This is a genomic window from Kitasatospora nipponensis, from assembly GCF_039528135.1.
In the GTDB taxonomy this organism is placed as follows: domain Bacteria; phylum Actinomycetota; class Actinomycetes; order Streptomycetales; family Streptomycetaceae; genus Kitasatospora; species Kitasatospora nipponensis.
In genome coordinates this window covers 8,547-66,217 of sequence record NZ_BAAALF010000004.1, presented here as the reverse complement: position 1 = coordinate 66,217, position 57,671 = coordinate 8,547, and the positions used below count along the sequence as shown (strand labels likewise).

Genomic DNA, 57,671 nt, shown 5'->3' with positions numbered 1-57,671 from the left:
GGCCGCCCGCGGGTCAGAGCAGGAAGGGGAGGTTCACGATCAGCGCGACGTACGCGATGGTCACGATCACGATGAACACCGCGAAGAGCACCGCGTGCGCCTGGTGCCAGGGCACCCGCACCCCGGGGAGCCGCGACCGCAGCTCACGGAAGGTCAGGAACCCGTGGTCGCGCACGGGCACGCCCAGCGCCGGCCACAGCTGACGCAGGGTGTCCGGCTGCCAGCGCCGGGCGTCGATCATCAGGGGCTTGGCGTCCCGCGAGGTGAGGACGATCCGGAACTTGTTCTCGCCCTCGACCGGCAAGCGCACCTGGTGCAGGCCGGTGATGTCCTCGACCGGGGTGCTCAGGATCCGGCGGCCCCAGCTGTCGCGGACCGTCAGGAGCCCCTCGTCCAGCCGGATGCGGGCGTTCGCCGCGCGCAGGCCCAGCCGCGCGGCGAGCCACACCAGCGGGACGGCGACCGCGACCACCGCCATCACCAGCCCGGCCGGGCCGGCCCCGGCCGAGCTGCCGCGCCCCCGCGCCATCAGCAGGCCGATGCGGACCATGCCGAAGAGGATGACGGGCGACGCCTTGAGCAGCAGGCCCCTGGCCGCGCTGGTGTCGCCCTTGACCGATATCCAGGGAAGATCGTCAGTTTCCTGTGACATGGCGGAGATTGTGGCACCGACCCCGGACAGCCGCTCAACTGCCCCCGCCCGCCGGTCCGGTGTCGAGGGCTCAGGCCGCCGGCGGCGTGGGGTGCGGCGGGCCGAGGTAGGGGAAGTGCGCCAACAGGTCGGTGTGCGGGCCGATGTGGTCGCCGGTGACCTTGCCGCCGGAGACCATCGCCAGGCGCGCCGAGGTGACGTCGTCGGTGAGCAGGCGCCCGTTCGGGTAGCCGGCGGGTGCGCTGCGGTCGTAGTGCAGCACGTCCGGCAGGATGGTGTGCAGCGCCTGCTCGGCGGCCTGGGCGTCGTAGCCGCCGGTGTGCTGCAGCACCGCCGTCCACGGCTCGCGGTAGGTCGCCCAGTCGTCGGTCGGCTCGCCCGCGTTGTACGCGTCCTTGACCTCCTCGGCGTTGAAGTACGCCGTCAGCGAGGGGTGCGCGCCGCGGTCGACGGAGATCAGCCGCCCCTCCCGCCGCAGGCTCACCCGTGCCCAGACGCCGATGGTCGGCTGGTCGCCCAGTTCGGCGTCGGGCACCTCCAGGGCCAGGCCCAGCACGTTCTTGTCGGCGCCCCAGTCCACCCCGGTCCACTGGAAGTCCCGGACGATCCCGTCCAGGTCGGCGAAGAACGGGTCGCTGCGCAGCGCGGCGCAGAACCGGTACCGCCCGGACTCGGAGACCGGCGGCTCGTGGCGCAGGCCCAGTTCGACCGGCACCCGGCGGAAGAGCACCTGGCCGTCGGCCTCGTGGGCGCGGGCCTGCACCCCGGTGGCCCGGTGGACGGTGACGCTCTGCCGCCCGTCCTCGAACGGCGAGAAGACGAAACTGAAGGCGACGTCGGCCTGGTGGTCGCCGTCGGTGTCGACGTTGATGCGGTAGACGGCATCGGGGTGGAAGTGCGCACCCTCGGCGGGGGCGATCGGGTGGACGTTCATGATCAGGACGGTGGACCCGCCCGGAACGGTGAAGGCGAACAGGTCGGTGAGGTCGAGGCGGGCGTCGTCCATGGGGGAGCGGAGCTGAGGGCCGCTGAGGTGGTGGGACATGCGCCCAGCATCAGCCGCTGCGCACGGCCGACCGCGCAGGCGGGGCCGCCGCCGGCACCGCAATCACCCCGGCAGCGGCCCACCCGCTCGCCAGTCGTCGCAGGCAGGCCCGCCGTTGGACGAGCGAGAGCCCGGCGACCGCCACGCCCAGGGCCAGCCAGCCCGCCGGTCCCGCGGTCATCACCACGCCGGTGAGCAGCAGCGGACCGGCGGACTTCTGGACGGACTGGGACATCCCCGCCACCCCCAGGTAGGAGGCCCGGGCCCCGGGTGGCGCCAGGTGCACCGCCAGCTCCCAGGAACTCACCGAGCGCATCAGCTCCGCCGCGGTGACCAGGACCGCGGCGAGCAGCAGGGCGGCTGAGGCGCTGGTGGCGCCGCCGCCGGTCGCCGTCGCCAGGATCGCGCAGCCGGCGAGCAGCGTCACGCCGTACACGGCCACCGCTCCGGCGGCCCGGCGCGCGCCCTCGGCCCGGGCGGAGACGCGCAGTTGCAGGACCACGACCAGGACGGTGTTGAGCACCAGGAAGGCCGGGACGACGGCGTGCGGCGCCCGGGTGTGGTGCACCAGCCAGAGCGGCAGGCCGACGTTGAGCACCGAGTCGTCCAGGTTCATCGGGATGTCGAGCAGGACGAAGAGCAGGTAGCCGCGGTCCCTCCAGGGGCTCGCCGGGGGCGCCGGCCGCGCCGCCGCGGCGGGCGACGCCTGTGCGGGTTGCGGTGCCTGGGCCGGTCCCGTCGCCACCACCCGCCCGCCGCCGTCCGGTTCGCGGGGCGACCAGACCAGGGCGGCGGCCAGCAGGAACGAGAGCGCGTTGCCCAGGATCAGCGCGCGGTAGGCGTCGACGGTGCCCACGGCGAGGCCGATCGCGGCGATCCCCGCTCCCAGCGCGTAGCCGGCGTTGGCGGCGCTGCGCGTCAGCGCCTGGTAGGTGGAGCGCCGCTCGCCCGCCAACCGGGTGGCGAAGAGCATCTCCAGCGTCTTGGCCCCGCGTTCGGCCAGCGAGGTGACGGCGACCACGGGCAGCAGCGCCGCGAAGCCGGAGCAGACCAGCAGCAGGCAGAAGGTGCCCAGCCGCAGCAGGTGGCAGCCGATCAGCAGCGGGCGCAGCGGGAGGCGGTCGGCCAGCCGGCCGGCCAGCGGGGAGCCGACGATGCCGGAGATGCCGGCCGCGCCCAGCAGCAGGCCCAGCTGACGGGCCTCCAGGTGGGCCACGAAGGTGAAGTAGAGCACCGAGGCGGCGCCCCAGATGCCGCTGCCGGTGCGGTCCAGGAACTGCGCGAGCAGCATGGTTCGCGCGTCCCGGCCGCCCGGTGGGTGGCGCAGTTGCGCCAGCAGGCCGGTGCCGCCGGTGCTCTCCTCGCCGCTCTCGTCGCGCTTGCCGTTCGTTCCGCCCGCGCCGCGCCGCATCGTCGGCCCCCGTTCCCTTGGCTTCGCTCGGTCGTGCATCGCGTTGTGCATCGCTTGGCAAGTATCTTGACGTCAAGATACTCCGTCGGGAAGCTTGCCCGACATGAATCTCGACGTCAAGATATTTGTTCAGCGAGGCGCCCGCACCCGGGTCGGGTAGTGGTCGGTGACGACCTGTCGCATGGCGCCGGTCGGATCGCTCGCCACGTCCCGCGCGCTGAAGAAGAGATGGCCGGCCACCTCGGGAAGGTCACGGGTGAGGGCGAGGTGGCGGGAGAGTTCGGCCGGGTCCCGCCAGGCCGCGGACTGCGCCGAGGCGCTCTGCTGGTAGAGCGCCTCACCCACGTACAGCCGCGTGCGGGTGCCGCGGACCACCTCGGCCCACCAGGGCGCCAGCTTCGCGTAGTCGCTGCCCGGCTGTCCGAGGTACCAGTACAGCTGGGGGGCGACGTAGTCGATCCACTCGTTGCGGACCCAGCCGCGGGTGTCGGCGTACAGGTCGTCGTAGGACGCGGTGCCGGACGTGTCGGAGCCCAGCGGGTCACTGCGCCGGTTGCGCCAGATGCCGAACGGGGAGATGCCGAAGCGCACCGGCCGGCGCGGCCGGCCCGAGCCGGTGACCGGCGCGCGGTTCAGCCCCGCGATCCGCTCGGCGGTCCCGCGGACCAGCCGGTCGACGTTGTCGCGCCGCCAGGCGGCCCGGTCCGTGAACCCGCCGCCGTGGCGCAGGAAGGCCGCGTCGTCGTCGAAGACCCGGCCGCTGATCGGGTAGGGGTAGAAGTAGTCGTCCCAGTGCACGCCGTCCACGTCGTAGCGGGCGACCGCGTCGAGCATCGCGTCCTGCACGAAGCCGCGCACCTCGGGCAGGCCGGGGTCGTAGAGCAGGCTGTCGCCGTAGCGCACCACCCACTCGGGGTGCAGGCGGGCGGGGTGCCAGGGCACGAGCTCGGTCGGGTCGGGGGTGAGGGCGATCCGGTAGGGGTTGAACCAGGCGTGCAGCTCCAGGTCGCGCCGGTGGGCCTCCCGGACGGCGAAGTCCAGCGGGTCCCAGCCCGGGTCGCGGCCCTGGACGCCCGTCAGGCAGGCCGCCCACGGCTCGTGGGGCGAGGGCCAGAGCGCGTCGGCCAGCGACCTGACCTGGAGCATCACCGCGTTCAGGCGCCGCTCGACCGCGCTGTCGAGCAGGGCGAGCAGTTCCGCCTGCTGCTGCTCGGGTGCCAGGCCGGGGCGGGAGGGCCAGTCCAGGTTGCGGACGGTGGCGATCCAGACGGCCCGCAGCTGCGGGGCCACCGGGTCGTTCGCGGGCGGGGCGGTCGTCGCGGGGTCGTTCGCGGGCGGGGCGGTCGTCGCGGGGTCGTTCGTCGGCGTGGCGGCCCGCGCGGGGTGGGCCGCGGCGTCCAGGCCGGTCAGGGCGGCCGCGCCACCCGCCGCGAGGAGTCGACGGCGGGGCAGCGGTGCGGAGGTGGGCATCCGGGCAGTGTGGCCCGCGCCCTTCGACCCGTCCGGGCGCAACGCCGCCCGGCCGCCGACCGCCAGCCCTTCGGGTCAAACGGGAGGGCCTACAACAGGAGGTTGCTGAGCAGTTCGGAGAGTTCGTGGCGATCGGCGCGGTCCAGCTTGTCCAGCAGGCTCGCCACGTGCTTCTCCACCGTGCGCGGCGAGATGAAGAGCAGCTTGGCGATCTCCGGGTTGCCCCGCCGCTCGCCGAGCAGGGTGAGCACCTCGAACTCCCGCGCGGTCACCCCGCGGTTCGCCAACTGGGCCGGGACGGCGCCGATTCCGGTGCGACGCTGCATCACCCGCACGCCCGCGCGGCGCAGCAGCGCCCGGCAGGCACCGGCGATCGCGGCCACGTCCACGCCGTGGAAGTGCTGCTCCGCCGCCCGCAGCCAGTCGACCGGCTCGCCCCACCCGTCGGCCAGCGCCGCCTCGGCGACCAGCCGCAGCAGCAGGTGCCGCGCCATCGGGAACGGCGCCGCGGCGGCCCTGGCCCGCGCCATCGTGTCGGCCGCCGCGTCCGCCCGCCCGGCCCGGCCGAGCAGCACCGCCTCGGCGGCCAGCACGAACTGCAGGTTCCAGCGCAGCTGGGCGGCGTGCGCGGCCCTGGTCTCGGCCAGCAGCTCCTCGCCCGCGCGGCCGGCCAGCACCTCCAGCAGCACGCCCAGGCCGTAGCGGCCGGACTGGTAGTAGATCGTGGGGTGGGTGCGTTCCCACTCGCGCACCCGCGCCATCTCGGCCTCCGCGCCCGGCCGGTCCTCGCCCAGCAGGGCGCAGATCGCCCGGTGGCCGAAGACCACCGGCGCGTGGAAGGACTGCTCCCCGCCGCGCTGGCGGAACTCCGCCAGGATCGCGCGCATCGCCTCGCGGCGGCCCTGGTGCGCCTGCGCCGCGATCTTGATCACCAGGCAGAACTGCGACTCGCCCTCCTGGTGCATCCGGGTGCTCGCCTCCAGCAGCCGGTCGGCCAGCGCCTCGGCCTGGTCGAACTCGCAGTACAGCACGTGCTGCATCGCCATCGTGGAGTCCGCCTGCGAGCCGGCGGTGACGGCGCCGAGCGCGAGTGCGGCCTGCCGGGCGAGCAGGATCTGCTCGGCCTGCCCGGTGCGCATCAACTCGTTGGTGGCCAGCCGGATCTGGGCGCGCAACCGCCAGATCGGCAGGCCGTGGGCGTCGGCGGTGGCGAACATGTGGCGCAGGTGGACGTCCGCGTCGTCGAAGCTGTGGCGCCGGGCGAGCAGGGCGAGCACCTGGCGGCCCTGGCAGGCGGTGGCCGGCAGCGCGACCTCCTCCGCGGTGCGCACCGCGCGCAGGGCCAACTCCTCGGCGCGCGCGGCCCGGTCGTCGCCCTGGCTGCCGGCCAGCGTGAGCAGGTGGGCCTCCACCACGTCCAGCGGGGCCAGATGGGCCGGCGAGGCGTCGTCGGACAGCAGCCGGCGGGCCAGCGCGACCTGCTCGGCGGCCTTCTCCCAGTGGTTGCCGACCACGCAGACCCAGGCGAGCCGGGTCAGCAACTCGGCGCGCTGCTGCGGCGCGAGCAGCACCGAGCCGTACAGGTCGGCGCCGCGGCGCAGCGCCTGCTCGACGTCGCCCGCCTCGGTCAGCGCGTAGAGCAGCGACTCCAGCACCTCGGCCCGCCGCGCGGCGTGCGAGTGCGCCGGGATCAGTTCGAGCACCCGCTCCAGCAGCCGCTGCGCCGAGGCCGCCGCGCCGTCGTCCAGCGCGCGGCGCCCGGCCATCGCGTAGAGCAGGCCGGCGGCCGGCTCGTCACCGGTGCCCAGTCGCAGCCGCGCCGCCAACTGGCACAACTCGCCTGGGAGTTCGGGGGAGAGCGCCTCCACCGCGGCGGCCGCGGCCGCCGCCAACGCCCGGCGTTCGCCCGGCAGTACCCCGCCGGCCAGCGCCTCGGCGGCCCAACCATGGCAGAAGGTGCACCAGTTGGGCGCGGTCCGGGAGGGCTCCAGCAGCTGCGCCTCGGTACCGGCCCGGACCAGCGCGTGCAACTCGTCGTCGCTCAGGCCGCAGACGCTCTGCAGCACGTCCAGCGGGAAGCGCCGCCCGATGATCGCGGCGGCCTGCAACGCCCGGTGCCACTGCGGGCCCAGGCGGCGTGCGCGGTCGTTGACGCTGGCGGCCACCGTGGACGGCAGGTCGCGCGGGATGCCCCCGACCAGCTGCCAGCCGCTCTCGGTGCGGGCCAGCGCCCCGGCGTCCACGCCGCCGCGCAGCAGTTCCTCCACGATGAAGGGGTTGCCGTCGGCGCTCTGGGTGAGCCAGCGCAGCACGCCCGCCGGCAGCTCGGCCTCGCCCACCTCCAGGCAGCCGGCGGCGAGTTGGGCCACCTGGGGGTCGGTCAGCGGGGTGAGCTCCAGCAGCCGCGCGACCCGGTGGCGGGCGCTGGAGTGGGCCAGCCGCAGCGCGGGCGAGGGCGTGGAACGGACCGTGGCCAGCAGCAGGACGGGCAGGCCGGCCAGGTTGTCGACCAGGTACTCGACGATGGCCATCGTCTCGGCGTCGCAGTCCTGCAGGTCGCTCAGACAGATCAGTGCGCCGCGTCCGCGGCCGACCACGCCCAGCAGGCGCAGCACCGACTCGGCCAGCACCACCGGCGAGTCGTCGCTCGCGTAGGGGGCCGCGTCGCGCCACTCGGGGATCAGCCGCCCCAACGTGGGCCGGTAGGGCGCCAGGTCCGGGTCGTCGGGCACGGCGCCCGAGCGCACGATCGAGAAGAGCGCCTCGGTGAGCGGACGGAACGGCACCGCGGCGCCGGCCTGGGTGGCCCGGCCGCGCAGCACGGCCATGCCGTCCTCCTCGGCCATCGCGATGCACTCCTGGACCAGGCGTGATTTGCCCAGGCCCGCTTCGGCGGCCATGAAAACGGCGCCGCCCCGACCGGATCGGGCTCCGGTGAGCGCGCTCTTGAGGGTGCTGAGTTCTTCGGTACGCCCGATCACTAACGGCGACGACATCTGCACCCGCGCAATCTACCCCGACTCAAGTGGGTTATGCGGTCATAGACCTTTATCTGCTGGAATAAGCCGCGCAAAGTGTTGTCAATGTGCTGGATTCCGTCGATTCGGCCGTATTCGGCGTCATTCAGCTCCATTCAGCTGATCCTGCGCCGATCGGACACCAGGCACGGGCGCGAGACCCGAGGTCAGAGGCCCCAGGGGTCCCGGGAGACGTCAGCCGTCTCCGGAATCGCCGTCACCGTCGCCGTCGCAGGGAAACACGCACGGGGGTGGGATTTCGGTTGCGTGCCGGCGGTGGTGAGTGTGGTGACCGCTCCGGATACCGACGACCCGTGCCCACCCTGGTCCACCCGCGCCGAACGGCTTCACCCGCGCTCGGCCGTACTCAGCCGTGGGCGGTCGGCGCCCAGGGCCGCACCGCCAGCACCCCGGTGGGGATCGTCAGCGGCAGGTCCACCGCCAGCAGCGCCTCGAGGTACTCGGCGCGGGTGACCGAGCGGGTGCCGAGGGCGGTGGCGTAGTCGTGCGGTACCTGGATGTCGATCAGCTCCGCGAGCCCGTGCAGCCGGCGGCTGAGGTCGGCGAAGGCCACCCGGGTCGCGTGCGGGTGACGGCCGAAGGCGGAGTCGACGCTGAAGACGTTGCCGATCCCGGTGCCGAAGAGTCCGGCGATGAGGGTGTCCTCGTGCCAGATCTCGATGCTGTGCGCCCAGCCGGCCTCGTGCAATGCGATCAGCGAGGCGCGGTAGGCGTCGGTGATCCAGCTGGAGCCGGCCTGCTCCTGGCAGTCCTCGACCACGCTGGCGAACGCGTGGTCGCAGCTGACGATCCACTGCGGCCCGGTGTCGTCCGCGCTGTGCCGCAGGCAGCTGGACAGGTGCCGGGCCCCGACCGGGATCACCGGCCGCCGGGCCGGACTCCACCAGGTCAAGGGGCGGGCGTCGACGCTCTTCACGGCCGGGAACGCGGTGATCCGGCCGTCCGCCAGGTGGTGCGCGTAGCGGGCGCGCTGGGTCGCGGCGGCGTGGTCGCGGTGGCGGGGGAAGGGGAAGGCGCCGTGCCGGTGGGCCTCCAGCAGCCGGTGCGGCTCGGTCGATCCGCCGATGGCGACCGGCAGGTCGAGCTCGGCCGCCGACAGGTCGACCCACTCCCAGGGCATGTCACCGATCATGGTTCGTCCGCCTCGGGATCGCGCCGGACCGGCCGGGGCCGGACCGGCCGACTTCGCAGGTGTCGCGGCCTGCCGGATCGGGCCGCAGTGGACGCGGGTCGAATTGCCCCATGGTCGTGGCCGCTTTCTCGCGCTGACTGCGCTGACTGCGCTGATTGCGTGGACTTCGGTGGACTTCGTGGACGGGTGCTCGGGCTGGTGCGGGGAACGGGGGTTGTGCTCGCAGTTGCCGGCGGTGAAACCTGATGCCGGTGACCGACGCCCGGCCCGTGCCGTCATCGGGTCGGCGCGGCTCAGCCGTTGCCGGTGCCGCCGTCGGCCCGGACCGCGCAGGCGTGGCTGCCGACGGCGCAGGGCGTCGCCGCTCCGCCGGCCGCCGCCACCGTCGTCAGGCCCGCCAGGGCGGTGAGCGTCACCAGCGCCATCGTCGCCAGTGCCCGGACCGTGCCCTGAGTCTTGAACGTCATCGCTCTGTCTCCCTCGTCTGCTGGTCCGCACAGCCTGGCAACGACGGCGGTCGCGAACATGCGTGACCCTCACCCATATTTCGCCCGGGCCGCCCACGCACGGTCCCCCGGCGCAGGCCCGAGCCCTGGGCCGGGCCCGGCTGGTTCCACCCTGTCCGGCGGGCCGGTGGGCGTGATCGCCCGTACAGTCCCCAAAGCCCTGCTGGCAAGTGATCGTTCGGCCGATTCACGGAGGCCGGGGGTGGGCTGCGACGACGGTCTCCGCGGCTTCCGGCCGAATTGGTCTCTACCAATTGCTTCGGCCTCGGCGGGGGTGGAGGATCTCACGACGAAGCGCCGGGCTGTGGACGCCGGTGCTCGCGTCAGAGGGAGGAAGGCACCGACATGGCACTTCGCACAGCGGTTTCCACCATGGCCCTGGCCGCAATGGTGGTCGTGGGCGGGCTGATCGCCGCCCCGGCCGCCCAGGCGTCCGGACTCACCTACATCGGCATGTACCCGAATGCTGCCGCGTGCAACGCCGCGGGCCAGGCCTACGTGGACAGCGGGCAGGCGGTCATCTACTTCTGCGACGTCGCTCCGCAGACCGCTCGCCTCTCCGTCCGCTTCTACTGACCCCGTGCGGGCCCGGCGACGCGACGCGACGCCGGGCCCACTCGGGTGAACGTCCCTAGTACAGGCTGCTGTTGATGGAGGCGCCGGTGGTGCGGTCCTCCAGGACGACCATGTCCTGGTAGGTGGGCCCGTCGTAGTAGACGGGGGTCACCGACCGGCTGAAGGCCGAGACCGTGCCCTCGTAGCCGTTGATGAACTGGATGATCGCCACCTCGCAGACGTGGCCCCCGGTCGAGGTGAGCACGCCCTGCTGGTACTCGTGGGAGCTGTTGTTGTAGCCCTCCAGGATGGTCTGCTCGGCCACGCAGCCACCGGCCGAGATGGTCTGGCGGACCCACGAGGTGGTGGCGGAGGCCGACGTCGCGGTGAGCAGCGGCGTGGCGATCAGGGCGAGCGCTCCGGCGGTGAGAGCCAACTTCCTGGTCATGGTGTTTCCCCCGTGCTGAGTGTGGTGAGTGGAGTGAGTGGTGTGCGGCGTGCGGTGCCCTATCCTGCCAGCACCTCCCGCAGGGCCTGGGCCTCCTTCACGACCCGGCTCGTCCCGCCCCGCGCCGCGGTGGCCGACACCTCGGCGATCGGTCCCCGCGCACCGCTGCGCCGCGCGCAGTCGGCGGCCACCGCCAGCAGCTCGCCCGCGCCCCGCACGGGCCTGGTCGGGAGCAGACCGGGCAGGGCTGCGGCGAGCACCGACCAGACCGTGCCGTACGCCCCCGTCGCGGCGGCGGTGTGCGCGGCGTCGGTCAGGCGGTTGGCCTTCACCGCGCCGATCAGCACCAGCTCCGCCAACTCCCGTCCGAGCAGCGGGCCGTCCAGGTCACCCCGGGCGGCGAGCACCAGCAGGGCGTCCACGGCGGCGGCGCGGTCCTCGGGCAGCCGGGCGCCCAGCCCGTAGCCGACCGCCAGGTGGACGGCCGGGCCGGCCGGACCGTCGGCCTCGGCGAGGTAGGGGAGCAGCTGCGCCACGCCCTTGCCGTCCACGTTCGCGAAGGCGTCGAGCAGCCGGGCGGCCAGCTCCTCGCGGTGGTGGGGCAGGGTGGCGAGCCAGTGCCGAACCGGGGAGGCACGCCAGTAGCGGATGGTCCGCCTGCCCGAGTGGACCAGCGGCCCCACCAGCTCGGCCGCGTCGGCGGCCAGCGGCTCGTCCAGCACCGCGCCGGGCTGCTGGATCACGGTCAGCACGGCGCCCTGCAGGTCGTAGGCCTGCCACCGGTCCAACCCGCGGTCCTCCTGCGGGATCAGGCGCAGTCGGGTGGAGGGTTGGGCGGGCAGGCCGCCCGACCTGAGCCAGCGGGCGGCACGCCGTCCTGCCGGTGAGGCGAGCCGGTCCGCGGCGGCCAGCACCGCGGGGTCGTCGGTGGGGACGACCCGGAGCAGGGCCTGCGCGAAGTCGGCGGGGCCGACGTCCGCGTTCGCCGCCTCGTAGCCCGCCAGTCGCTCGACCAGCACCGCCGGGTCCAGCGCGCCGGTGCTCAGGGTCGGGGTGGCGAGCAGGAACGGCGTGCGGCCGGACCGCAGTTGGCGGGCCGCCTCCTCCAGGCGGCCGGCGAGCAGGTTGCCGAAGGCGGTGGCGCGGTGGGTGCTGCGCAGCAGCTCGGGGGCCGTGCGGCGGGCCGCCACCGCGGCGACGTGCAGGATGTCGCAGGGCGAGCAGTCCATCCACCGCGTGCCCGACCACGGGTGGACCCGCAGCACCGGCTCCAACGCCTCGGTGAGCGCGGGGCGGTCCCGGTAGGTGTGGCGCACCAGGCCGTCGAGGGCGCGTTCGAAGGCGATCACGTCCGCGTCACCCGCCAGGATCGCGCCCAGCTCCTCGGCCACCTCCGCCGGACTGCCCAGCGGGCCGGGCACCGGCCCGGGCCGCGGCGCGAGCGGCAGCAGCTCCTCGTACGCCTCGGCGGGCGCCGGGAGTTCGACGCCGAAGAGCTCGGCGGCGCGGGCCGCGTGGGCCGGGTTGAGCGCCTCGGCCGCCTCCCGCAGGCGCGGCAGCACCCCCTCGCCCGCCGCCGCGAGGTGACGGGCGATCACCTTCAGCGCGCGGTCCTGCGTGTCGGGGTCGGGGTGGCCCAGGGCCTCCGCGGCCGCGAGCACCACCTCGCCGGAGCGGGCCGCGTCGCGCCGCGCCGCCTTGTCCAGCCAGCTCAACTGGCCGCGCACGAGCTTCTTCTCGGTGCGGAACAGGACCCGCTCGGCGGCCTCGCCGAGCAGACCGGGCGCCAGCAGGCCCGCCGCGTCGAGGTCGGCCAGCACCTGCTGGGCGTGCACGGCGACGGTGGAGAGCGCGTCCAGCAGCGCGAGGTAGCTCCTGACCCGGGCCGCGTTCTCCTCGGCCGTCGGCGCGAAGACCTCCAGGAGCGTCAGGAAGCCGCGCTGGTCGCTGGGCCGCCCACCCCGCAGCAGCCGGGCCAGGCAGCGGTCGATCAGCTCGGCCCGGTCCAGCACGCCCTCCTCGGCGAGCCGCGCCAGGCACCGGGCCCAGCCGCCGCCGTCCAGTTGGGCATGCCGCGCGCTGTCGAACTCGGCGCCGATCTCGTCGATCTCGAACAGGTGCGGGACCAGCAGCGGCACGAACGGGTCGGCCCTCAGCCGCTTCCACAGGGTGCGGCCGACGACCCCGCCGGTCAGCTGCCGGGCCCGGTCGCGCTGCCAGCCCCGGTCGGTGAACCAGTGCGCGACGAAGGCCTCGGTGGTCGGCACCGGGCAGCCGGTGGTCAGCACCAGGTGCTCCAGGAACTGGTACTCGTCGGACCACCAGTTCGCCCTGCGGCGCGCGGCCATCCTGGCGACCACCGTGCTGCGCCACTCCACCGGCTGGCTCTCCACGACCGCCAGCAGCGCGGGGTGGCGCCAGCCGTTGCCGCGGCTGAACTCCGCCCCGCCCAGCCAGGCGTCCGCCTCGGTGGCGGCGGTGTGGCAGCCGGCCCCCGCGATCAGCAGCGCCTCGGTGACGGCGGGCTTCTGCCACCAGTCCTCGCGGATCTCCCGGCGGAACGCCTTCAGCTCCGGCAGGTGGGCGCGGCGCTCGGCCGGGGTCAGGGCGGCCAACTCGGCGGCCACGCCGTCGGCGTCGCCCGCCCGGACCAGGTCGATCAGGCTCATCGCGTCCCCTCCACCCTCTGGCTCCCCACGGTCGCGGCCGTGACCGTTGTGCCGGCGGCCGTTGCGCTCCGGGTCAGGCTCACCGCGAGCGCGTGCTTGCACGGCCCGCGCCCGCCGCGGTACTTGGCCCACCACAGGCAGGTGCAGCTCAGCCGCCCGTCCGCCCCCGCCCGCACCCGCTGCACGTGGTCGTCCACGCTCACCAGCGCGCCGCCGCCCGGCTCGGGGCGCACCGCGCCGGCCGCGACCAGTGCGTGGGCCGCCCGCAGCCGTGGGTTCTGCGTCTCGGCGCGGCCGGAGTCGTACGGGAGCTGGCGGTGGAAGTACGCGGCCTCGGCGGTGTCGTAGCCGATCTGACCGGCCGTCCCGAGCCGGGTCAGCGCGGCGCGCACCCGGGCGACCGGCAGTCCCGCCTGCTCGGCGAGTTCGGCCGGGTCGATGCGCGGCTCCCAGGCCAGCAGCACCGAGACGAGCTCGGCGTCGGCGGCCGCGTCCCCGGTGGCGAGCGCGTCCAGCACCCCGCCCTCGCCGGAGAAGCCGCGCGAGGCGTCCGGCGACAGCGTGAGGGTCAGCCGCATGCCCGGCAGCAGCACCTCCCAGGCGGCGGCCGCGGGCGCGGGGCCGGCGGGCGGCCCGTACACGCGCAGGGCCAGCGCGTGCCGCAACACCCGCTGCAGCGCGGCCAGTCGTTCGGGGCCCGGCAGGCAGACCGCGCCGGGGACGGGCCGGCTGGTCGGGCGCAGCGTCCGGCCGGCCGCGACCACCCACTGCGCGGTGCGGGCGCCGGCGCGGCCGGTCCCGCGCGGCAGCGAGCGCAGGAAGCGGACGGCCTCGGCGGCCGGCACCTCGGCGCGCAGGTCGAACCCGGCCGCCACCACCTGGGTCTCGGCGAAGCCGCGCAGCCAGCGCTCCGGCAGCGGGACCTTCTTCTCGACCAGCGGACCGTCCAGGGTGGTGACCTCCAGGGCCTGCGGTCCGACGGCCAGGTGCAGCGGGTCGGCGGCGCCGATCAGGCCGAGCGCCTCGCGGAGCGGGTTGTTGACGTCCACGTTGGTGGTGCCGTGGCCGATGTCGTCGCCGTCCAGTCCCTCGGCGAGCACGTCGAGGCGGGCGTACACGCCGCAGCACCCGGAGAACGACTCGAAGCGCAGCCGGTCGCCGTTGGCGGTGACCACCGGATCGAGCGAGGCGGGCCGCAACGGCTGGTAGTACCGGGTGGCGGCCACGTCGGCGACCGCGAGCAGGGCCGCGGCGGCGGGTGCCGGCGCGGTCAGGAACCCGCTGAAGAACCGGGGGTTGGCGGCCGCTCCGGTCGGGGTCGCCCCACCCGAGGTCTCCAGCGCGAGGCTGCGTCCGCTGCTGTTCTCGCGCACGGCGGAGGAGCGGAGGTAGGCGTACGTCTGTACGGCTTGCGTCATGGTGAGAACGCTAGAACCCCGCACCGACAGGCCCGCAACCGCCAGGGGGATCGCCGGCGCCCGGACGGGGAGCGCAGGGAAATCCGCTCGACCTGGCGACCGGCCGGAAGAGACCCTACGGGCATGGAGTTCCTCTGCTACCACCGCGACCGGCCCGACTCCCTGGCACTGCGCGACGAACTGCTCGAAGAGCACTGGTCCTACATGGACCGGTTCGCGAAGGGGATGATCGCCCGGGGCCCGACCCTCACCGGCGACGGCGACGCTCCCACCGGCAGCGTGCACATCGTCGACCTGCCCGATCCCGCCGCCGCCCGCGCGTTCGCCTTCGACGAGCCGGGCTACCAGGCCGGTGTCTACCGGGACGTGCTGCTGCGACGGTGGAGCAACACGCTGGGGCGCACCATGTGGGACTTCCCCGGTGGCCGGGACGGCGGCAACCGGTACCTCGTGCTCGGCCTCGGCGCAGGGCGGGCCGCCGACCTCGCCGTGCCGACCGACCGTGCCGAACTGATCGCCTACGGGCCGCTGCTGTCCGACGACGGCGGCACCTGGCTGGGAACGGCGGCGCTGGTCCGGGCGCCGGACCCGCAGACGGCACGGGCCGTCCTGACCCAGGACCGGTACGCCGACATCGAGGTGCACCTCTGGCAGTTCGGCGGGCGTCCGGCGTGACCTGAGGCCGTCCAGGCCGGCATCACCGCCGCGACCCCGAGGTGTGCTCGGCGTCCCCTTCGTCACAGCGGGGTCGCCAACGGCCCGTCGGGACCGGTGGCCACCGCCGTCGCCCAGTGGCTACGCTGGACGAGGGGGTTTCGGCCGGCGGGAGGGGCAGTTCGTGGATCCGGAGATGGCTGCGTTGGCGAGCACGGCGGGCACGACCTTGGTCACCCTGCTGGCCACGGACGCGTGGCAACGCACCAGGGACGGCTTCGCCTCCCTGTGGCGCCGCGTCCAGCCCGAGCGGGCCGAGGCCGTGGTCGCCGAACTCGACGCGACCCGGAGCGACCTGCTCGCCGCCGAAGCCGGCGGCGACGCCGACTCCCGCGCGGAGTTGAGCGCGGAGTGGCAGGGCCGGGTGCGCCGGCTGCTCGTGGCGCACCCCGAGGAGCGGGAGGCCCTGCGGACGCTGATCGACGAACTGGCCCCGCACCCGCCGGTGGTCCCCTCGGTGACGCAGCACGCGACCGCCTCCGGCCATGCCCGGGTCTACCAGGCGGGCCGTGACCAGAACTTCAGCCAGCAGTGAGCACCGGGAACGAGGCCCGCGCCGATGGCCAGGGCCGCGTCTACCAGGCCTCCGGCGACCAGCACATCATCGAGCACCACCACCATGCCCCCGGCTGGTCGGGCCCCGACTCGGTACGCCGACCGGCGATCGGGCGCGCACCCCTCCAACTGCGCGACCGTGTCGCCGAGATGGACCGCCTGCGGGCCGCCGTCGAGCCGGGTGCCAGCAACGGCGTCTACGTCCTGCACGGCCTCGGCGGCTGCGGCAAGACCGCCGTCGCCTACACCCTCTTCCAGCACGCCACCACCGAGGCGGGGCGCATCGGGCTCTGGGTCAACGCCTCCGACAGCGCCTCGCTGCGCTCGGGCATGCTCGCGGTCGCGGCCGACCGGGGCGCCACCGACGGTGAACTGACGGGTGCGCGCAGTGGGTTGCGCCCTGCCGCCGATCTCGTCTGGCACTATCTGGACCGCTCCGACCAGCCCTGGCTACTGGTCCTCGACAACGCCGACACTCCGGAGATCCTGCGCGACGGTGGCTGGTTGCGCACCAGCGCGGCCGGCACCGTCGTCGTCACCACCCGGCAGGCGGCGCCCCGCTGGTGGCCCAGCGCCGAACTCCTGCAGTTCGGCGTGCTCCCACGCCAGGACGCCGCTCTCGTGCTGCGCGACCTCGCCCCGCACGCCGGGTCGGTCGAGGACGCGGCGCAGGTCGCCGACCGCCTCGGCCGGCTGCCGCTGGCGCTCACCCTGGCCGGCGGATTCCTCGCGCACCAGGTGATCTCCCCCTGGACCCTCGCCGACTACGGCCGCCAACTCACCAGCGGCCCGCACCCCGACCCCATCGACCTGATCGACCAGGGCGCCAGCGCCATCGGCGACGGCTCCCGTCACCTGCTCAGCCGCACCTGGCAGATCTCCGTCGACGCGCTCGCCGCCCAGGGCCTGCCCGAGTCGGGCCACCTGCTGCGCCTGCTCGCCTGCTGGGCCAGTGACCCGCTGCCGCTCGCGCTGCTGGCCGGGGCCGAACTCGATCCCGAACTCCCCGCGCTCCGCGTGGAACCCGCGCTGCGTGGTCTGCTCGAGCACTCCCTCGCCGAGCTCGTCTCCCACGGGCTGCGCTGCCTGCGCACGCACGGCGTGCTCCTCGACAGCGTGGCCCGGTCCACGCCCGCCGAGCAGCGCGAACGGCTCGCGGCCACGGCCGCCCGCCTGCTGCTGGCCGCGGCGCCGCAGGTGCCCGACCGCGGGCCGCAGGACCCTGGAGTGACCCTGCTGGTGCCGCACGTCAGCGCGCTGCTGCGGCGAACCATCGGCTGGGCGTGCGGTCGATCGACGGTGGAGGCCGCGGCGGAGTGCGCCCTTCGGGTGGTCACCGCGGTCCACCGCAGTGGCGACTACGCGGCCGCGCTCAGCCTGGCGGGCGAGGCCGTGCACCTGGCGGCCGCGAGCCTGGGTGAGGAGAACGTCCTCGTGCTCCGGCTGCGCCTTCGGGTGGGACGGTCGCTGTACCGTCTGGGCCGGTTCGAGGAGGCCCTGGGCCGGTACCGACAGGTGCTCGCGGACTGCGAACGGGTGCTGGGCCCGGACGCGCCGGACACCCTGGAAGCGTGTCTGCGACTGGCCTGGCCCCTGATCAATCTCGGACAGCGGGCGGAAGGCGTCGCACTGATCCGACGGGCGACGGAGGGCCGGACCCGCCTGTGGGGGCCCCTGCACCCGCTCTCGCTCCTGGCCCGAGCGGCCCTGGTGAGCGAGACCTCCGCGCAGCCGGAGGAGGCGGAGGCCAGTGAGACCTTGATCGCGGACTGCCGTCGCGAACTCGGGGAGGGCCACTCCATCACGCTGGCCGCCGAACTCGACTACGCCTACGCGCTCAGCGACGCCGGACGGCCGGCCGACGCACTTCCCCACATCCGCGCGGCCGTTGCCCATCTCGTGCAGCGCTTCGGATCCGACTACCCGCTGGCGTTGAACGCCCGCTCGACGCTCTGCGCGGTCCTGGGTGCCCTCGGCCAGTACCCGGAGGCGATCGAGCACGCGGAGCTGCTGGTCGACGGCCGGGCCAGGGTGCTGGGACCGGCGCACCCGTGGACGCTCTACGCGCAGGGCCTCCTTGACCGGTTCCGCAGCTCGGGGCCCCCGCGCTGAGGGGGTGGCCGCGGGAACTGCTGGAGGACGTGGCGCTCTCGGTCTCCACGCGGATCCGGATCACCCTGGAGAACATCGCCAAGCTGGCCGCGGTGGGCGGGGTGAGCGGTGTCGAATCCCGGTTCAGCGCCCCCGAGGACGGGCCGAACCACGTGGGGCTCTCGGTCTTCCGGTTCGACCACAGCGCGCTGGTGACGCCGCACCTCGCCCGTGCGGTCGGACACGACTCGCCGATGATGCACCTGCGGCGCGGTCAGGAGGACGGACTGTTCGACCGTTTCGCCGAGCATGCCGAGGAGCTCTGGCAGCGTGGCGCGCCCCCGCGCTGAGGAGGTCGTTGCCGACATGCCGCCGCTGCGGGGAGGGAGCCGCCTGTGAGGCCCGGCAGGCGGCCGTGGCCGACACCTGAAGTCGAGCCGAATTACTCGATCGTGGAATCGGGTTGGGCCGCGGCCCACGCGGCCCGCAGCTCCGAGAGGCGTGACCGGATTTCCGGGTCATCGGTGCTCGAAGCGACGACGCCCGGCAGGACGACCGCCCGTCCCTTGTGCAGGCGTACCTCGAGGAGACAGTGATCGATGCCGCGGTTGACCTCCGGTGAGAACCCGAACGACTGCACCTGCGGCCAGGTGACCACACGTGTCCTCAGCAGGGTCCGCGTGGTGAGGCCCGAGGTGTTCACCGTGGTACTGCCGCAGAAGGGGCCCACGAAGGAGGCGGCGATGACGTAGGCGACGATCAGGCTGGCCGCGAAGAGTGCGATCATCGCGGGATTCCGGCCCTTGGCCCCTGCGGCGAGGATGAAGGCAAGGGCGCAGGCCAGAGCGGTGGGGAAGAGGACCAAGGTCCTGTGGCCCGTTCGCCGATACGGGATCGGCGCCTTGAAGTAGTGCTGCCCGTCGCGCCGATCGCTCACAGTTCCCCCGCTCACTCTGCCGCCGACCGTCATTGTCGTGGAGGCACCGGGTGGAAGCCAGTTGTCGGGGGCCGGTTCGAGCATGGTGACCCGGTCGCGTGATCTTCGGCCGGACGCCTTCCACCCCGACCGGGCACGGCTCCATCCCGAGGAGGAAGGCTCCGCCGCCCGGGCCGGGCCGGCCTCGCGCACGGGCGCCGGGGGGGGGGGGGGGGGGGGGGGGGGGGGGGGGGGGGGGGGGGGTCAGGTGTCGAAGCGCACCGAACGCAGCTTCAGCTGGTCGGTCGCCCGCTTGCCGTGGGGCTTGAGGCGCCAGTGGGCGCCCTGGCAGTCGGTGCCGACGTAGACCGTGACCCAGGAGTCGGTCTCGTTGTGCGGGGCGTAGGCGGGCGGGTGTTCGTCGGAGTTGACGTGGTGCAGGTTGATGCACCGCTCGGCCTGCGGGTCGTGCAGGGTGGCGTGGCGCTCCTCGCCGTGCCTGTCGGTGTACGTGTAGTGGAAGTTGCCGGTGGCGGCGGAGGCCGAGCCGGGCAGGGAGAGGACCAGGGCGAGGGCGGCCGTGGTCACTGCGGCGGCGGCGCTGCGGAGCTTCATGGAGCGGGGTTCCTTCCAACGAGGCGTCTGGGGACGACTCTAGGAAGGGCCAGGGAGCAGAACCGATTCTCCCCGGGAGCCTCGCGCGGCGCGGACCAGCGGCCTTGCCGCGACGGAGCCTCGGGGTGGAACGGGCTCGCCGGCCAGCTCGCTTGCGTCGATGCTGAACTGGAACCTGACTTCCTGTGAGCTCGCTGTCAATTCCTGAGAGAATCCTGGCAACTTCCCGCCATTGTCGTGTTCTGCTCATGACATGTACAGCTCCAGCCCCTTACGGTGAGCAGCGCCCCGGCTGACGTCGCGTCAACCGGAGCGACCCCCACATTTCGCTCTCCGTACCGGGCCGCCCGCACGCGCGGGTGCGGTACGGCGCGCCGGCCGCCCCCCAGCGGTCGGTGACCCCCACAAGGAGCTCATCCATGCGTTCCCGCATAGCGATCGGCATCGCCGGCACCCTCGCGCTGTCGTCCTGCCTGGCCCTGGCCGGCACCGCCTCGGCGGTGGCCCCCGACGCCCGGCCGGCCGGACACCACGCGCACCACAAGCACTTCGCCACCGGTCTCGACCTGGCCGCGCTCAAGGCGGCCCACCAGCACGCGCTGCGCCCCGCCGCAGCCGCCGCCACCGTCCAGGCCCTGAACGCGATCGCGCCCTTCGCCCGCTCGGGCGCGGCGCCGGCCAGCGCGGACCTGACCCAGTACGCGCTCTCGCCCGGCGACCAGGGCCAGGTCGGCTCCTGCGTCACCTGGGCCACCGGCTACACGGGCTACGGGGTCCTGATGAACGAACAGGGCATCAGCGGCGCGCCGATGGCCCCGATGTACATCTACTCGCAGATCGCCCAGGGCAACGACACCGGCACCTACGCCAGCGTCGCGCTGCCGATGGAGCAGCAGCAGGGCATCGACACCCAGTCCGACTACTGGCAGGGAACCACCGACTACACCACCCAGCCGGACGCCAACGAGACCGCGAACGCGGCCAACTACCGGCTCTCGGGCTTCGTCGCGCTGCCCACCAGCGGCCCCGCTGCGCGCACGGCGATCGAGAACGCGATCTCCCGGGGTGAGCCGGTGCCGATCGGCTTCACGGTCCAGCAGAGCTTCATGGACCTCAACTCCCAGACCGCGTCGGACTACAGCTACCTGCCCGGCGACAGCGGCAGCGACCCGGTGGTCGGCGGCCACGAGATCACCATCGTGGGCTACACCGACCAGGGCGTGACGATCGAGAACAGCTGGGGCACCGACAGCTGGGGCAACGGCGGCTTCGCCAACCTCCCGTGGAGCTTCTTCGACGCGGGTGTGGTCGACGAGGCGCACGCGATGGGCAAGCTCGCCTGACGCAGCGACAGGAACTCCGCGGGGTCCGCGCCGCCGCCCACTCGGTGGTGCGGATCCCGCGGTCCGGGCGGCGGCGCCCAGGGCGGCTCCGGCGGCCGTGGGCGCCGCCGCCGTCGGGGGTGGCGGCGCGTTCGCGTGCCTGCGTGACAGTGGCGCCTCGGCCGCCCGCCCGCTGCCGTAGCCGGGCGCAGGCCACGTGGAGACGGGCTTCCAGGTCCGTCTTCGCTCAACCTGTCGGCGCCACAGCGGGGAGGGGCGACCGTGAGGTCACGGGTCACGCCTCGTCCCGAGCGCGACGGCGCCGTCGTGTCCGCATCCGGCCCCCGCCTCAACGACCGGCGCCGGCACCGTCCGGACCACGAACTACAGCTGCCGTGAGAAGACGGAGACCCTGCTCAGCAACCAGAAGGCGCTGCTCGTGCCGACGCCGTAGGCGAGGTGGGCGGTCAGATCATCACCGAGCGTCTTGGTGTCGTACGTCCAGATGGGCCTGTACAGTCCCGCGATCGGAAGCACCACGTATCCGCTGAGCCACACGAGCGCACCGAACGGGAGCCCGTGGAGGACGTGGGGTTTGCGCAGCGAGGCGCTGACGACGCCGTAGCCGGCCGCGTTGCCCACTCCGTAGGCCCAGTGCATGAACGTGCTGATCGGGAACGCCGCGCTGTCCGGCAGCTCGCGCAGGGTGAAGGCTTCGGCCAGGCGCTTTCCGACCTGTCCGGGATCCGGCGCCTCCTGCCAGCTGCGGACCGGAGCGAACTCCCAGCGCAGGGCGTTGTGTTCTCCGCCGGCCCGGCGCTGGCGCAGGAACCGCACGGTGTCCATGCAGACGGTGCCGATCGCTCCCGCCGCCAGACCCGCACCGACAGCGCCGAGCGGAGTCAGCTGCTTGCGTGTGCGCATGAGTCGATCACTCCCGATCCCGGTACTTTCAGAAGCCGGCGCTCTGACCGCCGTCGACGTGCAGGATCTCGCCGGTGACGAACGAGGCCTGTTCGAGGTACATGATCGCCGCGACGACGTCGTCGATCTCGCCCATCCGCCCCAGCGGGTGCTGCGCGGCGAGCGCTCCGCCCGGGTCGTTCGGGTGCATCGGCGTGCGGATGACGCCGAGGGAGACGGCGTTGGCGCGAATGCGGCGCGCCGCGTACTCGATGGCCAGCTCCTTCGTCGCCGCGACCAGGCCACCCTTGGTCAGCGAGGTGAGCGCCGCGGGTGTGCGCGCGTTGGCGCGGTCGACCAGTGACGTCGACACGCACAGGACGTGCCCGCCCTCGCCGCCCGCGAGCATCGCGGGGATGGCGCTGCGGGTGACGTCGAAGAAACCGCGCAGATTGACGCCGGTCACCAGGTCGTAGTCGGCGTCGGTGTATTCGGTGAACGGCTTCTCCCGGTAGACGCCGGCGTTGTTCACCAGCGTGTCGATCCGGCCGTAGCGGTCCAGTGCCTGCTCGACGACGTGCGCACCGGTACCCGGCCGGCTCAGGTCGCCGGGCACGGCGAGGACGTCCGGATCATGCGACGAGGGGATGGACCGGGCGGTCACGACGAGGGCGTACCCGTGCCTGCGGTACGCGTCGGCGACGGCCGCGCCGATGCCCTGTGAAGCACCGGTGACGACGGCCACCTTCTTCTCCGAGCTCATGGGTACGTCCAGGCTGAGGTTCTCGCGTGGGAAGTCTCCGGCACACGGTGGGCCGCACACGGCCATGGCGCCCACCAGGTCTCAACCCTACGTGTCGCCGAGCCCCGGCGCCCCGTGGAGCTCTGCGGGTGCGGTCGGCGGCCGACCGTACGAGGCTGGAGACACCGGCCTGTCGAGTGCAGGACGGCCAGGGTGGCCTCACGGGATTCGGCGGCCGGCAATGTGCGCTGCTGGTCGACCAGTTGAGCTCCTCCCGCGATGGGCAGGAGAGAAAGGGCCATGACGATGGAAGAGACGGTTGCCCGGGCCCTGCTGGTCCGACACTGGGCCGCATCGAACAGCGGGGACGCGGACGCGGAACACGACATCTACGCCGACGACGTCATCGTCGAGTACCCGCAGTCCGGCGAGATCATCCGCGGCAGGAGCAACATCCAGGCACTGCGTACCCGACATCCCGCGGTCCGGACCTTCACCGTGCGCAGGATCCTCGGATCCGGCGACCTCTGGGTCACCGAGTTCGTGCTCACCTACGACGGCAAGCCCACGCAGACGGTGAGCATCATGGAGTTCTCGGCAGGACGCGTGGTGAGGGAGACGCAGTACTTCGCGGATCCCTTCGACCCGCCGGCCTGGCGGTCGCAGTGGGTCGAACTGCGGGAGTGATCCGCCGGGCCGGGTCAGGTGCCCGGGTGGGTGGCTGTCCAGCCGTGTTCGAGGAGGGCGAAGGCCTCGGTGGCGGCGCGGGGCGGGTCGGGGTGGTGCAGGACGAGGCCGCGGGCTTCGAGGGTGAAGCGGGCCAGGGCGGCGCAGCGGATGTCGCCCTCGGGGGCGCCGACGGCCTCGGCGATGGCGTGGGCCAGGGCGGCTTCGTGGCGCGTCCACATGCGGTGGGCGTGGTCGCGCAGGGCTGGAGTGTCCTGCACCATGCGCGTGAAGTCGGCGAACCGCGGGTCCTCGGCGTGGACGGCGAGTTGGGTCTGGGCCCGCAGGATGTGCTCGCGCAGCGCCTGGGGGATCGACGTGCCCGGGGCACGGTCGTGCACGGCGGCGACGAGCGCCGCCTCCAGGTGGTCGTCCTGGTCGAAGACCAGGGCCTCCTTGCTGGGGAAGTGCTTGAAGAGGGTGGTCACCGAGACGTCGGCGGCGTCGGCGACCTCCTTGACCCCGACCTGGTCGTAGCCGCGGTCGAGGAAGAGTTCGAGGGCGGCGTCGGCCAGGGACTGGCGGGTCTGGGCCTTCTTGCGCTCGCGGCGCCCGGTCGGTTCGGTCACCGGCCCACCGTACTCCAGGTGAAGTGAATGGAAAAGTTGAGTCATTGCACTTATGTAGTGAGTGTGCTTTCTTGGTCCCATGAACTCTGCCCGTGACCCCCGCATCGCGATCGTCGGCGCCGGCCTCGGCGGCCTCACCTGTGCCCGAGTGCTGCGGCAACACGGCCGCTCCGTCGCCGTGTTCGAGCGCGAGGCCGCCGCCGACGCCCGTCCGCAGGGCGGCAGCCTCGACCTGCACCCCGACACCGGTCAGGCCGCGCTGCGGGCGGCGGGGCTCCTCGACCGGTTCCAGGCCCTCGCCCGCCCCGAGGGGGAGGAGTGGCGGGTGCTGGACTTCGCCGACGCCGCCCTCCTCGCGCATCAGGGGCCATCCGCCGCCGGCGGCCGGCCGGAGATCGACCGGGGCCAACTGCGCGGCCTGCTCCTGGACTCGCTCGCCGAGGGCACGGTGCGGTGGGACCGCGCCGTCAGCGGCGCGACCCCGCTCGCGGACGGCACCTGCCGGCTGCGCTTCGGTGACGGCAGCACCGAGGACTTCGACCTCGTGGTCGGCGCCGACGGCGCCTGGTCGCGCGTCCGCCCGGCGCTGTCGCCCGCCGCGCCCCGCTACACCGGCGTCACCTTCGTCGAGGCCGGATTCGACCACTGCGACACCCGCCACCCCGACCTCGCGCGGCTGGTCGGCAACGGATCGATGCTGGCGAAGGGCGCCGGCCGGTCCCTGGTCGCCCAGCGCAACAGCAACGGCCACATCCGCGTCTACATCGCGTTCCGCGCACCGCAGGACTGGCAGGTGGCCGCCGGCGTCGACCTCGGCGACCAACGGGCCGTGCGCACGCACCTGCTGGGGATGTTCGAGGGCTGGGACGAGAGCCTGCGCGACCTCCTGCGCCCCAGCGACACCGGGTTCGTCAACCGGTCCCTGTTCGTCCTGCCGGCCCCGCACACCTGGCTGCACGTTCCCGGCGTCACGCTCCTCGGTGATGCCGCGCACCTGATGCCCCCGGTCGGGCTGGGCGCCAACCTCGCCATGCTCGACGGCGCCGACCTCGCCCACGCCCTGGTCACCGGATCCGGCCTCGACGAGGCCGTCCGCGCGTACGAGAGCGTCATGCTGCCGCGCTCGATCGAGGCCGCCACGAGCAGTGCGCAGGGACTCGACCGTCTCGTTCCGGTGGCGACGACCTCGGTCGGGTGAGGCCCGCCCGGCCGTCAGGCCGGCGCCCCTCATAGTCCGTTGCCCGCCGTGGAGCCCCGTGAGAGCATCACGTCAATGGTCCGTTTCCCTTCGCTCGCGCGCTCGCGCCCAGGCGACCGAAGGGGTGCGGGCCGTTGCCATGGGCACGGTGGTCAGAGAGGGACCGTTTGATGGACGCGCCAGAGCTCGCCGAAGCCCGCATCGAGGATGCGGGCAACCTCCTGGTCCTGCCTGCGGAGTTGCACGACCACGAGCTGGCCGGGGACTTCTTCGGAGCCGTCGTCACGCCCCGGGACCTGGCCTCCCCTTCGCCCGACCTCACGGGGAGGACCCTCTACCTCGGCGGCGACGTGTCCGGCGTCAGCGGCAGCCAACTGCAGGCAGCCGACCGGGTGTTCGTCATCCGGGAGCTGTCCCACGGGTACCACGAGGGCGTGGATGGGCCGTGGCCCCTGGTCGACCTCGGCCGCGTTCCCGTCCGCGTCCACGGCGTCGGCGTCTACTACCGCCGCTTCTTCGAACCCGACGCCGACCACTTCGGTCGGATCCGTGCGGAGCACGAGTTCCAGTCCCTGACGGAGTCCACCAAGCCCGGCACGGCCCATCGCAGCGGAATCTATCTGACGCCCGTCACGCGGGACGGTGACGCACTGCACTTCCGCCTGCTGCGCTGCTCCACGAACCTCTCGGGGCCGACCGAGGGCTTCGGTCCGACCGACACGCGCATCGTCGAGGCCCTGAACCGCGAGGCCGCCGCCGTCTTCCGGGGTCACGCGCCGCTCAATCACGTCCTCGCCCAGATCTACCACAACACCCTGGCCACGGCCGAGCGCAAGCAGTCCAAGGCCAGGATCTCGGCCCACGCCGACAAGACCAAGGACATGCCCGTCAACGGCGTCATGGCCTTCTGCACCTTCTACGACCGGCTCGACGGGCTGCGGCCGCCGGCCGACGACCCCTTCGACTACGGAGTCAAGGGCGTCAGCGGGCTGACCAGACTCCACTTCCGCCTCAAGGAGCGGACCGAGGAGACCGACGCGGCCGCGCTCCCCGGGCAGTTCACCGTGACCCTCTATCCCGGCTCGGTCTTCTTCATGCCGCTCTCCACCAACCGCCTCTACGCGCACGAGATCCGGCCCTCGGCGCTGGATGCCGAGCTGCTCCCCACCCGCCTGGGGTACGTGGTGCGCTGTTCGAGCGCCGAAGCCGTGCACCGGGACGGCCGGACGTTCCTCAAAGTGGCCGGGGACCTGGTGGAGCTCGGGCCGCCCACAGCGGCCGGCATGGACGAACTGCGCAGGCTGTACGCCGAGGAGAACCGGACCTCGTCCTTCGTCGACTACGGCGACGAACTCCTCTTCAGCATGAACGCGGGGGACTACGGTGCTCCCCGGATCTAGGGCGCGGATCGCGGACGAGATCATCGCGTGCACGCTGCCGTTCGAGGAGAACCTCTTCGCGGAGCTGTCCGCGTCGGCTCGTCTGGAGGAGGTGGGAAAGGGCCGGCGGGGCGGGGTGCTCACCAGGGTCGACGAGACGGGCGGGGTGCCTCTCGTGCGGACCACCACGCGGTACGGCAGCCCGGCGCAGCGGTTCCGGGCGGTGCACGAACGGCTGGCGCGACAGGTCCAGGAGCGGGCGGGGCTCCCGGTCGGCTTCAACAACGCGCTCATCGAGAGCTACACGAACGCCTACACGACCATGGGCGGCCACAGTGACCAGGCCCTCGACCTGGCCGACGGGTCGTTCATCGCCGTCTTCTCCTGCTACCGGCATCCCGAAGCGGGCCCACCGCGGAAGCTGGTCTTCGAGTCGAAGGCCTCGGGTGGCGAGAGGGGCGGGACGGGCGGGACGGGCGGGAGGTTCGAGATCCCCCTCACCCACCACGGTGTCGTCGCGTTCTCCCTCGAGGCGAACCGGCGGCTGCGGCACCGGATCGTCCTGGACGCGCCTGCCCAGGCGGCGGACAACGCGTGGTTGGGCGTCACTTTCCGCACCTCGAAGACGCTCGTCCGCCTCCGCGACGAAGAGGCGTTCCTCCCGCAGGGTGCGCGCCTCGTGGTGGCCGACGACGAGCAGAGCCGCACGTTCTACCGACTGCGGCGCCGTGAGAACCAGGAGACGGACTTCGTCTACCCACCGCTGACCTACACCGTCAGCCCGAGCGATCTGCTGCCGCCCGCCTGACCCCGACCCCGAAGCAGTCGAAGGCCCGGCCCGCCCGCTGGAGAGAGTCGGGGGCGGGCCGGGCCTGGGCCGGAGGGCGGCAGCGACCGGAGGTGTCCGAGGCCCTAGTCGGCCGTGGCGATCAGGGGCTCCAGGCGGACCTCGGGCTTGGCGCGCTGGAAGGCGTTGAGGTGCCACTTGTCGGCGAACAGGGCCAGCAGCACGTCGTCCGAGCGGCGGGTGAGGACCTCGCCGTCGGTCAGGCGGGCCTTGGCGAGGACGGCGGCGCCCTCGGCGTCGGTGACCCGGGCCAGGCGGTAGGAGAGGTGGTCGAGGGTGATCGGGGAGGAGAACTCGTGCTCCATCCGGTGCAGCACGACGTCGAACTGCATCGGGCCCACCGCCGCCATCACCGGCGCCTGGTCGCCTCGCCGGTCGGAGACCAGCACCTGGACCACGCCCTCCTCGTCCAACTGCGAGACGCCCTTGCGGAACTGCTTGGAGCGGCTGATGTCCTTGGGACGGGCGACGGCGAAGTACTCGGGGGCGAAGGCGGGAAGCGGCGGGAACTCGGCCTTCTTGCCGGCGAAGAGCGTGTCGCCGACCCGCAGGGCGGCCGCGTTGATCAGGCCCACCACGTCACCGGGGTAGGCGGTGTCGACCACGGTGCGCTCGGCGCCGAAGACGGTATGCGCGTACTTGGTGGCGAAGGAGCGGCCGCTGGCGGCGCGGGTGACGTTCATGCCGCGCTCGAAGACGCCCGAGCAGACCCGGACGAAGGCGATCCGGTCGCGGTGCGCCGGGTCCATGTTGGCCTGGATCTTGAAGACCAGGCCGGAGAAGTCCTCGCCGACCTCGCGGCTGCCGCCCTTGGCCAGCGGGCGCGGGCCGGGGCCCGGGGCCAGGTCCACGACGGCGTCCAGCAGCAGCTTCACGCCGATGTTGGTGAGCGCGGCGCCGAAGAAGACCGGGCTGATCTTGCCGGACTCGAAGGCCTCCTGGTCGTAACCGGGACCGGAGGAGAGCACCAGCTCCAGCTCCTCCAGCGCGGTCTGCCACTCCTCGCCCTCCTGCTCGGCGGCCTGCTCGGCGGTCAGCCGCTCCTCGATGGCGGCGTGCGTGCCGGCGGGGACCTTGGTGTAGCGCAGCATCTGCTCGGTGTCGGCGGCCTGCACCAGGCCGCGCAGGTTGCCAGCGTTGCCGACCGGCCAGACCACCGGCACCGGGGTGATGCCCAGGTGGGTCTCGATGTCCTCGAGCAGGGTGAGCGCCTCGCGACCGCGGCGGTCCCACTTGTTGATGAAGGTGATCACCGGGACGCCGCGGTGGCGGCAGACGGCGAAGAGCTTGCGGGTCTGCTCCTCCAGGCCCTTGGCCGCGTCGACCAGCATGATCGCGCAGTCGACGGCCGCCAGCACCCGGTAGGTGTCCTCGGAGAAGTCGGCGTGGCCGGGGGTGTCGACCAGGTTCATCACGTGGCCGCGGTGGTCGAACTGCAGCGCCGCCGAGGTGACCGAGATGCCGCGCTCGCGCTCCAGTTCCATCCAGTCGCTGGTGACGCCGCGGCGGGCGCCCTTCGCGTGCACCGCGCCCGCCGAGGTGATCGCCTTGGCGTGCAGCGCCAGCGCCTCGGTGAGCGTGGACTTGCCCGCGTCCGGGTGGCTGATCACGGCGAAGGTCCGGCGGCGGCCGGCCTCGTTGAGGACCTGCAGGACCGGGATGGGCTGTTCGTTGCTCACGTTGTCTTCCTCGGGTGCGGATGGGCGGCAGGCCGGTGACGCCGCTCCGTAGCTGTTGGACCCGGTGGCTGGTGCGCGGGCGCAAGAGACGATTCTATTCGGTTGGACGGCGTGACCCCGAACGGGCTGCTCGGGACGGCGACCGCCCCTGCAACCGCGCGGGCGGCACCGGCGTCCGGAAGAGACAGTGGGGACGGTCGCGTCCTCGAGGGCGGTGATCGGGAGCGGGGCGGGCCGGATGCGGGTACTGGTGGTCGAGGACGAGGAACTGCTGGCCGAGGCCATCGCGGAGGGACTGCGGCAGGAGGCGTTCGCCGTCGACGTGGTCCACGACGGCGAGGCCGCGCTGGAGCACCTGGCCGTCCACAGCTACGACGTGATGGTGCTGGACCGCGACCTGCCCCGGCTGCACGGCGACGAGGTCTGCCGGCGCACGGTGGCCGCCGGCGCGGACGTACGGGTGCTGATGCTCACCGTCTCCACCACCCTGGCCGAGCGGGTGGCGGGCCTGAACCTGGGCGCCGACGACTACCTGGCCAAGCCGTTCGCCTTCGCCGAGCTGATCGCCCGGATCCGCGCCCTGGGCCGCCGGTCGCGCCCGGCCACCCCGCCGGTGCTGGAGCGCGCGGGCCTGCGGCTGGACCCGCACCACCGCGCCGCCAGCCGCGAGGGGCGCCCGCTGGCGCTCTCCCGCAAGGAGTTCGCGGTCCTGGAGGAACTGCTGCGGGCCCAGGGCGCGCCGGTCTCCGCCGAGGAACTGCTGGAACGCGCCTGGGACGAGAACATCGACCCGTTCACCACCATCGTGCGGGTCACGATGCGCAGCCTGCGCCGCAAGCTGGCGGACCCGCCGCTGATCGAGACCATCACCGGGACCGGCTACCGGATCCCGTAGCAGCGTTCGGCACCGCCGAGAGCCCGTCAGCGCCGGTGTGGCGGGCGGGCGTTGGGGCCGTCGGCGGGCAGCAGCACGCGGACCTCCAGCCCGCCGCCCGGGCGCGGGGCCGCGGTCGCCTCGCCGCCGTGCGCCTGCGCGACGGCCCGCACGATGGAGAGCCCCAGGCCGCTGCCGCGCGCCGAGCCGACCCGGTCGATCAGCCGGCGGAAGGGGGCGAAGAGCACCGGGATCTCGTGCTCGGCGATCACCGGCCCGGTGTTGCCGACCGCCACCTGCGCACCGTAGGGCCCGCGCCCGGTCCGCACGGTGACCACGCCGCCCGGCCGGTTGTAGCGGACCGCGTTGTCCACCAGGTTGCGCACCACCTGCTCCAGCAGCACCGGGTCGCCGATGGCGACCGCGGGGTCCAGCTGCGCCTCCAGCGTCACCTCCAGCCGCTCGGCCTCGGCCGCGGACGCGGTCAGCACCGAGCGGGCCAGGTCGGCGACGTCGAGCGGCAGCAGCTCGGTGAGCGAGTCCTCGGCCCGGGCGAGGGTGAGCAGCGCGTCGATCAGCCGCTCGTGCCGCTCGCTGACGGCCAGCAGGTTCTCGCCCAGGCGCTGCACCTCCACGGGGGCGTCGCGCCGGTTCATCGCCACCTCGACCAGCGTGCGGTTGACCGCGATCGGGGTCTTCAGCTCGTGGGCGGCGTTGGAGATGAACCGGGACTGGCCGGCGAAGGCCTGGTCGAGCCGGTCCAGCATGCTGTCGAAGGAGTCGGCCAGCGTCTTGACCTCGCCGGGGTGGGCCTGCAGGTCGATCCGGCGGTGCAGGGTGCGACCGGCGATCCGTTCGGCGTTGGAGCTGATCATGCTCAGCGGGCGCAGCAGCCGCCCGGCCACCAGCCAGCCCGCCGTGGTGGCGACCAGGCCCACGGCGATCACCGCCAGACCGCCCTTGAGCAGCAGGTTGCCCTGCATCGAGGCGAGGATGACGCGCTGGGTGGCCGGTTCGGAGGCCTGCTGCTGCGCGAGGTACTGCTGCACCGAGGAGGGCAGCTTCGGGTCGAAGCCGTAGCTGCCGGGGAAGGCCAGGTCCAGGGCGTAGCGCATGGAGTTGTCGACCAGCACCATCGTCACGATCAGCACGGCCGCGGCCGCCACGAAGAACATCAGGCCGAAGACCGCGGTCAGCCGCAGCCGCAGGCTGCCGCGCCAGGCGCCGAACCGGTACGCGGACGCACCGCCGCCGCTGGTGCCCTCGCCAGGTGTCCGCATCTGTCCCACTCGCTGTTCGGCTGCCGGATGGTCGTCGACCGGCCGCTCACCGGTCGGGCCCGGAGGTGATCGCGAGCCGACCCAGTATGCGTCAGCCGGTGTGAGTGGGGCGTGAGTGATCGGCTCACCGTGCTTTCACCCCGGTTCGGGTGGACTGGGCGCATTCGAGGAGCCCCCACCACCCGACGAAGCATCAGGAGGTCGACCATGCGCTCTGCGACCCTGTGGTCACGTCCGGTCACCGCGGTCCGCCCCGCGGCCGCCCGCACGTCCCGCCCCGCGTCCCGCACCGCGTGCCGCACCGCGCCGACCGGCGCCCCGTACGCCGAGGCGGTCATCGACCTGGCGGCGATCGCCCACAACACCGAGGTGCTCGCCGCGCACGCCCGTGGCGCGCTGCTGGCGGTGGTGAAGGCGGACGGCTTCGGGCACGGCGCGGTCCCCGTCGCCCGCACCGCGCTGGCGGCCGGGGCGAGCTGGCTGGGCGTCACCTCGGTGCGCGAGGCGCTGGAGCTGCGCGCGGCCGGCATCACCGCCCCGGTGCTCAGCTGGCTGCACCTGCCCGACGAGGACTTCGCCCCCGCGCTGCGCGCCGGCATCGACCTCTCCGTCTCCTCCCCGGAGCACCTGGCGGCGATCGCCGCCTGCGCGGAGCGCACCGGCGTCACCGCCCGGGTCCACCTCAAGGTCGACACCGGGCTGCGCCGCGGCGGCGTGGTGCCCGCCGACTGGCCGGCACTGACCGTGCGGGCCCGCGACCTGGAGCGCGCCGGCCTGCTGGCGGTCCGCGGGCTCTGGTCGCACCTGGTGGACGCGGACCGACCCGGGCGGCACACCGCGGCGCAGGTACGGGAGTTCGAGCAGGCGGTGCGCTGCGCCCGGCAGGCCGGACTGCGCCCCGAGCTGCGGCACCTGGCGAACTCGGCGGCCTGCCTGAGCGCGCCGCAGACCCACTACGAGCTGGTCCGCGCCGGACTCGGCGTCTACGGGATCGAGCCGGTGCCCGGGCGCGACCACGGGCTGCGCCCGGCGATGACGCTGCGGGCCCGGGCCGCGACGGCCCGCCCGGTGGCGGCCGGCGAGGGGGTCTCGTACGGGCACGAGTACACCGCGCCGGCCGACGGCACGCTGCTGCTGGTCCCGGTCGGCTTCGCGGACGGCGTGCCGCGGGCGGCGGGTGGGCGGGCCCGGATGTGGGTGGCCGGTTCCCGGCGCCCGGTGGCCGGACGGATCGCGATGGACCAGTGCGTGCTGGACGCCGGCGCCGCCGAGGTGGGCATCGGCGAGGAGGTGCTGGTCTTCGGGCCGGGGGACCGGGGCGAGCCGACCGCCGCGGAGTGGGCGCAGTGGGCGGGCACCAACCCGCACGAGGTACTGACCGGGATCGGCGCCCGGGTGACCCGCCGCTACCTGCCCGCCGCCGCGCGCACCGCGCGACCGGCCGAGCAGAACGAGCACCAGAACCGGAACCGGAACCAGGGAAACGAGGGCGAGCGCTGTGCGTGAGGACGACGGCAGGATCAGGGTCGCGGTGCTCTTCGGCGGCCGCAGCGGTGAGCACGAGGTCTCCTGCCAGTCGGCGGCGGGCATCGTGACCCACCTCGACCGCACCCGCTACGCCGTCCAGCCGGTGCGGATCACCGCCGACGGCCAGTGGGCGGCCGGCCCGCAGGACCTGCCGGCCGGCGGCTACGACGCGGGCGAGCTGGCCCGGCTCACCCCGCCGCGCGGCGGCGCGCCCTGGGACTCCCTGCTGGACACGCTGCCCGACCTGGGCGGTGCCGACCTGGTGCTGCCCGCGCTGCACGGCCCCGACGGCGAGGACGGCACGGTGCAGGGCCTGCTGCAGCTGCTGCGGGTGCCCTACGTCGGCAACGGGGTGCTCAGCAGCGCGGCCGGGATGGACAAGGAGATGACCAAGCGGCTGCTGGCCTCGGCCGGCCTGCCGGTGGCCGACGGCGTCGTGCTGCGCGGTGACCGGGCGGACCTGACCGCGGCCGAGCGGGCGCGGCTGGGCCTGCCGGTCTTCGTCAAGCCGGCCCGGGCCGGCTCCAGCCTCGGCGTCACCCGGGTCGAGCGCTGGGCGGACCTGCCCGCCGCGCTGGCCGTCGCCCGGGTCTTCGACGACAAGGTGCTGGTGGAGGAGGCGGTGGCCGGCCGGGAGGTGGACGTCGCGGTGCTCGAACACCCGGACGGCGCCGTGCAGGCGGGCCCGCCGCTGGAGATCCGGGTGCGCGGCGGGCAGCCGTTCTTCGACTACGACGCCAAGTACCAGGACGGCGCGACCCGCTTCGAGGTGCCGGCCCGGCTGCCCGAGGGGGTCGACGAGCGGCTGCGGGAGCTGGCGCTGCGGGTCTTCGAGACGCTGGACTGCACGGGGCTGCTGCGGATCGACTTCTTCCTGCGCGGGGGCACCGAGCCGGTGGTCAACGAGGTCAACACCTTCCCCGGCTTCACCGCGACCTCCCAGTACCCGCGGATCTGGGCCGCCACCGGGATGCTGTACGGGGAGCTGCTGGACGTGCTGATCGCCACCGCGCTGGCCCGCAGCCAGGCGCGCAGCGTGGCCGACGCGGTCTCCACGCTCGGTTGGAGCCTGGGTGCCCTCGCGGACGCGCAGGCCTCCCCGGCGCCCAGCCGGCGGTGAGAGCGGTGCTGCGCGGGCGGGCGCTGGGCGTGCTGAGCATCCTGCTCGGCGTGCTCACCTGCGCGGCGGCGGTGCTGCGCCCGGTCGGGACGGGCGATCCGCTGCCCGCCCCGCCGGCCGCCCCGCCGAACGGCAGTCCGACGGCGACGGCGCCGTCCACCGGCGCTCCGGCCGGCGGTGACCCGGGCAACGACCGGTAGCAGCCAGCCAGCCCCCGGCCGGCCGGCCGACCGGCCCCGGCCCGGTCAGTCGGTGGAGTGGAAGCCGTCCAGGATCCGCTGGGCGGCCAGCGTCGCGGTCAACGTGCCCTCGCGGACCTGCCGTTCCAGGTCGGGGGCCAGCCGGCGCACCGCCGGGTGCTCGCGCAACTGGGAGAGCAGCTGGTCGTGCACCATCGCCCAGGTCCAGTCGACCTGCTGCTCGCGCCGCTTGGCCGCCAGCGAGCCGGTGGCCGACAGCAGCGAGCGGTGCTGCTCCAGGCGCTCCCAGAGCTCCTCGAGTCCGCTGCCGTCGCGGCCGCTGCAGGTCAGCACCGGCGGCGTCCACTCCGCGTCGGGGGGCTGCAGCAGGCGCAGCGCGCCCGCCAACTCCCTTGCGGCGGCCTGGGCGTCGCGTTCGTGCGGACCGTCGGCCTTGTTGACGGCGACCAGGTCGGCGAGTTCCAGCACGCCCTTCTTGATGCCCTGCAGCTGGTCGCCGGTGCGGGCCAGCGTGAGCAGCAGGAAGGAGTCGACCATGTGGGCCACCGTGGTCTCCGACTGGCCGACGCCGACCGTCTCCACCAGCACCACGTCGTAGCCCGCGGCCTCCATCACCACCATCGACTCGCGGGTGGCCCGGGCCACCCCGCCGAGCGTGCCGGAGGTGGGGGAGGGGCGCACGAAGGCGTTCGGGTCGACCGCGAGCTTCTCCATCCGGGTCTTGTCGCCCAGGATGGAGCCGCCGGTGCGGCTGGAGGTCGGGTCGACGGCGAGCACCGCCACCCGGTGGCCGCGCCCGGTGAGCATCGTGCCGAGCGCCTCGATGAAGGTCGACTTGCCGACTCCGGGGACGCCGGTGATGCCGATCCGCACCGCGTCGCCGGAGTGCGGCAGCAGGTCGACCAGCAGCCGCTGGGCGAGCTCGCGGTGGTCCGGCCGGGTGGACTCGACGAGGGTGATGGCCCGCGCGATCCAGGCGCGCGAGCCCTCCAGGACACCCTGCCGGTACTGGTCGAGGTCGATCGTGCGGGCCATCGGCTCAGCGGCTCACAGCTCGTGGCCCAGCTCGCCGGCCAGCGCCTTGAGCAGGTCGTAGGCCGCGTCCGGGATGACCGTGCCGGGCGGGAAGACCGCCGCGGCGCCCGCCTCGTACAGCGCCTCGAAGTCCTGCGGCGGGATCACGCCGCCGACCACGATGGTGATGTCGGAGCGGCCCGCCTCGGCGAGCTCGGCGCGCAGCGCGGGCACCAGGGTCAGGTGCCCGGCCGCCAGCGAGGAGACGCCGACGATGTGCACGTCCGCCTCCACGGCCTGGCGGGCCACCTCGGCGGGGGTCTGGAAGAGCGGGCCGACGTCCACCGTGAAGCCGAGGTCGGCGAAGGCGGTGGCGATCACCTTCTGCCCGCGGTCGTGCCCGTCCTGGCCCATCTTGGCGACCAGGATGCGCGGGCGGCGGCCCTCGGCCTGCTCGAAGCGCTCGACCAGGTCGCGGGTCTTCTGCACGGCGGTGGAGGGGCCGGCCTCGTCTCGGTACACACCCGAGATGGTACGGATCTGGCCGGAGTGGCGTCCGTACACCTTCTCCAGCGCGTCCGAGATCTCGCCGACGGTGGCCTTGGCCCGGGCCGCGTCCACCGCGAGCGCGAGCAGGTTGCCCTCCAGCGAGCCGCCGCCGCGCGCGCCGTCCTCGGCCGCGCGGGTCAGCGCGTTGAGCGCGTCCTGGCAGCGGGCCTCGTCGCGCTCGGCGCGCAGCCGGCGCAGCTTCTCGATCTGCTGGGTGCGCACCGAGGAGTTGTCGACCTTGAGCACGTCGATCTGCTCGTCGGTGGCGACCCGGTACTTGTTGACGCCGATCACCGGCTGGCGGCCGGAGTCGATCCGCGCCTGGGTGCGGGCGGCGGCCTCCTCCACGCGCAGCTTGGGGATGCCCGCGTCGATCGCCTTGGCCATGCCGCCGGCCGCCTCGACCTCCTGGATGTGCTGCCAGGCGCGCCGGGCCAGGTCGTGGGTGAGCTTCTCGACGTACGCGCTGCCGCCCCACGGGTCGATCACCCGGCAGGTGCCCGACTCCTGCTGGAGCATCAGCTGGGTGTTGCGGGCGATCCGGGCCGAGAAGTCGGTCGGCAGGGCCAGCGCCTCGTCCAGCGCGTTGGTGTGCAGCGACTGGGTGTGCCCCTGGGTGGCGGCCATCGCCTCCACGCAGGTGCGGGTGACGTTGTTGAAGACGTCCTGGGCGGTCAGCGACCAGCCGGAGGTCTGCGAGTGGGTGCGCAGCGAGAGCGACTTGCTGTTCTGCGGGTCGAACTGCTTGACCAGCTTGGCCCAGAGTAGGCGGGCCGCGCGCAGCTTGGCGATCTCCATGAAGAAGTTCATGCCGATCGCCCAGAAGAACGACAGCCGCGGCGCGAAGGCGTCCACGTCCAGGCCGGCGCCGAGCCCGGCCCGCAGGTACTCCACGCCGTCGGCCAGCGTGTAGGCCAGCTCCAGGCCGGCGGTGGCCCCGGCCTCCTGGATGTGGTAGCCGGAGATGGAGATCGAGTTGTACCGCGGCATCTTCTGCGAGGTGTACGCGAAGATGTCCGAGATGATCCGCATCGAGGGCTGCGGCGGGTAGATGTAGGTGTTGCGGACCATGAACTCCTTGAGGATGTCGTTCTGGATGGTCCCCGCGAGCTTCTCGGGCGCCACCCCCTGCTCCTCGGCCGCCACGATGTACAGCGCCAGCACCGGCAGTACGGCGCCGTTCATGGTCATCGACACCGACATCCGGTCCAGCGGGATGCCGTCGAAGAGTTGACGCATGTCGTAGATGGAGTCGATCGCCACGCCCGCCATGCCGACGTCGCCGGTCACCCGCGGGTGGTCGCTGTCGTAGCCGCGGTGGGTGGGCAGGTCGAAGGCGACCGACAGGCCCTTCTGACCGGCCGCCAGGTTGCGGCGGTAGAAGGCGTTGGACTCCTCCGCGGTGGAGAACCCGGCGTACTGCCGCACCGTCCAGGGCTGGTTGACGTACATCGTCGGGTACGGGCCGCGCAGGTAGGGCGCGATGCCCGGGTAGGTGCCCAGGAAGTCCAGCCCGGCCAGGTCCTCGCCGGTGTACAGCGGCTTGACCCCGATGCCCTCCGGGGTCTCCCAGAGCAGCTCCTCGACGTCCTTGCCGGTGGCCTGCTGCCAGGCCGACCGCCACTGCTCGCCGGTGGCCGCGGCGGCGCCGTCCCCGGCCAGGGGGATCCTGCTGAAGTCGGGGATCACCGTGCCACTCCGATCTCGTCGAGCAGGCCGGAGAGAACCGCCACCGCGTCACTGCCCGCGAAGACGAACTCCTCGATTCCCGCCTGCTGGTACGTCTCGCGCTGCTCGCCGGGCCGGCCCGCCAGCAGCAGCTTCGATGCGCCGGCCGCAGCCAGTGCCCCGGCGACCGGGACCGCGTGCTCCTGGTAGACCGCGTCGCTGGAGCAGAGGCAGGCCAGGGCGGCGCCGCTGGTGGTGAAGGCCTCGGCCAGCGCGGCCGGGTCCAGGCCCTGGCCGGCGACGGTCTCGATGCCGCCCGCCTGGAAGAGGTTGGCCGCGAAGCTGGAGCGCGCGGTGTGCGCGGCCGCCGAGCCGATCGAGGCCAGGAAGAGCCGGGGACGGGCGCCGGTCGCGGCCAGGTGCGCGTCCGAGCGGGCCCGCAGCGCCTCGAAGGCCTGCGCCCGGCGCACCCGCGGCAGGCCGCCGGTGGGCCCGGCGGGGGCCTGGGCGCGCACCAGCGGCTGCTCGCCCAGGTTGGGGAACTCGCTGACGCCGGTGATGGGTTCGCGCCGCCTGGCGATCGCGGTGGAGCGCTGCGCCCAGGTCGCGGCGATCCGCTCGCCGATCAACTGGCCGCTGAGCGCCGCCTGCTGGCCGCCGGCTCGCTCGATCTCCTGGAACCACTCCCAGCCGGCGTGCGCCAGCTCGTCGGTCAACTGCTCGACGTACCAGGAGCCGCCGGCCGGGTCGACGACCCGGGCCAGGTGCGACTCCTCCAGCAGGATCGACTGGGTGTTGCGGGCGATCCGGCGGGCGAACGCGTCGGGCAGGCCCACCACGTCGTCGAACGGCAGCACGGTGACCGCCTCCGCGCCGCCGACCCCGGCGGCCAGGCAGGCCACCGTGGTGCGCAGCATGTTCACCCACGGGTCGCGCTCGGTCATCATCACGGCGGAGGTCACCGCGTGCTGGCGCTGGGCGGCGGCCTGCGGCGAGGCGCCGCAGACCTGCGCCACCCGGGCCCACAGGCGGCGGGCGGCACGGAACTTGGCGATCGTCAGGAACTGGTCCTCGGTCGCCGCGTAGCGGAAGTCCAGCTGGCCGGCGGCGGGGTCGACGTCGAGGCCGGCGCCGGTCAGCGCGCGCAGGTAGGCCACGCCGGTGGCCAGCGAGCAGCCGAGCTCCTGGGCGGGGGAGGCGCCGGCGTCGTGGTACGCCAGCGCGTCCACGGTCAGCGCCCGCAGGCCCGGGTAGCCCTGGGCGCAGCGCGCGGCCAGGCCGGCGGCGGTGGCGAGCTGCACCGCGGTGTCGGTGTCGTCGCCGGTGCGGGCCAGCAGGCCCAGCGGGTCGGCGCCCAGGTTGCCGGTGGCCGCCTCGGGCGCCACCTGGCGCTCGGTCAGCAGGGCCAGCAGCCGCTCGGCCGCCGGTCCGAACTCGGCGCCCGCGTCCAGCACCACCGCGGCCAGGTCCAGGTAGACCCCGTCCAGCACCTGGGGCAGTGCGGCGATCGGCAGGCCGTGCTCGCCCAGGGTCAGCCAGAGCGAGCCGACCCCGTTCTCCAGGTCCGCCAGCACGGCGGTGTTGGCCGCCGCCGGGTCCGGGTCGGCGTGCCGCTGGCGCACGTCCCAGCCGGCGAGGACCGACCCCTGCGGGCGGCTGCCGCGGAGATACGGCGGGAAGCCGGGGTAGCCGGCCTCGTCGGCCGGCGCGTCCTCGGCGGTGTACAGCGGACGGGCGCGCAGGCCGTCCGGGAGCTGGGTGGTGAGCGCTTCCTCGGCCTGCGCACCGGACACGTCGTGCGCGCCGGACTTGCGCAGCACGCCTTCGACCAGGCGCTGCCACTGTTCCCGGTTCGCGTCCGGGAACTCGGCGGCCAGAGGGAGCCCTTCGGGCAGGACCGTCATGAGGGCAGGTTAGTGCCCGTTAGCAGCGCAGCAGGAGAACCTAGGGGTGTGACCTTGCCCTCGCTGCACTTCAGGGGGCCTGGGGTGCCGCGAAAGGGGCTGCGACAGGGGGCGCTAGGGGTGGCGCGGGGACCCTCGCGCGTGCTGTCCGGGTCCGCCGCCGGCCGCGGCGCGCCGCCGGTCCGCAGGCGGTGCTCCTCAGCCCTCGGCCGTCAGCCGTCAGCCCTCAGCCGTGGCCCCGGCGCTCGGTCAGCACGCAGTCCCCGCACAGGACACCGGCGCCGCCGGGTGCGGCGCGGTAGATCAGGCAGCAGCTGCGGCGCAGGAAGCGGGCGCCGGGCTCGGTGCCGGTGGCGGCGCCGAGCAGGGTGGGTCCGGCCAGCAGCCGCCCCGCCAGCTCCCGGGCCCGCGGCCCGTGCTCGGGGGCGGCGGCGGCCAGCGCGGTGGCCGCGCCGTTGAGTGCGGAGGCGACGTTGCCCCACAGGATGTGCGGCGAGACCGACAGCGGCGCGAGGGCCTCGGCCAGCGCGGCGATCGGGCCGGCCGGCAGCTCGCTCTCCAGCAGGCCCACGAGCTCCTCGTCCGGGGCGCCGGCGGCCGGCAGCGGGCGGTGCGGGACCGAGAGCGGGAACATCCCGCCGGGCACCGGCTGCCAGCGCGCCTCGGTCAGGCTGATCGGCAGCAGCGCGCGGTGCAGGACGGCGGCGGCCAGCGCGGGGGAGAGCAGCCGGGCGGCCAGGCCCAGCTGGGTCACCGAGGCGGCCACCCGCAGCTCCACGGCCTCCAGCGGCGGCCCGCCGCCCGCCGCGAGGTAGCCGCGCACCTGGGCGGCCCGGCCGGCCGGTACGGCGGGGTCCTCGACCAGCTCGGCCATCGGCCGCCAGGGCGGCGCCGCGGGCACGGCGGGGTCGTGGGTCTCGACGGCGAAGAACGGGCCGAGGGCCGCGATCTGCGCGAGCTGGGCTCCGAGGGGTCGGAGCGCAGCCGCCGTCGCGGCCCCCGGGTTCGGGTCCCTCATGCCGCGCCGACCGGGTCCGTCCGGACCGTGGCCGCGCTCTTCGCCCCGGCCTTGGCCCGGGCGGGGTCGAGCAGCCGCTCGGCCATCGGCCCGAAGACCAGGCCCAGCGAGGCCCAGAGCAGCAACTGGGCGGCCAGCGAGTAGAAGCGGAACGAGAAGAGCGTGTCGGCGGGGAACCCCGGGAAGGCGATGGTGCCGTCGGGGTTGCTCAGCGGCAGCGGCGTCTCGGTCGCGTGGTGCCCGAACTCCTTGACGTTGTCGGAGAGTTCACCGAGCGAGGGGAGGGCGGCCATCAGCACGCCGATCACCAGCGCGTAGGCGCCGGCGGCCAGCAGGGTGGCGTTCCAGTTGCCGAAGCGGGCCTGCAGGCGCTTGCCCAGCCAGACCGCGCCGACCAGGAAGACCACCGAGCAGAGCACCATCACCAGGTAGAGGTTGCCGCGTTCGTGGATGGTGTCGGGGTGTCCGATGGACGGCGGGTTGGCCGGGTACTTCAGGAACGGCACGAAGTACATGCCGGCGAAGCCACCGCCCGCCACCAGCAGCGCCAGGGTGCGCGGGCGCAGGTTGCCCACCCGGCCCAGGCAGATCGCGTAGGCGACGGCGAACAGCGCGCCCATCGCCATGCCGAAGAAGACCATGCCCACGCCGATGCCGACGTTGGCCTGGACGGTGCGGCTGAAGAGGTCCGGCCCGGCGTCCTCGACCGGCAGGCCGGCCGCCTTGTCGAGCGTGGACTGGGCGGCGTCACGCGCGCTCTCGTAGGCGATCGCGGCGTTGATCTGCGGCTCGGCGAAGATCCGCGCGAAGACGAAGGCGAGCAGCCCGGCGACTGCGCCGGCGAGGACGCCGCGCAGGATGAGTCTTTTTTCCATGTCCGGTTGTCCGTGCTTCCGCAGATCGTCAGTGGCAGGGGAAGCCGAGGAAGTGACGGGCGTCGTGGACGAACTCGTGGACGTGCATGTCCTTGCCGAACACGGAGTAGGCGCCCTGGTCGACGCCGATGAAGTAGTAGACCGCCAGCGCGACGAGCGCGGTGCCCACCAGCCAGACGACGGCCTTCGAGACCGGCAGGACGACCGGGGTGGGGATGGCAGTGGGTGCAGACAGACCGCTCACAGCGGAGCCTCCTTCAGGGGATCGTGCGTCCCTTTGTCAATGGGGCAACGTGACGGTGGAGTACCTGACTACGGCCGCCCTCGAGGGCGGACCGATCACAGTGGCGCGACCGTGCCGGTTTCCCACCGGCTTCCTCATGCCATCACTGTGGGCAGAGTACGGACGCGCGCACGGCCCGTCAACGTGTCGCGGAGCACGCAGGAGTACGCACGAGCGCGGGCGGACGCCGGGCGTACGCCGGGCGCGGGCGGCGCCCGGCGTGGCCGAGGGGGTGTCAGGGGGCGGAGTCGGGAACGTCCGGGCTGCGGTCGTAGGCCTTGACGGGGGTCATGCCGACGCCGTTGAGGGCCACCGTGTTGTCGTGGCTGACCTGGGCGCACTTGCTGGTGTCGTCGGCGGTCTGGGCGTCGGAGTTGCTGAGCGCGGCCTGGGTGTCCACCGGGGCCGGTGCGCTCGGGGCCGCGCCGGGGGCGGTGTAGCCGGTGCCGGTGGTCCAGTCGGCGCCGATCACCAGGGTCAGGCCCGTACCCTCGCCGGGCCGCACGGCGTCGGCGGGCAGTCCGATGGCCTGGGCCACCTGCTGGGCCTGGGCCTGCTTGCCGGCCGGGTACTCGACGGTGGTCCGCTCCGTGGCGGGGGCGTTGCTGGCGATCGTGGCGGAGGTGAACCCCTTGGCGACCAGGGCCTGTTGGACGGCGTTGGCGCGTCCGCCGGCGCCGCTGCCGTTGCGCACCCGCAGCTCGATGTCGCGGGCCGGCAGGCCGGCGGCGGGCGAGGTGGCCGGGTGGCCGGCGGCGGTGGGGTCGGTGGCCGGGGCGGCGGGGCTGGAGGCGGCGGCGGGGTCGCTGCCCGCGCCGGTGGCCTGGGCCGCCGCCGAGGACTTGTCGCCGGTGCTGGTGGTCAGCGACTGGTCGTTGATGATCGCGCTGAAGAGGTTCTTCGCGGCCGGGGCGACCAGCACCCGGCCGTCCTCGCCCTTGAGGGTGTCGGGGTCGTTCTGCATGGTGGTGAAGGTGATGCGGTCGGCCGGGACCTTGTTCAGGTCGTCGGCCAGGCCTATCAGTTGGGGGATCCCCTTGAGTCCGGTGTCGACGGTCAGCGCCTTGGTGGCGGCGTCGGCCAGCGAGAGCACGGCGCCGGGGTTGGTCAGCGTGCCGGCGCCCTTGAGCTGGCGGACCATCGAGCCGATGAACATGTGCTGGGCCACCGCGCGCCCCAGGTCGCTGCCGTCGCCGAAGCCGTGCCGGGTGCGGACGAACTGCAGGGCGGCCATGCCCTTGAGGGTGTGCTCGCCCTTCTTGAGCTTGAGGTGCGAGTACGGGTCGTAGACGTTGTCGCTGACGCAGACCGGCACCCCGCCCACGGCGTCCGACATCTGCACCACGCCGGTGAAGTCGACGGTGATGAAGTGGTCGATGGGTATCTGGGTGAGCTGGTGCACGGCGGCCACCGTGCACCCCGGGCCGTAGTCCAGGGTGCTGTTGATCTGGCCGCGCTGCGCCTTCATCGTGGTGTGGTGCACGGTGTCGGTGCAGGCCGGCAGCTCGGTCATGACGTCGCGCGGGATGCTCATCACGGTCGCGTTGCTGCGGTCCGCCGAGACGTGCAGGACCATCTGCACGTCGGCGTTGGCGCCCGGTCCGCAGTCGCCGCCGATCGCGCAGTCGGCCGGGTTGTCGCGGGCGTCGGAGCCGATCACCAGGATGTTGATCGGGGTGCGGCCGAAGGCGTCGGGCTTCTCGTGACCGGCGTCACCGCTGGTGCCGCCGAAGAGCGGGCTGCTGTGGATGTTGCCCGAGTACTTCTCGTACAGGTACGCCACCCCGCCACCGGTCACCAGGACCAGGCCGGCGGTGGACCAGGCGAGCACCCGCAGCACCCGCCGGCGCGGCTTGGCGCGGCCCCGGCGGGACGCGGCCCGCCCGCCCTGCGCCGGTACCACGGCCGAGGCGGCGGGCTGTGCGCCCGTCGTCGCGAGGCCCGCGCCGCCGCCGTGGCCGCGTTGCCGCGCCCGGGATCGGCCCACCGGTATCTCGGTCATCCCCGTACGTCCTCGTTCCTCGGTCGGTCCGGCGTCCAGCTGGCCGGCCCCGGCCGTGAGCCGGGTCCTGTCAAGGAACAGACGCCTCGGGGCGTCCTGCGGTTGCCGGATTGCGCGATCCGGCAACTATAGGCGAGCCGGGGACGGGCACCGCGGGGAGCGGGCGCGGGGCCGGGCGAGGGCCGGTCAGGTCCGGCGGATCGGTGTGGCGGCGGGGGAGGGGGCCCGTTCGGGGCGGCCGCGGATGGTCTGCAGGCCCGCCAGCTCCGCGTCCCCGCGCACCAGCGCGACCGCGCGGTCCACCGGCAGCGGGTGGGCGAAGAGGTAGCCCTGGCCCAGCGGACAGCCCATCGAGGTGAGCAGGTCGCGCTGGTCGGTGTTCTCGATGCCCTCGGCGATCACCTGCACGCCCAGCGTGTCGGCGATCCGGGCGATGCCCTCGACCAGGGCGTACTGCTGCTGGGAGAGCGCCAGGCCGTCGATGAACGACTTGTCGATCTTCAGGATCGAGATCGGGAACTCGCGCAGGTAGCTCAGCGAGGAGTAGCCGGTCCCGAAGTCGTCGATGGCGATGCCGACCCCGAGCTCGCCGAGCGCCTGCATGTCGGCGCGCACCCGCTCGTCGCGGCGCATCAGCACGCTCTCGGTCAGCTCCAGGATGAGCGTGCCGGGGGCGATCCCCGAGTTGCGCACCGTCTCGCGGACCACGTCCACGAAGCCGGCGTCGCGGAACTGGCGGGCCGAGACGTTCACGTTGACCTGCAGCGGCGGGCGCTGGTCGCGCCGGCGCCGCCCGTTGCTCAGGTGCTGCCAGGACGCGGTGTCGGCGACCGCGCGCTCCAGCACCCAGGCGCCGAGCTGGACGATCTGCCCGCTCTCCTCGGCGACCGGGATGAACTCGTCGGGCAGCACCATGCCGCGCTGCACGTGCGGCCAGCGCACCAGCGCCTCGAAGGCCACCAGGCCGCCGGTGGCCAGGTCGACGATCGGCTGGTACTGCAGGGCGAACGCGGAGTCGGCGATCGCGATCGCGCTGTCCAGGTGCTCGCCCAGCTCGTGCCGCTCGATCAGCCCGGCCTGCAGGGCCGGCTGGTAGTGCCGCCACTGCCGCTTGCCGGCCGCCTTGGCCGCGTACAGCGCGAGGTCGGCGTGGGTGAGCAGTTCGGCGGAGTCCACGCTGTCCTCGGTGGTGGCGACCCCGATGCTGGCGGCCACCCGCACCGCGCCCGAGCTGAGCCGGAACGGCTCGGCCAGCGCGCCGAGCACGCTGTCGGCGATCGCCTCCACGTCGGCGGGGCGCAGCGCGTCCTCGACCAGCACCGCGAACTCGTCGCCGCCCAGGCGCGCGGCGGTGTCCGAGGTGCGCAGCGCGGTGGAGACCCGCAGCGAGACGGCCACCAGCAGCTCGTCGCCGACCGCGTGCCCCTGGGTGTCGTTGACCACCTTGAAGTCGTCCAGGTCGATGAAGAGCACGCCGGTCACCGTGCCGCCGCGCTCGCTGCGGGAGAGCGCGTGGCCCACCCGGTCCTGGAAGAGCACCCGGTTGGCCAGGCCCGTCAGCGAGTCGTGGAAGGCCCGGTGGGTGAGCTCGCGCTCCATCTGGCGCTGCTCGGTGACGTCGCGCAGGGTGAGCACCAGCCCGCCGACGGTGGGGTCGCCGCGCAGGTCGTTGCAGCGCACCTCGGCCTCGATGGGGGTGCGGTCGTGCCGCAGCAGGCGCCAGTGCTCGCGCTGCTCGGCCTGGTCACGCGCGCGCATCCGCAGCAGCGCGTTGCCCACCGCGCGGCTGTCCTCGACCGGTACCAGGTCGGTCAGCCGGGTGCCCTCCAGGCTCGGGTAGCCGAGCACCCGCTCGGCCGACGAGCTCGCGTACCGGATGCTGTCGTCGGTGGTCAGGATCAGGATCACGTCCGAGGCGCTCTGCACCAGGGTGCGGAAGTAGGCCTCGCTGTTGCGCCGGATGACCTCCTGGCTGAGCACCACGCGCTCGACGGCCAGCGCCGACTGGGCGGCCACGATCTCCAGGGAGCCCCATAAGGCGGTGAGCTCCTGCGCGGTGCCGGTGACGATCAGCGCCCCGATCAGCGGGTCGCCCGAGGGCCGCTCCTCCAGGCTCAGCGGGCAGAGCAGGGCGCTGGGCATGCCGGCCAGCCTCGCGGCCAGCGCGGTGCCGAGCTCCTCGGTGCGCAGCAGCCGGGTCTCGGGGCCCGCCGCCAGCGCGAGCACCTGGTCGGAGGCCCCGGTCTCGTTGCAGCGGTCGGTGCCGCGCCGGGCCTGGCGCACGTGCAGCACGCCGTTCTCGCTCACCGCCAGCAGCGCCTGGTGGCCGTCCTCGCGGGGCATCAGGCGGGTGGCCACCGCCTGGACCGCGTCGGCCACCTCCTCCACGGAGACGGCGGAGGTCAGCAGTCCGCCCACCTCGCGCAGCGCGCGCTCGCGGGCCAGCGCCTGGCGGTGCACCACCACGATGCCGGTCAGCCGGGAGAGCACCAGCAGGAAGAGCACCGCGGAGAAGGCGCCGATCACCGCGGCGTGGCTGGTGATGCCGTGCGCCGCCTCCAGCAGCAAGATCCCCGGGGCGATCAGCGAGGCGAGGGTGAGCAGGGCGAGGCGGCCGGCGGTGATGTCGGTCTGCTGGGAGGGGATGGGGCGGGTCAGCTCCAGCATCGAGGGGTGCAGCGCCGCCGCGCCCCAGGCGCAGTACAGCACCGCCCAGCCCAGGTCGACCGGGGTGCCGATCCGCCAGGTGCCGTGCAGCTGGATCAGGCCGTACAGGATGTCGGAGACCAGCAGGCCCACCGTGCCGAAGGTGAGCAGCAGCAGGGCCGGGCTCTTGCCGCCGCGCGGCACCAGCAGGCGCAGCAGCATGGCCAGGATCAGGATGTCGCCCAGCGGGTAGGCGATCGAGATCGCCTTCTGCACCCAGGTCAGTCCGGCGGTGTGCACGTTCGGCAGGATCAGGTAGATCCAGACCAGCAGTCCCAGGCCCACGGTCAGGGTCAGCGCGTCGATCAGGCTGGCCCAGTCCCGGTGGGCGGTGCGCCAGCGGATGAAGAGCCAGACGCCGATCGCGTAGAGCAGGTACTCGGCGAGGTAGAAGCCGTCGGCCAGCGAGGGGAAGGGGTTGTCCAGGTGCAGGTAGTCGTTCTGCACCACCTGGACGACCTCGCCGGCGGTGAAGCTGAGGTTCGCCAGCGCCAGGAGCAGCCAGGGCAACGGGTGCGAGGGGCGGTTGAGCCGCACACCGATCACGATCGCGATCGCGCTGCTCAGCCCGATGCCGGTCCACCAGATGATCCGCTGGTCCGGGTACTCGTAGTAGATGCTGGTGAGGACCACCATCCACAGCAGGTAGCAGGCCATCAGCTGCTGTCGTCGGCGCGTCAAGAGTGCGACCTCCTCAGCGACATCGCCGAAAGGCAATTCCCGGCGGGAAACCGCTGCGCTCGGGATTCGGCGGTGTGGTCCGGTAAACGGCTTCGGGGCGGTTGAACGGCTTCGGATCGGGGAATTGCGTCGGGTCGTGAACCGCGTCGGACGGGAGCCGCTTCGGGCGGGAATGTCCCGGCGGAACGGCCTTTCGGAAACCGGCCGGCGGGCGCCGGAATATCCCTGGACGGGAATTCGGAAGTCCGAACTGATCGGAGTCCGGTCCGGCCGTCGGCTCGGGCACCGTGCGGCATCTATCGTGAGTATAGTCGGGAGGGTGGGCAGCGCGCCCGGTGCTCGTGGAGCGCACCGCCCGATCTCCCGGTGCCTTTTCCGCCGCAATTCAGCGCGACGGCGAGGTCGGCCCGACCTCGCCGCACACCCCGACCGCGCCAGTGCGACAAACCCCCCGAGGTCACGACCGTGGACGAACCGATGGGTGCCCTACCCGACAGTGGCGGCCGCCACGCAGTTCTGCGCAACGGCGGCGGACAGTATGCGCTCTGGCCCGGTCATCTGCCGACTCCGGCCGGCTGGCGGACGGTGTTCGCCGCCGACTCGCGCCGCGCCTGCGTGGCCGAGGTGGAGAAACGCTGGACGGAACTGCGCCCCACCGCGCCCGGCGCGGTGGACGGGGGCCCGGACGGCGGCGCGCCGGGTGGCGGCCCGGGCGGCGGCGCGCCGGCCCACCCGCCCGATCGGGCGCAGGCCGCCCGCGCCCCGCAGGCCCTCGCCGTGCTCGCCGAGGACGGCGAGCTCAGCTACCGCGAGCTGGACGCCCGCAGCGACCGGCTGGCCCGCGAGCTGCTGGGCCTCGGGATGCGTCCCGGGGCGGTGCTGCCGGTCTGCCTGCCGCGCGGCGCGGACCTGGTGGTGGCCCTGCTGGCGGTGCTCAAGGCCGGCGGCGCCTACCTGCCGCTCGACCCGACCCATCCCGACCGCCGGCTCGTCCAGCTGGTGCAGGACAGCGGCGCCGAGCTGCTGCTCACCAGCCGCGGGCACCGGCGGCGCTTCGCCGGGGGCCCGGCCGCCACCGTGGTGGTGGAGGAGCAGCGCGAGCCGAGCCCCGAGGCCGACCGGGAACCGCCGCCCGACCCGGCCCTGGCCACCGACCCGGCCTACCTGATCTACACCTCCGGCACCACCGGGACGCCCAAGGGCGTGCTGGTGGCGCACCGCTCGCTGGTCTTCACCCTGGAGCGGGTGGCCGACGCCTACGCCCTGGCGCCGGGCGACCGGGTGCTCCAGCTCGCGGCGCTGGGCTTCGACACCTCGCTGGAGCAGATCTTCGCCACGCTGCTCAGCGGCGCCACCCTGGTGCTCGGCGGCGCCACCACCTGGGCGCCCACGGACCTGCTCGACCGGCTGCCGCGGCTGGGGATCACCGTGGCCGACCTCACCCCCGCCTACTGGCACCACTTCCTGAGCCTGCTCCCGGACCACGACCCGACCCCGCTGGGCCTGCGGTTAGTGATCGTCGGCGGTGACACCGTGCACGCCGACGACTGCCGCACCTGTCTGCGCCGGCTGCCCGCCGCCCGGCTGGTCAACGCCTACGGGGTGACCGAGGCCGCGGTCACCTCCACCCTCGGCGAGGTGACCCTCGCCGTCCTGGACGCCGCGCCCGCCGCGCCGGTGCCGATCGGCAAACCGCTGCCCGGCACCCGGGTGCACCTGCTGGACGCCGAGCTGCGCCCGGTGCGCCCCGGCGAGAAGGGCGAGATCCACCTCGGCGGCCCCGGCGTGGCGCTCGGCTACTGGGGGCGCCCGGGCCTGACCGCCGAACGCTTCCTGCCCGACCCGTACGCGGACGTGCCCGGCGAGCGGATGTACCGCACCGGGGACGCCGGCCGCTGGCGCCCGGACGGCAACCTGGAGTTGCTGGGCCGCTTCGACGACCAGGTCAAGGTGCGCGGCTTCCGGGTCGACCCGATCGAGGTCGAGTCGGTGCTGGCGGCCCACCCCTCGGTGCGGATGGTGCGGGTCTGCCCGGACGAGGGCGGCGAGAGCGAGCGGACCCTGACCGCCTTCTACACCCTGGCCGACCGCACCGACACCGACGCCGGCTCCCGCCGGGCCGGCCTGCGCCGCTACCTGGCCGAGCGGCTGCCGGAGTTCATGGTGCCCGCCGAGTTCGTGCTGCTGGACCGGATGCCGCTGACCCCGGCCGGCAAGATCGACCGCCGCCGGCTGCCGCGCAGCGAGCCCCTGCTGCGCCGCCGGGCCCAGGAGGTGGACGGCGCGGCCGCCCGCGCGGGCGGTGCGGGTGGCGCGGGCGCGGGTGGTGTGAGCGGGGTGAACGGCTCGAACGGCGCGACCGGCTCCAGCGCCGCCCGCCGCGGGGTGGCCCAGCTCTGGTCGGAGGTGCTCGGCGTCGAGCAGGTCCACGACGGCGACGACTTCTTCGCGCTCGGCGGCAACTCGCTGCTGCTGATGGAGATGCTGGCGCGGGCCCGGATCATGTTCGGCATCGAGGTGACCCGGATCCGCTTCCTGACCCGCTCACTGCTGCGCGACCCGCGGATGACCGCGTTCGCCGCCGCGATCGACACCGCGCGGGCCGGCGCGGTCGCCGCCGCGGGCGGCTCGGTGGACGCACTGGCCGACGCGGCCCTGGGCGACGGCCTGCAGCGCACCGGCGGCCACCCGCGCCCGCGCCGCGAGCGGCCGGCCGAGCTGCTGCTGACCGGGGCGACCGGCTTCTGCGGCGTGCACCTGCTGGACACCCTGCTCGCCGAGACGGACGCCCGGATCCACTGCCTGGTCCGCGCCCCGGACGAGGAGCACGCGCTGGAGCGGCTGCGCTCCGCGCACCAGCGCTTCCTCCGTCGCGACCTGGTCTCCGACCGGGTGCTGCCGGTGGTCGGCGACCTCGCCCAACCGCGGCTGGGCCTGAGCGAGCAGCGCTTCGAGCAACTGGCGCTCAGCCTGGACGCGATCCACCACCTGGGCGGGCAGGTCAACTTCATCTACCCCTACCACCAGTTGCGGGCACCGAACGTGGCGGCCACCCGGGAGGTGGTCCGGCTGGCCGGGCACGCCCGGGGGATACCCGTGCACTACCTCTCCACCCTGGCGGTGCTGGCCGGATTCGGTGCGGCCGGGGTGGCCGAGGTCGGCGAGGGGACCCCGCTGGACCACCCGGACCGGCTGGGGGTGGGCTACGTGGAGAGCAAGTGGGCGGCCGAGCAGCTGCTGCACAACGCCGCCGCGGCCGGCCTGCCGGTCACCATCGTGCGGACCAACGACGTCACCGGCGACCTGACCACCGGTGCGATGAACACCGGCACCGAGATCTGCGCCCTGATCAAGTACGTTGCGGACACCGGCAGTTGCCCCGACGTGCGGCTGCTGCTCGACTTCGTGCCGGCCGACCGGTTCAGCCGGGCGCTGGCGCACCTGGCCGCCCACGCCCCGGCCACCGGGGAGGTCTACCACCTGGCCAGCCCGCGGCCGGTGCCGCTGAGCGTGCTCGCCCAGCGGCTGCGGGCCCGCGGTCACCCGGTCGAGGAACAGCCCTACCCGCTCTGGGTGGAGGGGCTGGTGCGGTTCGCGGCCGGGCACCCGACCCACCCGATGACGCCGTTCGTCCCGCTCTTCGTGGACCGCTGCCCGGGCAGCGAACTGTCCATCAGCGAGATGTACTTCCGGCCGACCTTCCCGCTCTTCGACCACGCCAACGCGCAGCGGGCGCTGCGCGGCAGCGGGATCGAGCTGCCGCCGGTGGACGACGCGCTGCTCGACCTCTACCTCGACCACCTGCAGTCCAGCGGCTGGCTGGCGCCGCCGGCCCGGGTCTCGCCCCGCTCCGACGCCGCCGACGCCGTTGACGCCGCTGAGGCCGGTGCTGCCGGTGCCCTGAGGCCTGACGCCGCCGGCGTCCCCGAGCGGAGGGGACGGGCGCGGTGAGCGCCGCCCGGCCCGCCTGGGACGCGCTGGACCTGGCCGGCGCGCCCGGTGACGCGCCCGCCGCGTTCTGCGCCGACCTCAGCTCCGAGGGCCTGCTGGCCGCCTACCGCTGCGGCCTCTTCCCGCTGCCGGCCGCCGACGAGTACGCCCGCAGCCTCAACGAGGTGCTCTTCGAGGACCAGGTCGCCGCCGGCGCCATCGCGCTGCTGGGCGAGGACGACCAGACCCCCTACCGGGTGGCCTGGTGGTCCCCGGACCCGCGCCCGGTGATCCGGCTGGACCGGGTCCGGCTCGGCAGCCGGCTGGCCCGCCGACTGCGCAACAAGCTGGCCTGGTCGACCAGTCTGGACCGGGCGTTCACCGCGGTGGTGGCCGGCTGCACGGCCGGCCGCGAGCAGCACTGGCTCACCGGCGAGCTGCGGGCGGGCCTGGGACACCTGCACGAGAGCGGTTGGGCGCACAGCGTGGAGGTCTGGGAGGACGGCGTCGACGGGGAGTTGATCGGCGGCGCGTTCGGGCTGCGGGTCGGGCCGGTGCTCAGCCTGGACTCGATGTTCAACCGCCGCCCGGACGCGGCCCGGGTGGCGATCGCCGACCTCGCGGCCCGGTTCGCCGAGGCCGGCGGGCGCCTGCTGGACGCCCAGTGGGACAGCCCGCACATCCGCAGCCTGGGCGCCGTCCCGATCACCCGGGACCGCTACCTGAGCACCCTGCGCGAGCCCGCCGCCGGCCACCCGCTGCCCGCGGCGCCCCGCCCGGCCGCCCGGCTGGCCTGAGGCCGTACGGGCCTGCCGCGGAGCGGGCCCGGCTCAGCGGTGGGCGCCGACGGTGCGCAGGGCGTCGTCCACGATCGCGTTGAGGTGGGCGTGGTGGGCGCCGCGCCAGTAGACCTGGGCGCACGCGGTGCACTGCGCGAAGGCGTCGTAGGACCGCTCGGTGCCGTCGCGCAGCTGCGCGTGCACCGCGTCCTTGGCGGCCGTGCGCAGCACCCCGTTGCAGGCGGTGCAGCGCGTCCAGGGGGCCAGCGGTGGCGCGAACCGGGAGAGCACGTCGGTCAGTTGCTCGTCCGGCCGGTGGCTGTAGACGTACGCGCCGGCCCACAGCTCCCGGCGCCGCAGCAGGCCGCGGTCGCGCGAGAGCAGCACCCGGCGGTCGGCGGCCGAGCGGGCGGCGAGCGCGGCGTCGCCGATGTCGGGGTTCTCGTAGGCGGCGTCCACGCCGAGCAGCCGCAGGCGGCGGGCGAGGGTGCCGAGGTGGACGTCGAGCAGGAAGCGGGCGGGGCCGGGCAGCGGCTGGGGGCGGCTGACGCCCTGGACGGTGACCCGCTCGCCGTCGGCGGGCAGGTGCGAGGTGGGCACCGGGCGGCCGTCCACGAGCAGGGCGCCGACCTCGGTCAGCGGGATCCCCAGCGACTCCACCAGGTGCCCGAGGGTCGCGGCGCCGTCGCTGCGCACCACCGCGTGCTCGCCGCGGTGCCGTGCACCGACGAACAGGTGCAGCTCGGCGGCCAGGTCCAGGCTGATCTCGGGTCTCTCCACCCGGCCAGCATGGCAGTGTGACCGGGGCCGCTGCCAGGCAATTGTGGGGTGCTGCCGGGGCTCAGCGGTGAACGCCGAGTGTCCGCAGGACCTCGTCGACCATCGCCCGCTCGCGCTCGTGGTGGGCGCCGTGGAAGCAGTACATGCCGCAGTCGTCGCACCGGGCGAAGGCGCCGTGGCGGCGCACGGTGCCGTCGGGCAACTGCCGGCACTGCGGCTCCTGGCCGGTCGTGCGCAGCGGGCCGTTGCAGAAGACGCAGCGCGTCCAGGGGGCCAGCGGTGGCGCGAACCGGGCGAGCACCTCGGCCAGTTGCTCGGCGGGCCGGCGACGGTGGACGATCGCGCCGGCCCACAGCTCCCGGCGCCGCAGCAGGCCGCGGTCGCGCGAGAGCAGCACCCGGCGGTCGGCGGCCGAGCGGGCGGCGAGCGCGGCGTCGCCGATGTCCGGGTTCTCGTAGGCGGTGTCGACCCCCAGCAGCCGCAGGCGGCGGGCGAGGGTGCCGAGGTGGACGTCGAGCAGGAAGCGGGCGGGGCCGGGCAGCGGCTGGGGGCGGCTGACGCCCTGGACGGTGACCCGCTCGCCGTCGGCGGGCAGGTGCGAGGCGGGGACCGGGCGGCCGTCCACGAGCAGGGCGCCGACCTCGGTCAGCGGGACCCCCAGCGACTCCACCAGCTGCCCGAGCGTCGCGGCGCCGTCGGCGGCCACCGGCGCGTGCCGCTCGCGGTGCCGGGCGGCGACGAGCCCGTGCAGCTCGGGGGCCAGGCTGAGGCCGATCTGCGCCCGTCTGCCCACCTGGCTCTCCGCCCGTTTGTCGACCTGTTCTTCCACCGGGTCAGCATGGCAGCGCGATGCGGGCCGCTGCGAGGGGATCGTGCCCACCTGTCGGGGCACGAACGGGCCCCCCTTAGGATCGGAGACCGGTGGGGAGCGGGGGTCGGGTGGAGGCCGGGCGCCGCAGGCCGGTGCCTCGAGCCGAGGCGCCGGTGAACTCCCCGGTCGACGCGCCGAGTTCGACCTGGCCGACCCGGAATCCGCCGGGACGAGAGCACCTCGCTGTGAAGGAACGACGCAACTCATGGGCTCCACCCTGGTCATCACCAACGACTTCCCGCCCCGCCAGGGCGGCATCGAGACCTTCGTCCACGCCATGACCACGCGCATGCCGGCCGAGGACCTCGTCGTCTACACCTCGCACGAGCCCGGTGACGCCGCCTACGACGCGAAGCTGCCGTTCCCGGTGGTCCGCGACACCGCCCGCACCCTGCTGCCGACCGCGCGGGTCACCCGTCGGGCCGTCGAGGTGGCCAGGGCGCACGGCTGCGACCGGGTCTGGTTCGGCGCGGCCGCGCCGCTGGCGCTGATGGCACCGACCCTGCGCCGCAACGGCGTCCGGCGGATCGTGGCGACCACGCACGGCCACGAGATCTGGTGGGCGATGCTGCCCGGCGCCCGCCGGATGATGCGCCGGATCGGCGACGACGTGGACGTGGTGACCTACCTGGGCCAGTACACCCGCAGCCGGATAGAGGCCTCGCTCGGCCCGCGCGCCAGCATGAGCCGTCTGGTGCCCGGCGTGGACGCCGAGGTCTTCCAGCCGGCCGCCGAGCTGTCCGTCCAGCTGTCCTGCGAGCCGTCGACCGGGTCGGCCGGCGTACCGGCCGCCTCGGCCGCCTCGGCGGGCGCCGACGTCCGCGCGCAGCTCGGGCTGCAGGGCAAGCGGGTCATCCTGTGCGTGGCCCGGCTGGTGCCCCGCAAGGGCCAGGACACCCTGATCAAGGCCCTGCCGCTGATACAGCGCACGGTGCCGGAGGCGGTGCTGGTGCTGGTCGGCCAGGGTTCCCACGAACCGCGGCTGCGCAAGCTCGCGCAGCGCCACGGCAACGGTTCGGTGGTCTTCGTCGGCGGCAAGAAGCACGCCGAGACGCCGCCGTACTACGCGGCGGCCGACGTCTTCGCGATGCCCTGCCGCACCCGCAAGGCCGGCCTGGAGGCCGAGGGCCTGGGCATCGTCTTCCTGGAGGCGGCCGCCAGCGGCCTGCCGGTGGTGGTCGGTGACTCGGGCGGTGCCCCGGACACCGTCCTGGACGGCCGCACCGGCCACGTGGTGGACGGCACCGACCCGGCCGCGGTCGCCCGGGCCCTGACCGCCACCCTGCTGGACCCGCAGGTGGCGCGGATGGGCGAGGCCGGCCGCGCCTGGGTCCGCGACTCCTGGTCCTGGGACGCCTCCGCCCGCCACCTGACCGACCTGCTCTCCCCCGAGACCCCGCTGCCCACCACCTGAGGGCCGGGCCGGGCGCGGGGTTCCGGGGAGGGGGTCACGGGCCCCAGGTGGACCAGTGGGACCAGGAGGACCAGAGGGGGCCGAGGGAGAGCAGGATGCCGGCGGCCACCGCCGGCACGGCGAAGCGGGTGGCGCTGCCGCCGACCCGGACCGGCTCGCGCAGGCGGGTCTCCGGCGGGGCGCTGTCGATCTTGGCGAGCAGGACCCGGTCGGTCCACTCGGAGTCGCGGCGCGGGCGGGCGGTCACCCGCCACGGCCGGTCGGGCTCGTAGTCGACGAGCACGATCCTGCCGGCGCGGAAGTCGTCCAGGTCCATGATGTTCACCGTCACGCGCACCTCGACCCGGTAGGCCGGCCGGTCCGCCGGTGCCACCGTGAGGTCCAGCAGCAGCCGGGGGTCGGGCCCCTCGCTGACCGCCCGGGACGACTCCACCTTGGCGGGCGCGGCCCGGGTGGGCCCGGGCCGGTCGAGTCCGCGTCGGCGGCGCAGGCCCCCGTACAGCAGACCGAGGCCGGCGATCGCCGTCCACGGCACCAGGTTCACGCCGATCACGAAGAGTGCCACGTCGCCGCTGCCGAGACCCGGGATCCCGGCCACCACGCCGCCGATCTCGACGCCGAGCAGCACGCACAGCAAAAGTCCGATCCCGAACACATCGACTCCCTGTCCCTGTCGTGCGCCCTCCCGCGCCGTCCCGCGTTGTGCTGCGCTCCGGCGCGCATCGTACAGTCGGGCGAGCCCCGTCCGGCCGTCCGGCCCGGGGGGCTGCCGCGCACCGCAACTCCCTTGTGTACGAAGGGATCTGGGAGCGCATGCGAAGCACCCGAATCGTGACCTGGAATCCGCCTCGGGCGGGAACCCCGGGCCCTACGGTTCACGTCGCTGGCAACGCCGCACACCCCGCGGCCGGCGCGCGAAGCGAGCCAGCGGTACCCGCGGCACCGACCGCCTGACGAGAGAGACGGACGATGGACGGCCAGAGCGACGACAGAGCCGAGGACCGGGGCGAGGACGGAGCCGAGGGCGGCGCCGGGGTCAGCCCTGAGGCCGGCGCCGAGGCCGGCGCCGCCCAGGCCGCCGCGACCGCGGCCGACGGTCCGTGGACGCTGCCCGGCTACACCCAGGAGCGCGAGCTCGGCGCCGGGGCCAGCGGCCGGGTGGTGCTGGCCCGGCACGACGCCACCGGGACCCGGGTCGCGATCAAGTACCTGAGCGGCGCGGTCGGCGACACCACCGCGTTCCGGGCCGAGGCGGTGCTGCTCGGTGGCCTGCGCTCGCCGCAGGTGGCCGAGCTCTACGAGTACGTCGAGGGGCCGCAGGGCGCGGCGATCGTGATGGAGCTGGTGGACGGCCTCGCGCTGCGCGCGCTGCTGCGCCAGGAGGGCGCCACCACGCCGGAGGCCGCGCTGGTGGTGCTCAAGGGCTCGCTGCTCGGCCTGGCCGCCGCGCACGCGGCCGGCGTGGTGCACCGCGACTACAAGCCGGAGAACGTGCTGGTCGCGGCCGACGGCAGCTCCAAGCTGGTCGACTTCGGCATCGCGGCCCGCGACGGCGAGACCCCGGGCATCGCCGGCACCCCCGTCTACATGGCGCCCGAGCAGTGGGCCGGCCGGCCCGCCTCGCCCAGCGCCGACGTCTACGCGGCCACCGCCACCTTCTTCGAGTGCCTCACCGGCGCCAAGCCCTACAGCGGCACCACCATCGCCGAACTGGCGGTCCAGCACACCGAGGCGCCGATCCCCGACGAGCTCGCCCCCGCGCCGGTCCGGCCGCTGATCCGGGCCGGGCTGGCCAAGACGCCCGAGGAGCGCCCGGCCAGTGCGGCCGCGCTGGTCGAGGAACTGGAGCGGGTGGCCCGCGCCGGGTACGGCGAGGAGTGGGAGGAGCGCGGGCGCAACGCGCTGGCCGCGCTGGTGGCGCTGCTGCCGCTGGTGCTGCTCCCCTCCGGCGGGGCCGCCGGCGCCGGCACCACGGCGCTGGCGACCACCGTGCTCGGCGCGGGCGGCTCGGCGGTCGGCACCTTCGCGCCGGCCGGGTTCGCCGGCTTCGCGGCCTTCTCCGGGGTGGACGAGGACGCCGAGTGGTCGCAGCGCTCCCGCGAGCGGCGCCCGCGCGTGAGCCGGCGGGTGCGGGTGGTGGCCGGCGCGGTGGGGGCGGTCCTGCTGGCCGGCACCATGGCCCGGATCGCGGTGGCCGACGGCTCGGACGCCGCCGGCGTGACCTCGCTGTCCGCGCCGGTGCCCGAGCTGACCACCACGCTGGGGCCGGGCGGGGTGGTGACCACGACCCCGTGGGCCGACGCCCTGCCCTCCGCGTCGCCCTCCGCCTCGCCGTCGGACTCCCCCACCCCGTCGGCCTCGGCCTCGGCCTCGGCTTCGGCGTCGGCCAGTACGACGGCCTCGGCCTCGGCGACCACCAAGGCCCCGACGCCGGGCACCAGCACCCCGGGCGCCCCGACGCTCCCGGGCGCCCCGGCACCGACGGGTGCGGCCCCGACCACGGGCGCGCCGACCACGGCGCCGCCCACGCTGCCGGGCAGCGCCACGCCGACGCCGAGCGCGAGCCCGACGAAGCCCTCGACCTCACCGTCCAGCTCGCCCTCCAGCAGCCCGCCGGCCGTGCTGCACGTGACGTCGATACAGATCAGCCCCATCCAATGCGTCAACACCACCACCATCTCCGCCACGATCACGGTGGCCTCGGACGGCGCCGCCAATGGCACGCTGAACGTCAATTGGTCCGCCGACGGTGCCGCCAGCGGCAAAGCTGAGGGATACCCCCTGCTCAAGGGGCAGACCAAGGCCCAGATACCGGTCACGCACAGCTTCACCGGCAACGCTACTCAGTGGGTACTGCAGGCCTCGGCGCCGTATCCGCGAGCCTCGGCGAGTCAGTCCATCTACGCGTTCACCTGCAACCCGCCCCGCTGACCCCCGCCGCCCCCACGAACCCGCACGCCGCCAGGAAGCCATCATGACGCCACGCCCGCAGGACCCCGACCTCACCGAGTCCGTTGCCCAGCCGCCGCAGGGCCCGCAGCCCGCGGAACTCGACCGCACCGTGCGCCTCGACGCGGCGCCGGGGCCCGACCGCACGGTGGTGCTGGGCCGGCCGCCGGTCGTCGATCCGCGCCTGGCCCTGGTGGGCCCCGCGCCGACGGTGAACCTGGGCAAGGCGCCGGCTGCCGACCCCTCCACCGCGCAGACCGTACGGTTCGCACCGGCCGCGGACGCGGACAGCGCCACCTACCTCGACGGCGAGGTCTGGCCGACGCCGGGCAGCACGGTCGAACTGCCCAACGCCGCCGCCGTGTCGGGCGCCACCGTGGTGCTGCCCGACCCGGACGAGGCCGCACCGCAGGCCCCGGTTCCGGCCGCGGACCCGGACGGGCTGCGCCGGTTCGGCCCCGGTGTGCCGACCGGTGCCACCGTGGTCCCCGAGCAGGCCGCCGCCGTCTGGCACGGCACCGCCGAACCGCCCCGCAAGCGCCGTTGGCGGCGCTGGCTGCTCCTGCCGCTGCCGCTCGCGCTGCTGGCCGCTCTCGGGTACTGGGCCTGGCAGCAGTACGGTCGGCCGATGGTGGTTGAGTTGGGGG

Annotated in this window: 45 protein-coding genes and 2 pseudogenes; 19 read left to right on the top strand and 28 right to left on the bottom strand. The window is 74.1% G+C overall.

The features are described 5' to 3' along the window. Positions 1-13: 13 nt before the first annotated feature. From ABD323_RS02305 to ABD323_RS02275, 7 genes are all read right to left on the bottom strand, one after another. A complete protein-coding gene (locus tag ABD323_RS02305; RefSeq protein ID WP_344438403.1) occupies positions 14-652 on the bottom strand; it encodes a hypothetical protein in 639 nt (212 codons plus the stop codon). A gap of 70 nt (positions 653-722) precedes the next feature. Then, the gene (locus tag ABD323_RS02300) at positions 723-1,697 is read right to left on the bottom strand and encodes a DUF4331 family protein (RefSeq protein WP_344438401.1); all 975 of its coding nucleotides are present in this window, start codon (positions 1,695-1,697) and stop codon (positions 723-725) included. Between the two features lie 10 nt (positions 1,698-1,707). Beyond that, entirely contained in the window at positions 1,708-3,108 is a 1,401-nt protein-coding gene (locus ABD323_RS02295; protein ID WP_344438399.1) for an MFS transporter, read from the bottom strand. 129 nt (positions 3,109-3,237) lie between these two features. Continuing rightward, positions 3,238-4,578 carry a glycoside hydrolase family 10-like protein gene (locus ABD323_RS02290; RefSeq protein WP_344438397.1) on the bottom strand — a complete coding sequence of 447 codons (1,341 nt, stop codon included), beginning with the start codon at positions 4,576-4,578 and terminating at the stop codon, positions 3,238-3,240. A gap of 89 nt (positions 4,579-4,667) precedes the next feature. Further along, positions 4,668-7,574: a helix-turn-helix transcriptional regulator gene (locus tag ABD323_RS02285; protein WP_344438395.1), complete on the bottom strand. Its 2,907-nt coding sequence runs from the start codon at positions 7,572-7,574 to the stop codon at positions 4,668-4,670. Positions 7,575-7,962: 388 nt separating this feature from the next. Then, positions 7,963-8,736, bottom strand: coding sequence for a leucyl/phenylalanyl-tRNA--protein transferase (locus ABD323_RS02280; protein ID WP_344438393.1), 774 nt, complete (start codon positions 8,734-8,736; stop codon positions 7,963-7,965). Positions 8,737-9,041: 305 nt separating this feature from the next. Continuing rightward, positions 9,042-9,215 (bottom strand): hypothetical protein, encoded by a 174-nt coding sequence (locus tag ABD323_RS02275; RefSeq protein ID WP_344438392.1) that lies wholly within the window; start codon positions 9,213-9,215, stop codon positions 9,042-9,044. 384 nt (positions 9,216-9,599) lie between these two features. Between ABD323_RS02275 and ABD323_RS02270 the strand changes: the two genes are divergently transcribed. Next, on the top strand, positions 9,600-9,830 hold the full coding sequence (locus ABD323_RS02270) for a hypothetical protein (RefSeq protein WP_344438390.1): 231 nt from the start codon (positions 9,600-9,602) through the stop codon (positions 9,828-9,830). Positions 9,831-9,885: 55 nt separating this feature from the next. Here ABD323_RS02270 and ABD323_RS02265 read toward each other — a convergent pair whose 3' ends face one another. From ABD323_RS02265 to ABD323_RS02255, 3 genes are read right to left on the bottom strand one after another with little or no spacing between them, the layout of a single operon-like run. Further along, positions 9,886-10,257: a hypothetical protein gene (locus ABD323_RS02265; RefSeq protein WP_344438388.1), complete on the bottom strand. Its 372-nt coding sequence runs from the start codon at positions 10,255-10,257 to the stop codon at positions 9,886-9,888. 59 nt (positions 10,258-10,316) lie between these two features. Then, positions 10,317-12,926: a DUF7824 domain-containing protein gene (locus ABD323_RS02260; RefSeq protein WP_344438386.1), complete on the bottom strand. Its 2,610-nt coding sequence runs from the start codon at positions 12,924-12,926 to the stop codon at positions 10,317-10,319. Next, positions 12,923-14,344 (bottom strand): SWIM zinc finger family protein, encoded by a 1,422-nt coding sequence (locus tag ABD323_RS02255; protein ID WP_344438384.1) that lies wholly within the window; start codon positions 14,342-14,344, stop codon positions 12,923-12,925. The genes ABD323_RS02260 and ABD323_RS02255 overlap by 4 nt, the downstream gene beginning before the upstream one ends. Positions 14,345-14,467: 123 nt before the next feature. Here ABD323_RS02255 and ABD323_RS02250 point away from each other — a divergent pair, with 123 nt between their 5' ends. The 4 genes and pseudogenes from ABD323_RS02250 to ABD323_RS02235 all read left to right on the top strand — a co-directional run. Continuing rightward, positions 14,468-15,019 carry a YciI family protein gene (locus ABD323_RS02250; protein ID WP_344438381.1) on the top strand — a complete coding sequence of 184 codons (552 nt, stop codon included), beginning with the start codon at positions 14,468-14,470 and terminating at the stop codon, positions 15,017-15,019. Positions 15,020-15,182: 163 nt separating this feature from the next. After that, positions 15,183-15,593, top strand: a complete 411-nt coding sequence (locus ABD323_RS02245) for a hypothetical protein (protein ID WP_344438379.1) — start codon at positions 15,183-15,185, stop codon at positions 15,591-15,593. Further along, complete coding sequence (locus ABD323_RS02240) at positions 15,590-17,725, top strand: tetratricopeptide repeat protein (protein WP_344438376.1); 2,136 nt, start codon at positions 15,590-15,592, stop codon at positions 17,723-17,725. The genes ABD323_RS02245 and ABD323_RS02240 overlap by 4 nt, the downstream gene beginning before the upstream one ends. 11 nt (positions 17,726-17,736) lie before the next feature. Beyond that, positions 17,737-18,054: pseudogene (locus tag ABD323_RS02235) on the top strand (XRE family transcriptional regulator); the annotation flags it as partial. 92 nt (positions 18,055-18,146) lie between these two features. Here the strand turns inward: ABD323_RS02235 and ABD323_RS02230 are convergent. Both ABD323_RS02230 and ABD323_RS02225 read right to left on the bottom strand, forming a co-directional pair. Continuing rightward, positions 18,147-18,641, bottom strand: coding sequence for a PH domain-containing protein (locus ABD323_RS02230; RefSeq protein WP_344438374.1), 495 nt, complete (start codon positions 18,639-18,641; stop codon positions 18,147-18,149). Between the two features lie 243 nt (positions 18,642-18,884). Then, positions 18,885-19,235, bottom strand: a complete 351-nt coding sequence (locus ABD323_RS02225; RefSeq protein ID WP_344438372.1) for a hypothetical protein — start codon at positions 19,233-19,235, stop codon at positions 18,885-18,887. 419 nt (positions 19,236-19,654) lie between these two features. Between ABD323_RS02225 and ABD323_RS02220 the strand changes: the two genes are divergently transcribed. Continuing rightward, the gene (locus ABD323_RS02220; RefSeq protein ID WP_344438370.1) at positions 19,655-20,578 is read left to right on the top strand and encodes a C1 family peptidase; all 924 of its coding nucleotides are present in this window, start codon (positions 19,655-19,657) and stop codon (positions 20,576-20,578) included. A 363-nt stretch (positions 20,579-20,941) separates the two neighbouring features. Here ABD323_RS02220 and ABD323_RS02215 read toward each other — a convergent pair whose 3' ends face one another. Next, on the bottom strand, positions 20,942-21,481 hold the full coding sequence (locus ABD323_RS02215; protein ID WP_344438368.1) for a hypothetical protein: 540 nt from the start codon (positions 21,479-21,481) through the stop codon (positions 20,942-20,944). A gap of 28 nt (positions 21,482-21,509) precedes the next feature. After that, positions 21,510-22,223: an SDR family NAD(P)-dependent oxidoreductase gene (locus tag ABD323_RS02210; protein ID WP_344438366.1), complete on the bottom strand. Its 714-nt coding sequence runs from the start codon at positions 22,221-22,223 to the stop codon at positions 21,510-21,512. A 279-nt stretch (positions 22,224-22,502) separates the two neighbouring features. On the opposite strand from ABD323_RS02210, the gene ABD323_RS02205 reads away from it, so the two are divergent. Beyond that, positions 22,503-22,889, top strand: coding sequence for a nuclear transport factor 2 family protein (locus tag ABD323_RS02205; protein ID WP_344438364.1), 387 nt, complete (start codon positions 22,503-22,505; stop codon positions 22,887-22,889). A gap of 14 nt (positions 22,890-22,903) precedes the next feature. On the opposite strand, the gene ABD323_RS02200 is transcribed toward ABD323_RS02205, so the two are convergent. Next, entirely contained in the window at positions 22,904-23,497 is a 594-nt protein-coding gene (locus tag ABD323_RS02200; RefSeq protein WP_344438362.1) for a TetR/AcrR family transcriptional regulator, read from the bottom strand. 79 nt (positions 23,498-23,576) lie between these two features. On the opposite strand from ABD323_RS02200, the gene ABD323_RS02195 reads away from it, so the two are divergent. The 3 genes from ABD323_RS02195 to ABD323_RS02185 all read left to right on the top strand — a co-directional run bounded on the left by ABD323_RS02195 (position 23,577) and on the right by ABD323_RS02185 (position 26,882). Next, positions 23,577-24,695: an FAD-dependent oxidoreductase gene (locus tag ABD323_RS02195; protein ID WP_344438360.1), complete on the top strand. Its 1,119-nt coding sequence runs from the start codon at positions 23,577-23,579 to the stop codon at positions 24,693-24,695. Between the two features lie 170 nt (positions 24,696-24,865). Continuing rightward, positions 24,866-26,095, top strand: coding sequence for a hypothetical protein (locus ABD323_RS02190; protein ID WP_344438358.1), 1,230 nt, complete (start codon positions 24,866-24,868; stop codon positions 26,093-26,095). After that, a complete protein-coding gene (locus ABD323_RS02185; protein WP_344438356.1) occupies positions 26,079-26,882 on the top strand; it encodes a hypothetical protein in 804 nt (267 codons plus the stop codon). Before ABD323_RS02190 ends, ABD323_RS02185 begins: the two co-directional genes overlap by 17 nt. Positions 26,883-26,986: 104 nt before the next feature. Here the strand turns inward: ABD323_RS02185 and ABD323_RS02180 are convergent, their stop codons facing one another. Beyond that, positions 26,987-28,600, bottom strand: coding sequence for a peptide chain release factor 3 (locus ABD323_RS02180; RefSeq protein WP_344438353.1), 1,614 nt, complete (start codon positions 28,598-28,600; stop codon positions 26,987-26,989). Between the two features lie 238 nt (positions 28,601-28,838). Here ABD323_RS02180 and ABD323_RS02175 point away from each other — a divergent pair, with 238 nt between their 5' ends. Then, positions 28,839-29,495, top strand: coding sequence for a response regulator transcription factor (locus tag ABD323_RS02175; RefSeq protein ID WP_344438351.1), 657 nt, complete (start codon positions 28,839-28,841; stop codon positions 29,493-29,495). 26 nt (positions 29,496-29,521) lie between these two features. On the opposite strand, the gene ABD323_RS02170 is transcribed toward ABD323_RS02175, so the two are convergent. Continuing rightward, a complete protein-coding gene (locus ABD323_RS02170; protein ID WP_344438349.1) occupies positions 29,522-30,754 on the bottom strand; it encodes a sensor histidine kinase in 1,233 nt (410 codons plus the stop codon). 207 nt (positions 30,755-30,961) lie between these two features. On the opposite strand from ABD323_RS02170, the gene alr reads away from it, so the two are divergent. From alr to ABD323_RS02155, 3 genes are read left to right on the top strand one after another with little or no spacing between them, the layout of a single operon-like run. Beyond that, entirely contained in the window at positions 30,962-32,260 is a 1,299-nt protein-coding gene (gene alr, locus ABD323_RS02165; protein WP_344438347.1) for an alanine racemase, read from the top strand. Beyond that, the gene (locus tag ABD323_RS02160; RefSeq protein ID WP_344438344.1) at positions 32,253-33,401 is read left to right on the top strand and encodes a D-alanine--D-alanine ligase family protein; all 1,149 of its coding nucleotides are present in this window, start codon (positions 32,253-32,255) and stop codon (positions 33,399-33,401) included. Before alr ends, ABD323_RS02160 begins: the two co-directional genes overlap by 8 nt. A 5-nt stretch (positions 33,402-33,406) precedes the next feature. Beyond that, positions 33,407-33,601 carry a hypothetical protein gene (locus ABD323_RS02155; protein ID WP_344438342.1) on the top strand — a complete coding sequence of 65 codons (195 nt, stop codon included), beginning with the start codon at positions 33,407-33,409 and terminating at the stop codon, positions 33,599-33,601. Positions 33,602-33,646: 45 nt separating this feature from the next. On the opposite strand, the gene meaB is transcribed toward ABD323_RS02155, so the two are convergent. From meaB to ABD323_RS02115, 8 genes are all read right to left on the bottom strand, one after another. Beyond that, complete coding sequence (gene meaB / locus ABD323_RS02150) at positions 33,647-34,636, bottom strand: methylmalonyl Co-A mutase-associated GTPase MeaB (RefSeq protein ID WP_344438340.1); 990 nt, start codon at positions 34,634-34,636, stop codon at positions 33,647-33,649. 12 nt (positions 34,637-34,648) lie between these two features. Continuing rightward, positions 34,649-36,853 (bottom strand): methylmalonyl-CoA mutase, encoded by a 2,205-nt coding sequence (gene scpA, locus ABD323_RS02145; protein WP_425555833.1) that lies wholly within the window; start codon positions 36,851-36,853, stop codon positions 34,649-34,651. Beyond that, on the bottom strand, positions 36,850-38,736 hold the full coding sequence (locus ABD323_RS02140) for a methylmalonyl-CoA mutase family protein (RefSeq protein WP_344438338.1): 1,887 nt from the start codon (positions 38,734-38,736) through the stop codon (positions 36,850-36,852). Before ABD323_RS02140 ends, scpA begins: the two co-directional genes overlap by 4 nt. Positions 38,737-38,962: 226 nt before the next feature. After that, positions 38,963-39,754 carry a (2Fe-2S)-binding protein gene (locus tag ABD323_RS02135; RefSeq protein WP_344438335.1) on the bottom strand — a complete coding sequence of 264 codons (792 nt, stop codon included), beginning with the start codon at positions 39,752-39,754 and terminating at the stop codon, positions 38,963-38,965. Next, complete coding sequence (locus tag ABD323_RS02130; RefSeq protein ID WP_344438333.1) at positions 39,751-40,629, bottom strand: CbtA family protein; 879 nt, start codon at positions 40,627-40,629, stop codon at positions 39,751-39,753. Before ABD323_RS02130 ends, ABD323_RS02135 begins: the two co-directional genes overlap by 4 nt. A gap of 28 nt (positions 40,630-40,657) precedes the next feature. Then, a complete protein-coding gene (locus ABD323_RS02125; RefSeq protein WP_425555832.1) occupies positions 40,658-40,873 on the bottom strand; it encodes a CbtB domain-containing protein in 216 nt (71 codons plus the stop codon). 274 nt (positions 40,874-41,147) lie between these two features. After that, positions 41,148-42,914, bottom strand: coding sequence for an LCP family protein (locus ABD323_RS02120; RefSeq protein ID WP_344438331.1), 1,767 nt, complete (start codon positions 42,912-42,914; stop codon positions 41,148-41,150). A gap of 186 nt (positions 42,915-43,100) precedes the next feature. Further along, positions 43,101-46,301, bottom strand: a complete 3,201-nt coding sequence (locus tag ABD323_RS02115; protein ID WP_344438329.1) for an EAL domain-containing protein — start codon at positions 46,299-46,301, stop codon at positions 43,101-43,103. Between the two features lie 477 nt (positions 46,302-46,778). Here ABD323_RS02115 and ABD323_RS02110 point away from each other — a divergent pair, with 477 nt between their 5' ends. After that, complete coding sequence (locus tag ABD323_RS02110) at positions 46,779-50,252, top strand: amino acid adenylation domain-containing protein (RefSeq protein ID WP_344438327.1); 3,474 nt, start codon at positions 46,779-46,781, stop codon at positions 50,250-50,252. Continuing rightward, positions 50,249-51,028 (top strand): leucyl/phenylalanyl-tRNA--protein transferase, encoded by a 780-nt coding sequence (locus ABD323_RS02105; RefSeq protein WP_344438325.1) that lies wholly within the window; start codon positions 50,249-50,251, stop codon positions 51,026-51,028. The genes ABD323_RS02110 and ABD323_RS02105 overlap by 4 nt, the downstream gene beginning before the upstream one ends. Positions 51,029-51,061: 33 nt before the next feature. Here ABD323_RS02105 and ABD323_RS02100 read toward each other — a convergent pair whose 3' ends face one another. Both ABD323_RS02100 and ABD323_RS02095 read right to left on the bottom strand, forming a co-directional pair. Continuing rightward, positions 51,062-51,790 carry a Mut7-C RNAse domain-containing protein gene (locus tag ABD323_RS02100; RefSeq protein ID WP_344438323.1) on the bottom strand — a complete coding sequence of 243 codons (729 nt, stop codon included), beginning with the start codon at positions 51,788-51,790 and terminating at the stop codon, positions 51,062-51,064. A gap of 61 nt (positions 51,791-51,851) precedes the next feature. Next, a complete protein-coding gene (locus ABD323_RS02095) occupies positions 51,852-52,619 on the bottom strand; it encodes a Mut7-C RNAse domain-containing protein (RefSeq protein WP_425555831.1) in 768 nt (255 codons plus the stop codon). Between the two features lie 247 nt (positions 52,620-52,866). Between ABD323_RS02095 and ABD323_RS02090 the strand changes: the two genes are divergently transcribed. Beyond that, entirely contained in the window at positions 52,867-54,075 is a 1,209-nt protein-coding gene (locus tag ABD323_RS02090; protein ID WP_344438320.1) for a glycosyltransferase family 4 protein, read from the top strand. A gap of 34 nt (positions 54,076-54,109) precedes the next feature. Here ABD323_RS02090 and ABD323_RS02085 read toward each other — a convergent pair whose 3' ends face one another. Next, a complete protein-coding gene (locus ABD323_RS02085; RefSeq protein WP_344438318.1) occupies positions 54,110-54,730 on the bottom strand; it encodes a hypothetical protein in 621 nt (206 codons plus the stop codon). 314 nt (positions 54,731-55,044) lie between these two features. Here ABD323_RS02085 and ABD323_RS02080 point away from each other — a divergent pair, with 314 nt between their 5' ends. Further along, positions 55,045-57,006 carry a serine/threonine-protein kinase gene (locus ABD323_RS02080; RefSeq protein ID WP_344438316.1) on the top strand — a complete coding sequence of 654 codons (1,962 nt, stop codon included), beginning with the start codon at positions 55,045-55,047 and terminating at the stop codon, positions 57,004-57,006. A gap of 43 nt (positions 57,007-57,049) precedes the next feature. Continuing rightward, positions 57,050-57,671, top strand: a pseudogene (locus ABD323_RS02075) (hypothetical protein); the annotation flags it as partial.

Bases quoted from the DNA above. Each gene is read 5' to 3' on its own strand.
- ABD323_RS02305 (WP_344438403.1), bottom strand. From the start codon at position 652: ATGTCACAGGAAACTGACGATCTTCCCTGGATATCGGTCAAGGGCGAC.
- ABD323_RS02300 (WP_344438401.1), bottom strand. From the start codon at position 1,697: ATGTCCCACCACCTCAGCGGCCCTCAGCTCCGCTCCCCCATGGACGAC.
- ABD323_RS02295 (WP_344438399.1), bottom strand. From the start codon at position 3,108: ATGCGGCGCGGCGCGGGCGGAACGAACGGCAAGCGCGACGAGAGCGGC.
- ABD323_RS02290 (WP_344438397.1), bottom strand. From the start codon at position 4,578: ATGCCCACCTCCGCACCGCTGCCCCGCCGTCGACTCCTCGCGGCGGGT.
- ABD323_RS02285 (WP_344438395.1), bottom strand. From the start codon at position 7,574: ATGTCGTCGCCGTTAGTGATCGGGCGTACCGAAGAACTCAGCACCCTC.
- ABD323_RS02280 (WP_344438393.1), bottom strand. From the start codon at position 8,736: ATGCCCTGGGAGTGGGTCGACCTGTCGGCGGCCGAGCTCGACCTGCCG.
- ABD323_RS02275 (WP_344438392.1), bottom strand. From the start codon at position 9,215: ATGACGTTCAAGACTCAGGGCACGGTCCGGGCACTGGCGACGATGGCG.
- ABD323_RS02270 (WP_344438390.1), top strand. From the start codon at position 9,600: ATGGCACTTCGCACAGCGGTTTCCACCATGGCCCTGGCCGCAATGGTG.
- ABD323_RS02265 (WP_344438388.1), bottom strand. From the start codon at position 10,257: ATGACCAGGAAGTTGGCTCTCACCGCCGGAGCGCTCGCCCTGATCGCC.
- ABD323_RS02260 (WP_344438386.1), bottom strand. From the start codon at position 12,926: ATGAGCCTGATCGACCTGGTCCGGGCGGGCGACGCCGACGGCGTGGCC.
- ABD323_RS02255 (WP_344438384.1), bottom strand. From the start codon at position 14,344: ATGACGCAAGCCGTACAGACGTACGCCTACCTCCGCTCCTCCGCCGTG.
- ABD323_RS02250 (WP_344438381.1), top strand. From the start codon at position 14,468: ATGGAGTTCCTCTGCTACCACCGCGACCGGCCCGACTCCCTGGCACTG.
- ABD323_RS02225 (WP_344438372.1), bottom strand. From the start codon at position 19,235: ATGAAGCTCCGCAGCGCCGCCGCCGCAGTGACCACGGCCGCCCTCGCC.
- ABD323_RS02220 (WP_344438370.1), top strand. From the start codon at position 19,655: ATGCGTTCCCGCATAGCGATCGGCATCGCCGGCACCCTCGCGCTGTCG.
- ABD323_RS02215 (WP_344438368.1), bottom strand. From the start codon at position 21,481: ATGCGCACACGCAAGCAGCTGACTCCGCTCGGCGCTGTCGGTGCGGGT.
- ABD323_RS02210 (WP_344438366.1), bottom strand. From the start codon at position 22,223: ATGAGCTCGGAGAAGAAGGTGGCCGTCGTCACCGGTGCTTCACAGGGC.
- ABD323_RS02205 (WP_344438364.1), top strand. From the start codon at position 22,503: ATGACGATGGAAGAGACGGTTGCCCGGGCCCTGCTGGTCCGACACTGG.
- ABD323_RS02195 (WP_344438360.1), top strand. From the start codon at position 23,577: ATGAACTCTGCCCGTGACCCCCGCATCGCGATCGTCGGCGCCGGCCTC.
- ABD323_RS02190 (WP_344438358.1), top strand. From the start codon at position 24,866: ATGGACGCGCCAGAGCTCGCCGAAGCCCGCATCGAGGATGCGGGCAAC.
- ABD323_RS02175 (WP_344438351.1), top strand. From the start codon at position 28,839: ATGCGGGTACTGGTGGTCGAGGACGAGGAACTGCTGGCCGAGGCCATC.
- ABD323_RS02170 (WP_344438349.1), bottom strand. From the start codon at position 30,754: ATGCGGACACCTGGCGAGGGCACCAGCGGCGGCGGTGCGTCCGCGTAC.
- alr (WP_344438347.1), top strand. From the start codon at position 30,962: ATGCGCTCTGCGACCCTGTGGTCACGTCCGGTCACCGCGGTCCGCCCC.
- meaB (WP_344438340.1), bottom strand. From the start codon at position 34,636: ATGGCCCGCACGATCGACCTCGACCAGTACCGGCAGGGTGTCCTGGAG.
- ABD323_RS02140 (WP_344438338.1), bottom strand. From the start codon at position 38,736: ATGACGGTCCTGCCCGAAGGGCTCCCTCTGGCCGCCGAGTTCCCGGAC.
- ABD323_RS02135 (WP_344438335.1), bottom strand. From the start codon at position 39,754: ATGAGGGACCCGAACCCGGGGGCCGCGACGGCGGCTGCGCTCCGACCC.
- ABD323_RS02130 (WP_344438333.1), bottom strand. From the start codon at position 40,629: ATGGAAAAAAGACTCATCCTGCGCGGCGTCCTCGCCGGCGCAGTCGCC.
- ABD323_RS02120 (WP_344438331.1), bottom strand. From the start codon at position 42,914: ATGACCGAGATACCGGTGGGCCGATCCCGGGCGCGGCAACGCGGCCAC.
- ABD323_RS02110 (WP_344438327.1), top strand. From the start codon at position 46,779: ATGGGTGCCCTACCCGACAGTGGCGGCCGCCACGCAGTTCTGCGCAAC.
- ABD323_RS02090 (WP_344438320.1), top strand. From the start codon at position 52,867: ATGGGCTCCACCCTGGTCATCACCAACGACTTCCCGCCCCGCCAGGGC.
- ABD323_RS02080 (WP_344438316.1), top strand. From the start codon at position 55,045: ATGGACGGCCAGAGCGACGACAGAGCCGAGGACCGGGGCGAGGACGGA.